49 protein-coding genes and 1 pseudogene (1 of these 50 running past the window's edge) are annotated in these 56804 nt (G+C 75.0%); 24 read left to right on the top strand and 26 right to left on the bottom strand.

Features of this window, described 5'->3' with window-relative positions:
- Window positions 1-1086, top strand: the 3' portion of a protein-coding gene (locus IE170_RS13220) for an NsdA family TPR-like regulatory protein (RefSeq protein ID WP_189809545.1). Its footprint begins 294 nt before the window's first position; 1086 of the gene's 1380 nt are visible here — the last part of the coding sequence; its start codon lies off the left edge, out of view; it ends in the stop codon at window positions 1084-1086.
- A 141-nt stretch (window positions 1087-1227) separates the two neighbouring features.
- Window positions 1228-2859, top strand: a complete 1632-nt coding sequence (locus tag IE170_RS13215) for a hypothetical protein (protein WP_229884714.1) — start codon at window positions 1228-1230, stop codon at window positions 2857-2859.
- Between the two features lie 27 nt (window positions 2860-2886).
- Here the strand turns inward: IE170_RS13215 and IE170_RS13210 are convergent, their stop codons facing one another.
- Window positions 2887-4182: an ABC transporter substrate-binding protein gene (locus IE170_RS13210; protein WP_189809544.1), complete on the bottom strand. Its 1296-nt coding sequence runs from the start codon at window positions 4180-4182 to the stop codon at window positions 2887-2889.
- Window positions 4183-4391: 209 nt separating this feature from the next.
- On the opposite strand from IE170_RS13210, the gene IE170_RS13205 reads away from it, so the two are divergent.
- A complete protein-coding gene (locus tag IE170_RS13205; RefSeq protein WP_189809689.1) occupies window positions 4392-4838 on the top strand; it encodes an SCO4402 family protein in 447 nt (148 codons plus the stop codon).
- A gap of 14 nt (window positions 4839-4852) precedes the next feature.
- Window positions 4853-5728 (top strand): formyltetrahydrofolate deformylase, encoded by an 876-nt coding sequence (gene purU, locus IE170_RS13200; RefSeq protein WP_189809543.1) that lies wholly within the window; start codon window positions 4853-4855, stop codon window positions 5726-5728.
- Window positions 5729-5744: 16 nt separating this feature from the next.
- On the opposite strand, the pseudogene IE170_RS13195 reads toward purU, so the two are convergent.
- Together IE170_RS13195 and IE170_RS13190 are read right to left on the bottom strand one after the other, a co-directional pair.
- Window positions 5745-7099: pseudogene (locus tag IE170_RS13195) on the bottom strand (maleylpyruvate isomerase N-terminal domain-containing protein).
- Window positions 7096-7674 carry a sigma-70 family RNA polymerase sigma factor gene (locus tag IE170_RS13190; protein ID WP_189809542.1) on the bottom strand — a complete coding sequence of 193 codons (579 nt, stop codon included), beginning with the start codon at window positions 7672-7674 and terminating at the stop codon, window positions 7096-7098. Before IE170_RS13190 ends, IE170_RS13195 begins: the two are co-directional and overlap by 4 nt.
- Window positions 7675-7988: 314 nt before the next feature.
- Between IE170_RS13190 and IE170_RS13185 the strand changes: the two genes are divergently transcribed.
- A complete protein-coding gene (locus tag IE170_RS13185; protein ID WP_189809541.1) occupies window positions 7989-8510 on the top strand; it encodes an EF-hand domain-containing protein in 522 nt (173 codons plus the stop codon).
- Between the two features lie 58 nt (window positions 8511-8568).
- Here IE170_RS13185 and IE170_RS13180 read toward each other — a convergent pair whose 3' ends face one another.
- Window positions 8569-9852, bottom strand: coding sequence for a serine hydrolase domain-containing protein (locus tag IE170_RS13180; RefSeq protein WP_189809540.1), 1284 nt, complete (start codon window positions 9850-9852; stop codon window positions 8569-8571).
- 96 nt (window positions 9853-9948) lie between these two features.
- Entirely contained in the window at window positions 9949-11559 is a 1611-nt protein-coding gene (locus IE170_RS13175) for a class I adenylate-forming enzyme family protein (RefSeq protein ID WP_189809539.1), read from the bottom strand.
- A gap of 203 nt (window positions 11560-11762) precedes the next feature.
- Between IE170_RS13175 and IE170_RS13170 the strand changes: the two genes are divergently transcribed.
- From IE170_RS13170 to IE170_RS13155, 4 genes are all read left to right on the top strand, one after another.
- Window positions 11763-12950: an amidohydrolase family protein gene (locus tag IE170_RS13170; protein ID WP_189809538.1), complete on the top strand. Its 1188-nt coding sequence runs from the start codon at window positions 11763-11765 to the stop codon at window positions 12948-12950.
- Between the two features lie 13 nt (window positions 12951-12963).
- Window positions 12964-14118, top strand: coding sequence for an acyl-CoA dehydrogenase family protein (locus IE170_RS13165; RefSeq protein WP_189809537.1), 1155 nt, complete (start codon window positions 12964-12966; stop codon window positions 14116-14118).
- A gap of 2 nt (window positions 14119-14120) precedes the next feature.
- Window positions 14121-15269, top strand: coding sequence for an acyl-CoA dehydrogenase family protein (locus IE170_RS13160; protein ID WP_189809536.1), 1149 nt, complete (start codon window positions 14121-14123; stop codon window positions 15267-15269).
- Between the two features lie 325 nt (window positions 15270-15594).
- Window positions 15595-16071, top strand: a complete 477-nt coding sequence (locus IE170_RS13155; protein ID WP_189809535.1) for an ATP-binding protein — start codon at window positions 15595-15597, stop codon at window positions 16069-16071.
- 182 nt (window positions 16072-16253) lie between these two features.
- Here IE170_RS13155 and IE170_RS13150 read toward each other — a convergent pair whose 3' ends face one another.
- Both IE170_RS13150 and IE170_RS13145 read right to left on the bottom strand, forming a co-directional pair.
- The gene (locus IE170_RS13150; protein WP_189809534.1) at window positions 16254-16913 is read right to left on the bottom strand and encodes a response regulator; all 660 of its coding nucleotides are present in this window, start codon (window positions 16911-16913) and stop codon (window positions 16254-16256) included.
- On the bottom strand, window positions 16910-18121 hold the full coding sequence (locus IE170_RS13145; RefSeq protein ID WP_189809533.1) for a sensor histidine kinase: 1212 nt from the start codon (window positions 18119-18121) through the stop codon (window positions 16910-16912). The genes IE170_RS13150 and IE170_RS13145 overlap by 4 nt, the downstream gene beginning before the upstream one ends.
- Window positions 18122-18360: 239 nt before the next feature.
- Between IE170_RS13145 and IE170_RS13140 the strand changes: the two genes are divergently transcribed.
- Complete coding sequence (locus IE170_RS13140) at window positions 18361-18747, top strand: type II toxin-antitoxin system HicB family antitoxin (RefSeq protein ID WP_189809532.1); 387 nt, start codon at window positions 18361-18363, stop codon at window positions 18745-18747.
- A 227-nt stretch (window positions 18748-18974) separates the two neighbouring features.
- On the opposite strand, the gene IE170_RS13135 is transcribed toward IE170_RS13140, so the two are convergent.
- Window positions 18975-19901, bottom strand: coding sequence for a cyclase family protein (locus tag IE170_RS13135; protein ID WP_189809688.1), 927 nt, complete (start codon window positions 19899-19901; stop codon window positions 18975-18977).
- 107 nt (window positions 19902-20008) lie between these two features.
- Between IE170_RS13135 and IE170_RS13130 the strand changes: the two genes are divergently transcribed.
- Genes IE170_RS13130 through IE170_RS13120 form a run of 3 tightly spaced genes read left to right on the top strand, consistent with a single transcriptional unit; the run spans window position 20009 to window position 23275 of the window.
- The gene (locus tag IE170_RS13130; RefSeq protein WP_189809531.1) at window positions 20009-20935 is read left to right on the top strand and encodes an SDR family NAD(P)-dependent oxidoreductase; all 927 of its coding nucleotides are present in this window, start codon (window positions 20009-20011) and stop codon (window positions 20933-20935) included.
- Window positions 20936-20949: 14 nt separating this feature from the next.
- The gene (locus IE170_RS13125) at window positions 20950-22206 is read left to right on the top strand and encodes an acyl-CoA dehydrogenase family protein (protein ID WP_189809530.1); all 1257 of its coding nucleotides are present in this window, start codon (window positions 20950-20952) and stop codon (window positions 22204-22206) included.
- Window positions 22207-22210: 4 nt separating this feature from the next.
- Entirely contained in the window at window positions 22211-23275 is a 1065-nt protein-coding gene (locus IE170_RS13120) for a Zn-dependent alcohol dehydrogenase (protein ID WP_189809529.1), read from the top strand.
- A 49-nt stretch (window positions 23276-23324) separates the two neighbouring features.
- On the opposite strand, the gene IE170_RS13115 is transcribed toward IE170_RS13120, so the two are convergent.
- Window positions 23325-23930: a flavin reductase family protein gene (locus tag IE170_RS13115; protein WP_189809687.1), complete on the bottom strand. Its 606-nt coding sequence runs from the start codon at window positions 23928-23930 to the stop codon at window positions 23325-23327.
- Between the two features lie 259 nt (window positions 23931-24189).
- Between IE170_RS13115 and IE170_RS13110 the strand changes: the two genes are divergently transcribed.
- Window positions 24190-24987 (top strand): VOC family protein, encoded by a 798-nt coding sequence (locus IE170_RS13110; protein ID WP_189809528.1) that lies wholly within the window; start codon window positions 24190-24192, stop codon window positions 24985-24987.
- 21 nt (window positions 24988-25008) lie between these two features.
- Here the strand turns inward: IE170_RS13110 and IE170_RS13105 are convergent, their stop codons facing one another.
- From IE170_RS13105 to IE170_RS13095, 3 genes are all read right to left on the bottom strand, one after another.
- Entirely contained in the window at window positions 25009-25863 is an 855-nt protein-coding gene (locus IE170_RS13105; protein WP_229884713.1) for an enoyl-CoA hydratase/isomerase family protein, read from the bottom strand.
- Window positions 25864-25892: 29 nt separating this feature from the next.
- The gene (locus IE170_RS13100; protein WP_189809526.1) at window positions 25893-28127 is read right to left on the bottom strand and encodes an acetate--CoA ligase family protein; all 2235 of its coding nucleotides are present in this window, start codon (window positions 28125-28127) and stop codon (window positions 25893-25895) included.
- A 258-nt stretch (window positions 28128-28385) separates the two neighbouring features.
- Complete coding sequence (locus tag IE170_RS13095) at window positions 28386-29687, bottom strand: flavin-containing monooxygenase (protein WP_223856235.1); 1302 nt, start codon at window positions 29685-29687, stop codon at window positions 28386-28388.
- 176 nt (window positions 29688-29863) lie between these two features.
- Here IE170_RS13095 and IE170_RS13090 point away from each other — a divergent pair, with 176 nt between their 5' ends.
- Complete coding sequence (locus IE170_RS13090; RefSeq protein WP_189809686.1) at window positions 29864-30316, top strand: DoxX family protein; 453 nt, start codon at window positions 29864-29866, stop codon at window positions 30314-30316.
- A gap of 77 nt (window positions 30317-30393) precedes the next feature.
- The gene (locus IE170_RS13085; protein WP_223856284.1) at window positions 30394-30786 is read left to right on the top strand and encodes a Zn-ribbon domain-containing OB-fold protein; all 393 of its coding nucleotides are present in this window, start codon (window positions 30394-30396) and stop codon (window positions 30784-30786) included.
- A gap of 21 nt (window positions 30787-30807) precedes the next feature.
- Here the strand turns inward: IE170_RS13085 and IE170_RS13080 are convergent, their stop codons facing one another.
- Window positions 30808-31503 carry a pyridoxine/pyridoxamine 5'-phosphate oxidase gene (locus IE170_RS13080; RefSeq protein ID WP_189809524.1) on the bottom strand — a complete coding sequence of 232 codons (696 nt, stop codon included), beginning with the start codon at window positions 31501-31503 and terminating at the stop codon, window positions 30808-30810.
- 1929 nt (window positions 31504-33432) lie between these two features.
- A complete protein-coding gene (locus IE170_RS13075; protein ID WP_223856714.1) occupies window positions 33433-34638 on the bottom strand; it encodes a thiolase C-terminal domain-containing protein in 1206 nt (401 codons plus the stop codon).
- Between the two features lie 122 nt (window positions 34639-34760).
- Here IE170_RS13075 and IE170_RS13070 point away from each other — a divergent pair, with 122 nt between their 5' ends.
- Both IE170_RS13070 and IE170_RS13065 read left to right on the top strand, forming a co-directional pair.
- Window positions 34761-36026, top strand: coding sequence for an acyl-CoA dehydrogenase family protein (locus IE170_RS13070; protein ID WP_189809684.1), 1266 nt, complete (start codon window positions 34761-34763; stop codon window positions 36024-36026).
- Window positions 36026-36499, top strand: a complete 474-nt coding sequence (locus IE170_RS13065) for a nitroreductase family deazaflavin-dependent oxidoreductase (RefSeq protein ID WP_189809522.1) — start codon at window positions 36026-36028, stop codon at window positions 36497-36499. Before IE170_RS13070 ends, IE170_RS13065 begins: the two co-directional genes overlap by 1 nt.
- A 36-nt stretch (window positions 36500-36535) precedes the next feature.
- Here the strand turns inward: IE170_RS13065 and IE170_RS13060 are convergent, their stop codons facing one another.
- Window positions 36536-37183, bottom strand: a complete 648-nt coding sequence (locus IE170_RS13060; RefSeq protein WP_114057969.1) for a TetR family transcriptional regulator — start codon at window positions 37181-37183, stop codon at window positions 36536-36538.
- Between the two features lie 361 nt (window positions 37184-37544).
- On the opposite strand from IE170_RS13060, the gene IE170_RS13055 reads away from it, so the two are divergent.
- The 3 genes from IE170_RS13055 to IE170_RS13045 all read left to right on the top strand — a co-directional run bounded on the left by IE170_RS13055 (window position 37545) and on the right by IE170_RS13045 (window position 41516).
- Complete coding sequence (locus tag IE170_RS13055; protein ID WP_189809521.1) at window positions 37545-38354, top strand: VOC family protein; 810 nt, start codon at window positions 37545-37547, stop codon at window positions 38352-38354.
- Between the two features lie 196 nt (window positions 38355-38550).
- A complete protein-coding gene (gene afsK, locus IE170_RS13050; protein WP_189809520.1) occupies window positions 38551-40953 on the top strand; it encodes a protein serine/threonine kinase AfsK in 2403 nt (800 codons plus the stop codon).
- A gap of 68 nt (window positions 40954-41021) precedes the next feature.
- Window positions 41022-41516, top strand: coding sequence for a peptidylprolyl isomerase (locus IE170_RS13045; RefSeq protein ID WP_189809519.1), 495 nt, complete (start codon window positions 41022-41024; stop codon window positions 41514-41516).
- A gap of 110 nt (window positions 41517-41626) precedes the next feature.
- Here the strand turns inward: IE170_RS13045 and IE170_RS13040 are convergent, their stop codons facing one another.
- From IE170_RS13040 to IE170_RS13010, 7 genes are all read right to left on the bottom strand, one after another.
- Window positions 41627-42142: a hypothetical protein gene (locus IE170_RS13040; RefSeq protein ID WP_189809518.1), complete on the bottom strand. Its 516-nt coding sequence runs from the start codon at window positions 42140-42142 to the stop codon at window positions 41627-41629.
- Window positions 42143-42144: 2 nt separating this feature from the next.
- Window positions 42145-42666: a DcrB/PsbP domain-containing protein gene (locus tag IE170_RS13035; RefSeq protein ID WP_189809517.1), complete on the bottom strand. Its 522-nt coding sequence runs from the start codon at window positions 42664-42666 to the stop codon at window positions 42145-42147.
- Between the two features lie 38 nt (window positions 42667-42704).
- Entirely contained in the window at window positions 42705-44069 is a 1365-nt protein-coding gene (locus IE170_RS13030; protein ID WP_189809516.1) for a hypothetical protein, read from the bottom strand.
- 12 nt (window positions 44070-44081) lie between these two features.
- Entirely contained in the window at window positions 44082-44585 is a 504-nt protein-coding gene (locus tag IE170_RS13025) for a hypothetical protein (RefSeq protein WP_223856715.1), read from the bottom strand.
- Window positions 44586-44775: 190 nt separating this feature from the next.
- A complete protein-coding gene (locus IE170_RS13020; protein WP_189809515.1) occupies window positions 44776-45552 on the bottom strand; it encodes an enoyl-CoA hydratase/isomerase family protein in 777 nt (258 codons plus the stop codon).
- Window positions 45549-46025: a Zn-ribbon domain-containing OB-fold protein gene (locus IE170_RS13015; RefSeq protein WP_229884712.1), complete on the bottom strand. Its 477-nt coding sequence runs from the start codon at window positions 46023-46025 to the stop codon at window positions 45549-45551. The genes IE170_RS13020 and IE170_RS13015 overlap by 4 nt, the downstream gene beginning before the upstream one ends.
- A 59-nt stretch (window positions 46026-46084) precedes the next feature.
- Complete coding sequence (locus IE170_RS13010) at window positions 46085-47236, bottom strand: lipid-transfer protein (RefSeq protein ID WP_189809514.1); 1152 nt, start codon at window positions 47234-47236, stop codon at window positions 46085-46087.
- 95 nt (window positions 47237-47331) lie between these two features.
- Between IE170_RS13010 and IE170_RS13005 the strand changes: the two genes are divergently transcribed.
- The gene (locus IE170_RS13005; protein ID WP_189809513.1) at window positions 47332-49122 is read left to right on the top strand and encodes a FadD3 family acyl-CoA ligase; all 1791 of its coding nucleotides are present in this window, start codon (window positions 47332-47334) and stop codon (window positions 49120-49122) included.
- Here IE170_RS13005 and IE170_RS13000 read toward each other — a convergent pair.
- The 3 genes from IE170_RS13000 to afsR form a co-directional block, all read right to left on the bottom strand.
- A complete protein-coding gene (locus IE170_RS13000; RefSeq protein WP_189809512.1) occupies window positions 49115-49876 on the bottom strand; it encodes a class I SAM-dependent methyltransferase in 762 nt (253 codons plus the stop codon). The genes IE170_RS13005 and IE170_RS13000 overlap by 8 nt on opposite strands.
- Window positions 49877-50243: 367 nt before the next feature.
- Window positions 50244-50471, bottom strand: a complete 228-nt coding sequence (locus IE170_RS12995) for a hypothetical protein (protein ID WP_189809511.1) — start codon at window positions 50469-50471, stop codon at window positions 50244-50246.
- A 193-nt stretch (window positions 50472-50664) separates the two neighbouring features.
- Window positions 50665-53787, bottom strand: coding sequence for an SARP-family global regulator AfsR (afsR, locus tag IE170_RS12990; protein WP_223856716.1), 3123 nt, complete (start codon window positions 53785-53787; stop codon window positions 50665-50667).
- Between the two features lie 133 nt (window positions 53788-53920).
- Here afsR and IE170_RS12985 point away from each other — a divergent pair, with 133 nt between their 5' ends.
- Window positions 53921-55141 carry an amidohydrolase family protein gene (locus tag IE170_RS12985; RefSeq protein ID WP_189809510.1) on the top strand — a complete coding sequence of 407 codons (1221 nt, stop codon included), beginning with the start codon at window positions 53921-53923 and terminating at the stop codon, window positions 55139-55141.
- Window positions 55142-55247: 106 nt separating this feature from the next.
- Window positions 55248-56075, top strand: coding sequence for a trypsin-like serine peptidase (locus IE170_RS12980; RefSeq protein ID WP_229884711.1), 828 nt, complete (start codon window positions 55248-55250; stop codon window positions 56073-56075).
- A gap of 43 nt (window positions 56076-56118) precedes the next feature.
- Here IE170_RS12980 and IE170_RS12975 read toward each other — a convergent pair whose 3' ends face one another.
- Window positions 56119-56505, bottom strand: coding sequence for an NUDIX domain-containing protein (locus IE170_RS12975; protein ID WP_229884710.1), 387 nt, complete (start codon window positions 56503-56505; stop codon window positions 56119-56121).
- Window positions 56506-56804 lie beyond the last annotated feature (299 nt).

Genomic DNA, 56804 nt, shown 5'->3' with positions numbered 1-56804 from the left:
CTGCAGTTCTCCCCGACCGTGGTCGGGGCGATCGAGCAGGTCAGCGAGTTGTGGCGGAGCGACGTCGGGCGGCGGGACTTCCTGTCCGGGTCGAGCGTCGCCGCGTCGGCGCTCGTCGAGCCGAGCCGGGACTGGCTGATCACCGGGGCGGACGCGCAGGTGGCCCGCAACGGCGGCTCGCGCGTCGGCATGTCGGACGTGGAGGCGGTCCGGGCGACGACCGACGCGCTGAAGGACCTCGACCACCGCTTCGGCAGCGGGCACGTCCGCCCCGTCGTGGTGCACTACCTCAACTCGGTGGTGTCCGGGCTGATCGGCGGCTCGTACCGGGAGCCGGTCGGGCGGGCGCTGTTCGCGGCGGTGGCCCGGCTCACCGAACTCGCCGGGTACATGGCGGTGGACACCGGGCAGCCGGGGCTGGCGCAGCGGTACTACATCCAGGCGCTGCGGCTGGCGCAGGCCGCGGGCGACCGCGCGTACGGCGGGTACGTGCTCGCGGCGTCCATGAGCCACCTGGCGGCCGAGCTCGGCAACCCGAGGGAGATCGCCCAGCTGGCGCGGGCCGCCCAGGAGGGCACGCGCGGCCAGGTCACGCCGCGGGCCGAGGCGATGTTCTACGCGGCGGAGGCGCGCGGGCACGCGCTGATGGGCGACGCCCGGGCGACGGCGGTCCTGGCCTCGCGGGCGGTCGGCGCCCTGGAGCGGGCCGAGCCGGAGTCGGGGGACGACCCGGTGTGGATCCGGCACTTCGACGGGGCCTACCTGGCGGACGAGCTGGCCCACTGCCACCGCGACCTCGGGCAGCCGGAGCAGGCGGCCCGGCAGGCCCGGGAGGCGCTGGCCGCGCTGCCCGCCGGCAAGGAGCGCCGGCGGGCGATCGGCCTGCTGCTGCTCGCGGCCGCGCAGGTGCAGCAGCGGGAGGTGGAGCAGGCCTGCCAGACCGCGGGAAGGGCGGCGGAGCTGCTGTCCGGGCTGCGCTCCAGCCGGGGCGCCGAGTACCTCGACGACTTCCGGGCGCGGCTGGAGCCGTACCGGGAGGAGGCGGCGGCGCGGGAGTTCGCCGCGAGGCTGGAGGCGGTGGCGTAGGGCCTGTCCGGCGGATGGCGGGCGGTATGTCCGCCTGTGACCGGAAACGTGTTCGGGGTGGGCCTGACGGGGCGGGCGGGGTCCGGGTAGCGTGAGTCGCCGGTTTCGCAAGTGACGGAGCAGTCGGCGAAGGAGTCCCGGGTGACGGAGAGCGGACAGGGCAGCGGCCAGCAGGGGGCCCCGCAGGCCGGTGCGCAGTGGAACCCGGACCCGGCGTACCCGGACCGGCCCGCCGCGCCCCCCGGCCACCCGCAGTCCTACCCGGCGGCCCCTGCTGCCGAGGCCTACCCGCAGGACCCGGCCGCCGGCTTCCCGCCCGCCCCGGACCAGGGCCTCCAGGGCCATGCCCCGCAGGACCAGGGCGTCCCGGACCAGGGTGTCCAGGGGCAGGCCTTTCCAGGCCAGGGCTTCCCGGGCCAGAACCTTCAGGATCAGGGCTCGCAGGGCCAGGGCTTCCCGGGCCAGGGCCTTCCGGACCAGGGCTTCCCGGGCCCGGCTGATCAGGGCCGGGCCGTGCAGGGCCCGGGCTTCCCGGCCCAAGGCATGCAGGACCGGGCCCACCCGCAGCAGGGCTCGCAGGGCCAGGGCTTCCCGGGGGTGGAGGCGGCGCCGGCCGGACACGTCCTCGGGCCCGGGTACGAGGGCCCGGGGCAGCCGCACGGGTACGGGTACCCGCCGCTGCCGGAGGCGGTCACCCAGTACATCCCGCCGGTCCCGGCGGACCCGGGCTCCGTTCCGCCCGCGGGACCCGCCGCGCACGACGAGGCGGCGACCCAGTACATCCCGCCGGTTCCGGCGGACCCGGGCTCCGTTCCGCCCGCGGGACCCGCCGCGCACGACGAGGCGGCGACCCAGTACATCCCGCCGGTCCCGGCCGGGCCGGGGGCCGGGCCGGACGAGGCGGCGACGCAGTACATCCCGCCCGTCACCGGCGACTTCGACGCCCTGTTCCGTCAGGACGGCGCCGACGACGGCCACACCCGGCAGATGCCGCCCATCCAGGAGCCGGTGCTGCGCCGGCCCCCGCCCCGCGGGCAGCGCCCGGTGCCGCAGCCGCACCCGCAGCAGCAGTACGCCCGGCAGCCCCGGCCCCAGCCCGGCTTCGCCGCGCCGCCCCCGCCCCCGCCGGAGCCCGGGCGGCGGGTGCAGCCCGCCGTGATCGCGGCCGTGGTGATCGGCCTCGCGGTGGTCGGGCTGGGCGTAGGAGCGATGCTGAGCGACCCCAAGGCGCAGAACAACGACCCGGCCGCGGCCGCTGCGGCGCCGTCCCCCACGGGTTCGGCCGCGGCGGCCGCCGAGGCGCCGGTGGACCCGGCCCGGTCGCAGGCGGTCCAGCTGGACAAGGTGCTCGCCGACAGCGCGGACAGCCGGGACTCGGTCATCAAGGCGGTCGACGACATCAAGGGCTGCCGCAACCTCGGCACGGCCGCCGACGACCTGCGCAGCGCCGCCCGCCAGCGCGAGGAACTCGTCACGCGCCTCCAGGAGCTCCGGCTGGACAAGCTGCCGAACCACCAGCGGCTGTCGGCGTCCCTCACGAAGGCGTGGAAGGCGTCGGCGGACGCCGACAACAGCTATGCGGCCTGGGCGGAGGACGTCGCCGACGACAAGAAGAAGGGCTGCAAGGACGGCCACGCCCGGAACACGGACGACGCCGCCGACGGCAACAAGTCGAGCGGGGAGGCCACCCGCGCGAAGGAGTCGGCGGCGGCCCTGTGGAACCCGATCGCGACCAAGTACAACCTCCCGAAGCGCGACAAGTCGCAACTGTGACGCCCGTCCCCGGGCGCCCGGCGGGCGTCAGGCCGGGCCCGGGGCCCGCTCCAGGGCGGCGGTCATGTCCCGTGCCTGCTCGCCGGGCTGGGCGACGAGCCGCCCGGAGCGGACCACCTGGAAGGTGACCTGCCCGTTCACCATGCGGGGGTAGCCGGCGATGGCGCGCATGTCCTCGCGCCGCCAGCTCAGCTCGGGCGTGAGGCCCCCGGTGCGTACGGGCTCCGCCTGCTTCAGTTCGCGGGCCACCCTCCGCCCGGTGACCTCCTCGCCGGGCCCGAGCCGCTTCAGGACCTCGTTCAGCACGGTGTACGCGATCCAGGCGGTCTGCGTGCCGCTGTCATCGGGGTCGACGGCGTGGTCGCCGAAGGCGTGCTCGGCGGCCACCCGGCGCATCGGCTCCCACAGCGGGTCCGTCGACACGGGGTACCAGCCGGTGACCAGGGCCCCCTCGAAGGGGCTGTCGCGGCCGCCGGTGCGGTCGATCAGGGCCTGGCTGACGCTGCCGAGCACGGAGGCGATCTGCGGGCTGCGGCGAGGGTCGCCGGCGCGGCGGAAGGCGTCGAAGAAGGTCTCGGTGCGCTGGCCGAGCACGGCGGTGACGCAGCCGCGCTCCTTGCCGGTGGGGTCCTTGGCCGCCGCGCCTGCCATGGCCTGGCGGGCCTGCGGGACGAAGTCCGCGGTGTCCTCGGCGGCCCGGATGTCCTCGGCGGCGCCGGCCCGGCCGCCGGTGTCGGCCTTCAGGCCGGCGTCGAGGAGGACCGGCATGGAGTCGCCTGCGAGGGTGTCGGGCCGCACCAGGGACACCTGTCCGCAGACCCGGCCGAGCTGGTGGCCGGCGCCCGCGAGGAGGACGGGCTGGCCGCCGTTGACGGGGAAGGACAGCGGGCTCTGGAACTCCTCGGAGGTGACGCCGTAGCCGCCGATGAAGGGGATGCCCTCGGATTCGAGGGGGGCCATGAACGCGCGCCCGTGCTGGCTGTAGGAGCCGACGACGGCGACCGCGTTCTCCGCGACGGCCTTGTGGGCGCAGTCCGCGGCGCCGGCCGGGGTGTTCTTCTCGTTGCAGGTGACCACGCGCAGCCGGCGGCCGTTGATGCCGCCCCTGGCGTTGGTCCAGCGCTCGTACGCCTTGGCCATGCCGACCATGCCGGGCATGTTGGTGGCGGCGGTGTCCTGCGGGGCGAAGGTCATGACGGTGATGGTGTCCCCGGCGGGCCCGGAGCCCGTCGGGAGGACCCCGCATCCGGCGGCCAGGCATGTGGCCAGCGCCGATGCGAGCACGGTGCGGGGGAAGGGGGTCGCGCGTCGCCGATCGGTCATGTCCATGCACCATTCCGGCCCGCGGGGAACGCGGGAGTGAGACGGGCGCAACGGAGGGTGACGGCCGGGTGAAAGCCCGGGGGCGGCCCGCCCCGCGGCCCGCCCCGCAGGTGCTTCAAGATCGCACCGGAGGGGAACGTACGATCGAAAGCGTGACATTCGCCCAAGGTTCGAAGAACACTTCCAAACGCGGCGGCCGCTCCTCCACCATGGGCGGCATGCCCCTGAACGACATGCCGTGGTGGCGCTGGCGCAGCAACGTGCGCTCGGCGCTGCACATGATCTCCGACCCGGTCTTCCAGAAGGAGACCTGGCTCGCCGGAGTCGAGGGATACGGGGACGTCACCGACGCCGTGTACCGGCTCGTCGAGGACACCTGGCTCGACAGCTGGTCCGCCGACAAGTACGTCGGCACGATCTTCCGCGACGTCCACGAGGCGGCCCTCGTCGACGCGGCGGTCCTGCGGGTGCTCCGCATCCTGCACCAGGTCGGCCCCGACGCCCCCGTCTCCGCCTATCTGGACCACCCGGACTGGCCCGACGCGGTGCGCGCCTCCCGCGAGGCGCACGTACGGATGGCGCAGTCCGACGGCGACGACCCGGACGCGGCGCCGCGGTCGCTGGAACTGCTGGGGATCCTGACCCGCGGCGTGTGAAAAGCTGTGGGGTCATGAGCGACGACCCGCACACCCAGGCCCCCCAGCAGTACGTACTGACCCTGTCCTGCCCCGACAAGCAGGGCATCGTGCACGCCGTGTCCAGCTACCTGTTCATGACCGGGTGCAACATCGAGGACAGCCGCCAGTTCGGCGACCACGACACCGGCCTGTTCTTCATGCGGGTCCACTTCTCGGCCGAGCCGCCCGTCTCGGTGGAGAAGCTGCGGGCCAGCTTCGCCGCGATCGGCGACTCCTTCCGGATGGACTGGCAGATCCACCGCTCCGACGAGCGGATGCGGATCGTCCTGATGGTCTCGAAGTTCGGGCACTGCCTGAACGACCTGCTGTTCCGCACCCGGATCGGCGCCCTGCCGGTGGAGATCGCCGCCGTGGTCTCGAACCACACCGACTTCGCCGAGCTCGTCGCCTCGTACGACATCCCCTTCCACCACATCCCGGTGACGAAGGAGACGAAGGCGGCGGCCGAGCAGAAGCTCCTGGACATCGTCCGGGCCGAGAACGTCGAGCTCGTCGTCCTGGCCCGCTACATGCAGGTCCTCTCGGACACCCTGTGCCGGGAGCTGAGCGGCCGGATCATCAACATCCACCACTCCTTCCTGCCGAGCTTCAAGGGCGCGAAGCCGTACCACCAGGCGCACGCCCGGGGCGTGAAGCTGATCGGCGCGACCGCCCACTACGTCACGGCCGACCTCGACGAGGGCCCGATCATCGAGCAGGAGGTCGAGCGCGTCGGCCACGAGGTCACCCCCGACCAGCTCGTGGCGATCGGCCGCGACGTGGAGTGCCAGGCCCTCGCCCGGGCCGTGAAGTGGCACAGCGAGCACCGCGTCCTGCTGAACGGCAGCCGCACGGTCGTCTTCGCGTAGCCGCGGCCGGCCCCGGTCAGAGGCGGCTCAGCGAGGCGGCGGCGAACAGCACGTCGCGGATCGCCTCGCGGTCGCCGTCCTGCCCCCGACGGCCGCCTCCTCCGGGGAGATGTGCCCGGCGGCCAGCTGGCAGAACTCGGCCCCGTCGAGCGCGATCCGCGCCACCGTGTGCTCCGGCGACGGCTGCGCCGCCGGGGAGTCCAGCGCGATGTCCCAGCTGCCGCCGCCCGAGCCCTCGATCTCCAGACGCAGGGTCCGGCCGGGTGCGCCCGCCTCGACGAGCCGGCCCGCCGGGGCGGCGAGGCCCGCCCGCCGCCGGTGTGCCAGCGCGCTCGGCAGGAGCCTCGCCGCGAGGTCGATCATCCGGTTCAGGTCCGGCCCCGACGGGGCGTCGTACGGGTAGTCCACCGCCTCCGCGATGTCCCAGGCGTGCACCCAGCACTCGAAGGCCCGCTCCAGGAAGGCGTCGCCCAGCGGCAGGGCGAACGGCCCGTAGTCCACGGTCAGCTCGGCCGTCTCCCGGCCCGCGAACGAGACGGTCCGCAGGAGGGTGTGCCCCTGCTCCCGCCACGGCTCGCGGACGTGCCGGGCCGGCGGCCGGCCGGCGGAGCTCCAGTAGTGCTCGGTGCGGGCGGTCGCCCCGGCCTGCTGCGGCGCGTCCGGGCCGAGCGGGTCGTCGAGCCCGAGGGCCGCCGCGACGAGCCCGTCGACGGTCATGAGGTGGCCGATGACCCCGGCGACCGTCGTCCGGCGGGTGCGCCGCCGCTCCTCCTCGAACCACTTCAGCCGGACCGGGGTCTCCCACTCGCCGTCGCCGAAGTCCCGCAGCAGCGCGTCGAGCCGCGCGGTCTCGGTGTCGTAGGGCACCGCCCACGCCGGAACGGGGATCCGGGCGGGCCGCTTGCCCAGGCACTCCTCCAGGACCCGCGACCGCAGCATCGGCTTGAGGTCCAGGCTCTCCTCGCGGTGCAGCAGGCCGACGGCGTCGCGCAGCCGCAGCGCCTCCTCCGCGCAGGGTGCGCACTCGGTGAGGTGGTCCTCCACGGCCTGCGTCTCCTCGGCGGAGCACGCGGCCAGCGCCCACGCGCCGAGCAGGGACTTCAGCACGGTGTGCGAGCGGGGCTCGGGGGCCCGCCCGCTCCGCGCCGAGGACCCGGCCGCCGTCGGCGGTGCGCCGTCCGGCGCCGGGGACGGCACCGGAGGCAGGTCCGGCGGGGGCGGCGCGTGCGCGGGGTCGAGGTCGTCGGCAGCGCCGCGCGGGTCCGGTATCCGGGGTGCCCCGCCGACCTGCTGCTCTTCGGGGCCGGGGCGGCGGCCGCCGGGGCCGCCCGGGCCGCCGGGGCCGTCGAGTCCGTCGTCGGGACCGTTCATCGGGGGGTTCCATATCCGGGCGGGCCGTATCCGGGCGGTGCGGTGTCCTCCGGAGGGAGGGCATTGGCGGTCGACAGCAGCTGCAGGCCCAGGCGAAGCCGGCGCCGGGCCTCGTCCTCGCTGATCCGGAGGTCCGCGGCGGCCTGCCGGTAGTCGCGGCGCTGGAAGTACGCGAGCTCCAGTGCGGCCCGCAGCGGCGCGGGCATGGACGTGACGATGTAGTCGGCGCGGGCGGCGGCGTTGGCGCTGCGGACCTTCTCCTCCAGCTCCTCGCGGGAGCCGCGGTCCCGCTCGGCCTGCCGGAGCCGGTCCACGGCCCGGCCCTGGGCGATTCCGGCCACCCAGGAGCGCAGGGAGCCCTGCCGGGGGTCGTAGGCGTCCGGGTGCTGCCAGATGTAGCCGAACACCTCGCGGGTGACGCGGTCGGCGCCGCCCTCGTCGCCGAGGACCCGGTGCGCCAGGCCGTGCACGAGGGACGCGAACCGGTCGTACAGCTCCCCGAGCGCTGCGGCCTCGCCGCGGGCGAGGCGCTGCTGCATGCGGCGGTCCCAGCGCGGTGGTGCGTCCTTCGGCATCGTGCTGCCCCCAGCCGTGTGTCGACCCCACGAATGTACTGGCCACGGGCCCGTGCGCGAATCTTTTGCCGGAACCCGCCCCGGAAGTGCGCAGCCGTGCTAGCAGGCTGACGGGCCCTCGGGGTACGGCGGCGGGGGCGCGCCGGGCGGCGGCACACGCGGCCGCGGGTGCGCGCCCCGCCGCGCTCCTCGTGCGCGGGTTCGATGCGGCCACCTGCGGGGCACCTCGGCTTAACGCGCGGGCCATCGAGGGCTTACGCTCTCGCCTTGTCTTGAACTGCACCCCACCGCACATGTGAAGGCGGAACGCCGATATGGACAGCGCAGAGTACGAGCGCAAGATCGCCGCCCGATTCGCCGCCTTCGACCAGGACGGCAACGGTTACATCGACCGCGAGGACTTCAGCGCGGCCGCCCGGGCGGTCCTGGCCGAATTCGGCACGACGGCACGGTCGGACAGGGGCCAGGCCGTCTTCGCGGGCGCCGAGGCCTTCTGGCAGGGCATGGCCGGCATCGCCGACGTCGACGGCGACCAGCGGGTGACCCGCGAGGAGTTCGTCACGGGCGCGGCGAAGCGGCTGCGGGACAACCCGCACCGGTTCGCGGAGATCGCCCGCCCGTTCCTCCACGCGGTGCTCGCCGTGGCCGGCGCGGACGGAGCGGGGACGACGCCGGAGGCGGCGGCGCGCGTGCTGCGCGTGCTCGGCACGCCGGCGGAGCTCGCCGGCGCGGTGGCGGCGGGCCTCGACACGGACGGGGACGGCCTCATCGCGGAGGACGAGGTGCTGGCGGCGTTCGCGGCGTACTGCGGGGTCGAGGCGCCCGACGCGCTCTGACGGGAGCCGGACCGGAACCGGCCCGCACGGGCGGCGCGCCGCGCGGGCGGCCGCGCCGTCAGCTCCCGGCCGGGGACGGCGCGGTGCCGGTGCCGGGGGTGGCGCTCCCGGTCTCCGGCCTGCCCGTGGCGGGTGTCTCGGAAGGCCCGGCCGGCCCCTTGGGCTGTGCCTCCGCCGGCAGTTCCCAGACGTTCTCGGGCGTGACGATCCTGGTCACGGCGTTGCCGATGAGGCTGCTCAGGCTGCCCTCCTTCTTGTCGATGTCGGAGTTGACGACGACGACGAAGGTGGTGCGCTCCTGCGGGAGCCGGACGGCGATGGTCTCGTAGCCGGGCAGTTCGCCGTTGTGGCCGATCCATCCGTCGAACTCGGCGATGCCCAGCACGTACCGGACGCCCTGGTGTCCCGTGGGCAGCATCCGCACCCGCTGGGCCTGGGTGCCCGGCTCCAGGAGCCGGCCGCCGTCGGGCAGGCGGCCGGAGGCCATGACGGGGGCCCAGGTGCGCAGGTCCTCCAGGGTGGACGTCATGGCCCCGGCCGCCCACGCCCAACTCGGGTTCCAGCCGCTCGCGTCGGTGGTCTTCCCGCCGGGGGCGAAGTCCGTGTATCCGTGCACGTACGGGTCCGGGATCTCGGCGCCGACCGGGAGGGCGGTGCCGTCCAGCCCCGCCGGCTCCAGGACCTCGTCCCGGACGTAGTCCCGGAGCGGCAGGCTGCCGACCTTCTCGACGAGCAGCCCCAGCAGCACGGTGTTGGTGTTGCTGTACTCCCAGCGGGCGCCGGGCGCGAACCGCGGGGGGTGCTTGAACGCGGTGTCGAGGAGTTCCTGCGGGCTCCAGGCGCGGTTCGGGTCCTTCTGCATGGCGGCCAGGAAGCCGGGGTCCTCGGTGTAGTTGTAGAGGCCGCTGCGCATGTCGGCGAGCTGTCGGACGGTGATGCGGTCGCCGCCGGGGACGCCGTCGACGTACCTGCCGATCGGGTCGTCCAGGGCGACCTTGCCGTCGTCGACGAGCCGGAGGACGGCGGTGACGGTGAAGGTCTTGGTGACGCTGCCGATGCGGGTGTGCAGGTCGGTCTTCATCGGGGTGCCGGTCGCGGTGTCGGCGGTGCCGAAGGCCCGCTCGTACGATCCGCCGCCGTCCGTCCACACGCCGACGGAGACGCCGGGGATGCCGGCCTTGCGCATCGTCTCGGTGATCGCCTCGTCGAGGCGCTCCGCGGTGGCGGGGTCGATGTCCACGCGCCCGGGCAGCGCCGCGGCGGGGGCCTGGCCCGCGCACAGCGCGGCGAGCAGCAGGGAGGCGGCGGCGACGGCGGGGACGGCCCGGTGGCGTCGGCCCATGGCGGATCACCCCTGTCCTGGAGGTGGGCCGGGTCCCCGAGCTGACTCACCCCATCGTAGGAACCCGCTGCTGCGGCGGCGACCGCAGCGGGCGGCTCAGGGCCGGGTGAAGCGCTCGCGGAGCTTGTACTTCAGGACCTTGCGCAGGGCTTCGTTGCGGGGCAGGGCGTCGAGGAGCTCCAGCTGCTCGGGCAGTTTGTGCGGGGCGAGGCCCGCGGCCCGGAGGTGGGCGGCGACTTGGTCCAGGGTGAGGGGCGCCGCGCCCGGGGTCTGCTCGACGACGGCGCAGACCCGCTCGCCGCGCTCGGGGTCGGGCAGGCCGATGACGGCGGCGCCGGCGACGCCGGGGAGGCCGTGCAGGAGCTCCTCGACCTCCTTGGCCGAGATGTTCTCGCCCTTGCGGATGATGACGTCCTTGCTGCGGCCGGTGAGGACGAGGTGGCCGGAGGGGGTCAGCCGGCCCAGGTCGCCGGTGCGCAGGAACCCCTCGGCGTCGAAGGCCTCGGCGGTGGCGGCCGGGTCGAGGTAGCCGCGGCAGACGGCTTCGCCGCGCAGCCGGACCTCGCCCTCGGCGCCGGCCGGGAGCGGTTCGCCGGCGGGGCCGGTGATGCGGATCTCCATGCCGGCCGGCGGGCGGCCCTCGGTGTGGGCGAGGTCGTCCTCGCTGTCGTCGGGGGTCCCCATCGTGATCATGGGGACTTCGGTCATGCCGTAGCCGTGGGCCAGTCGGCAGCCCAGCTCGCGGACGACCGCGTGGTGGACCTCGGGCGGTTTGGGGGCGCCGCCGCCGGCCATCAGGCGGAGGGTGGGGATGAGCTTCCGGCCGGGCCGCTTGCGCTGCTCGGCGAGGAACATCGTGTAGAAGGCGGTGGAGCCGCCCGCGATGGTGACGCCGTGGCGCCGGTAGCCGTCGAGGGCCTCCGGGAGCGCGAACGCCTCGAAGAGGACGGCGGGGAACCCGTACAGGAGCAGCATCACCAGGTAGTCGGGGCCGCCGATGTGGGCGTACGGGAAGGCGATGGACCCGGTGTCGCCGGGGGTCGGGCGCAGGGCGTGGGCGAGGCAGGACCCGCCGGCGAGCAGGGAGCGGTCGGTGTGCAGGACACCCTTCGGGTCGGAGGTGGTGCCGGAGGTCCAGTAGATCCAGCGCACGCCGGTGCCGTCGGCGGGTGGCGGGGGCAACACGGCCGGGTCCCCGTCGGGCAGGTCGGCGGGGGAGCGGACGGGGAGGACGCCGCGGGCGCCGAGCCGTGCGGCCATGGCGGTGTGGTCGAAGCCGCGCCAGACGCCGGGCACGGCGAAGAACTCGGCCCGCGACGCGCGCAGCGCGAAGCCGGTCTCGCGCTCCCGGTAGAAGGGGATGACGGGGGACTGGACGGCCCCGAGGCGGGCGAGCGCGAGGGAGAGCAGGACGGTCTCGATCCGGGTGGGCAGCTGCCAGGCGACGACCGTGCCCGGCCGGACCCCCTGGCCGTGGAGGCCGGCGGCGACGCGTTCGGCGCGGTCGCGGAGGGCGCCGAAGGTCAGCGTCCGGTCGCCGGCCGGGTCGGGGGCGGCCTGGATGAGGGCGGTCCGGTCGGGGGTGAGGGCGGCGCGGCGGGCGACGAGGGCCCACAGGGTGGGGGAGGCGCCGAGGGCGTGCGCGGTGTCCGGGGCGGTGGGCGGTGCCGGGGCGGGTCCGGTCCTGCTCCGCGGCGTTTCCGGCATGGCGGGCCACCTCCAATTGCTGACGATCCGTCAGTTCCGCCGCAGAGCGTAGGGCGCGGGCGCTTGCCGGTCCAGGGGTGCGGGGCTAGCGTGGAGCCGGTTCTTTGTCTGACGCATCATCAGATTCGGCTTCAGATCTCCGGCCGGTCCGGCTGCCCGCTCGGGGCCGCCCGGCCCGCCCGGCCCGCGGCGAGGGGGACACCATGGAACTGCCCCGCATCATCAGCGTCGACGACCACGTCATCGAGCCCGCCCACCTCTTCGACGTGTGGCTGCCCGCCAAGTACCGCGACCGCGGCCCCAAGCCGCTCACCGCCGGCATCGGCGAGCTGGAGTACCGCGGCGGCAAGTACGTCATCTCGATGGACCCCGACGGCCCCCCGGCCGACTGGTGGGTCTACGAGGACCTGCGGTTCCCGTACAAGCGGAACATCGCCGCCGTCGGCTTCGACCGCGACGACATGACCCTGGAGGGCATCACCCGCGAGGAGATGCGCCGCGGCTGCTGGGACCCCAAGGCGCGCCTGGAGGACATGGACCTCAACCACGTCGAGGCGTCCCTCTGCTTTCCCACCTTCCCCCGCTTCTGCGGCCAGACCTTCGCCGAGGCCCGCGACAAGGAGGTCGCCCTCGCCTGCGTGCGCGCCTACAACGACTGGATGGTCGAGGAGTGGTGCGGCGACAGCGGCGGCCGGCTGATCCCCCTGTGCCTGATCCCGCTGTGGGACATCGGCCTCGCCGTCGCCGAGATCCGGCGCAACGCGGCCCGCGGGGTGCGCGCCGTCACGTTCTCCGAGATCCCCACCCACCTCGGCCTGCCCTCCATCCACTCCGGGTACTGGGACCCCTTCTTCGCGGTCTGCCAGGAGACCGGCACGGTCGTCAACATGCACATCGGGTCCTCCTCCCAGATGCCCGCGGCGTCCCCCGACTCGCCGCCCGCCGTCCAGGCCGCGCTCAGCTTCAACAACGCGATGGCCTCGATGACGGACTTCCTCTTCAGCGGCGTCCTCGTGAAGTTCCCGCAGCTCAAGCTCGCCTACAGCGAGGGTCAGATGGGCTGGATCCCGTACGCCCTGGAGCGCGCCGACGACGTGTGGCGCGAGCACCGCGCCTGGGGCGGAGTCCGCGACCTGATCCCCGAGCCGCCCTCGACGTACTACTACCGGCAGGTCTTCTGCTGCTTCTTCCGCGACAAGCACGGCGTCGCCTCGATCGACACCGTCGGCCGCGACAACGCCACCTTCGAGACCGACTACCCGCACGTCGACTCCACCTTCCCGCACACCAAGGAGGTCGCCCTCGACCACGTCGCGGGCCTCGACGACGAGACCGTCCACAAGCTGATGCGCGGCAACGCCATCCGCATGCTCGGCCTGGACCTGGTCTGAGGCGGGCGGCACCGTGGACCTCGCCGAGACGGAGGAGGAGCGCGAGTTCCGGGCCGGGCTGCGCGCGTGGCTGGCCAAGACCCTGCCCGAGCTGCCGCCCCGGCCGTCGCCCGACGACTGGCCCGGCCGGCGCGCGTACGACCTCGGCTGGCAGCGCCGGCTGTACGACGCCGGCTACGCCGGCCTGCACTGGCCCGTGGACGCGGGCGGCCGCGGCGCCGGCCCGACCCGGCACCTGGCCTTCCTGGAGGAGACCGAGCGGGCCGGCGCCCCGTACGTCGGCGCGAACTTCGTCGGCCTCCTGCACGCCGGCCCGACCATCGCCGCGGAGGGAACGCCCGCGCAGCGGGCCCGCTGGCTGCCGCCCGTCCTGCGCGGCGAGGAGGTGTGGTGCCAGGGCTTCAGCGAGCCCGGCGCCGGCTCCGACCTGGCGTCCCTGCGCACCCGCGCCGTCCGCGACGGCGACGCGTACACGGTCACCGGCTCGAAGGTCTGGACCTCGCACGCGGAGATCGCCGACTGGTGCGAGCTGCTCGTCCGCACCGACCCCGACGCGCCCCGGCACCGCGGCCTCACCTGGCTCGCCATGCCGATGGACGCGCCCGGCGTGACGGTCCGGCCGCTGCGCACCCTGGCCGGGTCCGCGGAATTCGCCGAGGTGTTCCTCGACGGGGTGCGCGTCCCCGTCGCGTACCGGGTCGGCGCCGAGAACGACGGCTGGCGCGTCACCATGACCACCCTCTCCTTCGAGCGGGGCACCGCCTTCGTCGGCGAGGTCGTCGCCTGCCGCCGCACCCTCGGCGCCCTCGCGCGGGCCGCGCGGGCGAACGGCCGCTGGGACGACCCGGTGCTGCGGCGCCGCCTCGGCCGACTCGCCGCGGAGTTCGCGGCGCTGTGGCGGCTCACCCAGTGGAACGTCTCCGCCGCCGAGCGCACCGGCGGAGTGCCCGGCGCCGGCGGCTCCGTCTTCAAGCTGGCCTACTCGCAGGCGCGGCAGGAGCTGTACGACGCCGCCGCGGAAGTCCTCGGCGCGGAGGCGCTCGCCCTGGAGGAGGAGTGGGTGCGCGAGCGCCTGTCCTCGCTGTCGTACACGATCGCCGCGGGCACCTCGCAGATCCAGCACACCATCGTCGCCGAGCGGATCCTCGGCCTCCCGAAGGGCCGGTGAGCGTGGACTTCCAGCCGACGCAGGAGCAGGACGACCTCCGGGCGGGCGTACGGGCCCTGCTGGCGCGGCGCTTCGGGCGCGAGGCGCTGCGGGCGGCCGTGGACCGGGCGGAGGCGGAGGGTGGCGCGGCCGGCCGGGGCGCGGGCTGCGGGGACGCGTGCCGCGGCGGTCCGGCCGCGGGCGGGCCGGGGGCCGTGGACCGCGGGCTGTGGCGGGAGCTGGGGGCCGCAGGGTTCTTCGCGCTGCGGCTGCCCGAGGCGGACGGCGGGGTCGGGCTCGGGCTCGCCGAGGCCGTCCTCGTCTTCGAGGAGGCCGGGCGGGCCCTGCTGCCCGGTCCGCTCGTCGCCACGCACCTGGCCGCCGGCTGCGTCGGGGGCGCCGCCGACGGCACGGCGGTCGTCACCGCCTTCGACCTCGGCGACCGCCCGGGCGGAGACGGGGGAGCCGGAGCCGGAGCCGGAGCGGCGCCCGGGGTGCTCGTCACCCACCTCGCGGAGGCGGACGCGGTCCTCGGCACCGGGGCCGCGCCCCCCGCGGCACTGCTGTCCGCTGCCCTCCCGGTGCCGTCCGCGGATCCGCTGACCCCCCTCCACCGCGTCCCCCCGCCGGACCCCGGCCCCGGCCCCCACGCCCGCCTGCGCGACGAGGGCGCCCTGCTGACGGCCGCCCTCCAACTCGGCAGCGCCCTGCGCACCGTCGAGCTGGCCGTGCGGTACGCGGGGGAGCGCGAGCAGTTCGGGCGGCCCATCGGGGCCTTCCAGGCTGTGCAGCACCTCTGCTCGGGCATGCTGGTGCGCGCCGAGGTGGCCCGTACGGCCGTGTACGCGGCGGCTGTCGGCGCGGACGCGGCGGACCGGGCGGGAGGGGCCGGGGCGGCGGGGTTCGGGTCCGCGGCGGCGGAAATCGCCGGCGCGAAGCTGCTGGCCGACCGGGCCGCCGCCGCGAACGCCCGGGACTGCCTCCAGGTGTACGGCGGGATGGGCTTCACCTGGGAGGCCGACGTCCACCTGCACCTGAAGCGGGCCTGGGTGCGGGCCGAGCAGTGGCGGACGGCGGCCGCGGCGGAGGAGGTGCTGGCCGCGGAACTCCTCGCCGGCGCGCGGCAGCCCGGACGGGAGGGGGCCTCGTACGCCCGTGGTGGCGGGCTGTGACCGACCCGGCTCCGGAGCCGGGCACGGGCGCGACGCCGCGGGACGCATGTCTGATTACGGAGAGTTGATATCGGTTTGTGTCCTACGAGGGGGCCTGGACGGCCCGGCCCGCGGGTACTGCTCCGGTACGCTCCCGGGAATGCGAGCGGTAGCGCGGCGTGAGCGTCGCACAGTATGCACCATGCCTACTCCTTCGCGCTGGAATATGCCCGAAGCGCTTGTTGTGGTGACTGTATGTCAACCATGCTGCTCGACAAGGGGATCACAGACGGTGATCCCGTCCTGTCGCGAGGCGAAGTGTCCGCCGGTTCGGATGGTGTGAGCGGTGCAGGTGCTTCAGGTGCAGCTGGAGGTAGGACCGGACCCGGCCGAGGTCGGCCGGGCCCGACGATGGGCCCGTTCCCGGCTCGCGGGATGCGGGATAGGGGAGGACGAGCCGCTCGCGGAGACGCTGATCCTGCTGATCTCCGAGCTGGTCACCAACGCCGTCGTGCACACCGGCTGCCCGGCCGTCCTGCGCATGCTGCTCGGTGAGCCGGCGGTGCGCGTCGAGGTCGCCGACGCGAGCTGCCGGGCCCCGTCCCGGCGGCAGGCCGGCACCGGCGACACCGGGGGCCGCGGGCTGGAGCTCGTCGACGGGCTGGCCGACCGCTGGGGCTGGCAGCGGGAGGGCGCCGGGAAGCGGATCTGGTGCGAGGTCGACCGTGCCGCCGCCGGAGCGGCCGACGGCGCGCCGGACGCCCGCCCGGAGCGGTCCCGGGAACCCTTCGGGTCGATCCGGGAACCGCGCGTGTACCTCTAACGAGGTGTTGACGGTTCGTCAACCATTGATCACCCTGGTCCTGAGCGATTCGTCGCGAGGGGACGCCAAGGACAGCCTTGACGAGTGCGGGTCGCGGGGTGGCGGCTGCCGCGCCGAGTTCGGGGCGTGCGCGGCTGCTCGCCGCCGTATGCCCGGGGCCGCGCCGCCGTCACCGGGCGCCGTCACCGGGGCGGCGCGACCAGCCCCCGGTCGTAGGCCTCGATCACCAGCTGTACCCGGTCGCGCGCCCCGAGCTTCGTCAGCAGCCGCGCGACGTGCGACTTCGCCGTCGCCACCGAGATGAACAGCTCCTGCGCGATCTCCGCGTTCGACAGCCCGCGGCCGACCAGCGTCAGGACTTCCTGCTCCCGCTCGGTGACCTCGGCCACGCGCGCGGCCGCCGGGGCCGGTCCGGCGACGAAGTCCGCGATCAGGCGGCGCGTCACGCCGGGTGCGAGCAGCGCGTCGCCCGCCGCGACGACCCGTACGGCGGCCAGCAGGTCGTCCAGCGCCATGTCCTTCACCGCGAACCCGCTCGCGCCGGCGCGCAGCGCGCCGTGCACGTGGTCGTCCTCGTCGAACGTGGTCAGGATGAGGACGCGGGTGGCGCCGGGGCCGGCGGTGATGCGGCGGGTGGCCTCGATGCCGTCCATCTGCGGCATGCGGATGTCCATGACGACGACGTCGGGGGCGAGATCGGCGGCGAGCCGGACTGCCTCCGCGCCGTCGGCGGCCTCGCCGACGACCTCCAGGTCGGCGGTCCCGGCCATGAGGACCCGCAGCCCGGACCGGACGAGCGGCTGGTCGTCGGCGAGCAGGACGCGGACGGTGCCGGAGCTCATCGGGCCTCCTCGGCGGCGGGAGCGGTGCGAGCGGTGGCAGTGGCGGTGGTGGCGGGCAGCGGGAGCACGGCGGCGACCCGGAACCCGCCGGCGGGCAGCGGGCCGGCGTCGAGACTGCCGCCGAGGAGGGCGGCGCGCTCGTGCATGCCGGTGATGCCGAAGCCGCTGCCGCCGTCCTGCGCGGGGCTGCTGCGGCCGTCGTCGGTGATGCCGATGGCGAGCGCCCCGTCCTCGTATGCGACGTCGACACGGCAGTGGCGGGCGCGGGCGTGCCGGACGGTGTTGGTGAGCGCCTCCTGGACGATGCGGTAGGCGGCGAGCTCGACGTCCTGCGGCAGCGGCCGCCGACGCCCCGACACGGCCACGTCGATACGGAGTCCGGTGTCGCCGGCGGTGGCGGCGGCGAGCCGCTCCAGCCCGTCGAGGCCGGGCGTCGGTGCGAGGGGGGCGGGCCCGCCGCGGCGCAGCGCGACGAGGGTGCGGCGCAGGCTCGCCAGGGTGTCGCGGCTGGTCGCCTCGATGGCCTGGAGGGCGTCGCGGGCCTGGTCGGGCCGCGCGTCGATGACGCGGCTGCCGACGCCGGCCTGGATGGCGATGATGCCGATGCTGTGGGCGACCATGTCGTGCAGTTCGCGGGCTATGCGCAGCCGTTCGTCGGTGAGGGCCTGCTCGGTGGCGGCGGCGTGCGCCTGCGCGGCGGCCTGGCGGCTGCGGCGGACGGAGTCCCCGATCAGCCAGGCGAGCACGACGACGGGCAACTGCCCCTGGACGAGCACGACCGCCGGGCCGGCCTCGACGGGCCGCACGAGCTGGAGCAGGATCAGGACGAGAACGGTGGCCCCGACGGCGGTGAAGGCGACCCGTCGCGACCGCTCCACGGCGACCCGCCCGAGCGCCCCGGCGGCGGCCAGCACGGGAGCGGAGGCGACGCCGGGATTGTCGTAGAGGAACACGACGGCGACGGCGGAGCCGAGCATCAGCACCAGCGTCGCGACCGGCGCCCGCCGCACCAGCAGCGTCCCCCCGAGCACGGAGCCGGTGGCGAGCATCACGGCGGGATCGGCGATCCGGTCGCCGATCCCGAGGGGCACGCGCAGCACGAGGTTGAGCAGGACGAGCGTGGCGATCCCGGCGCCGCCCCACAGGACGGCGGTCCGCCACGCCGGCCGCGCGGCCCGTCCCCCGCCGCCTGCCGATGAGGTCTCCATGCCCCGACCCTAACGACCGCCTGCTGCAAGGGCGTCGGCCCACGGGCTGCATCCCCGAGGTCTACGACCTCAAGGGCACTCGCCTGGTCGTCCCGCGGCACAATGAGATCGCTGAAGGGACCGCTCGATCCATTATTCGGGCGGCGGAAGGGGTGTGATCGATGACCGGTGGGGTCTCGACCGCACCGGTTCCGAGGACCCCGCCTTCCCACCCCAGGGGCGGTCAGGAAAGGAGAGGAATGACCGAGTACCGCGCGACCGCGCGTCATGACGGAAAGTGGTGGTCCGTTTCCTTCGACAACCTGCCGAAGGGATACGGCGGCGCCACCCAGGGCCGCACGTGGGCGGAGGCCGAGCGCATGGCCAGAGAAGCCGTGGCCTTGCTGCTCGACGTCGACGAGGACTCGTTTGAGCTTGCGATGCGCCCGGCCGACCCGACCATGGCCGCCTTGATCGTTGAAGCGGAGAGGGCCAGGGAGGAGGCGGAGCAGGCCGCGGCGAGGGCGCGCAAGGCCTTGGTCGCAGCCGCGGTCGAACTCACCAAGACGGTCACCGTGAGGGATGCGGGTGCCATGCTGCACGTCTCCTACCAGCAGATCGCAAAGCTGGCACCCAAGGCGAGTTGACGCTCCCTGGCGGAGGAGGCGGCGTTCTCCGGCTCGGATGGCGGGATGGCCGTCCTTGAGGAGGGACTTGGCGCGAACCGGGGCCAAGGCTGTGTACCGCACGGGTCTCTGGTCACGGGGGTTGGGGACGGTGCGTCCCTTCTCTGCGGGCAGTACGAGGCTGCCGTGTCACGGCCGCCGGTTCACCGGCTTGCAGGTCGGCCGCAGCGGGGCGGGCCGGCCGCCGGTCACAGGATCGCGACCGGGGCGACCGGGGAGCCCACCGCGCCCACGAACGGCTCGGGGACCGCGGTGAGGAGGAAGGCGTACCGGCGCGCTTCTGCACAGGCTGTGGACAGCTCCTCCAGGTTCCAGTTCTGGCCCTGGTGCATGCCCATCTCCACCAGGTGCAGGGCGTGGACCGGGAGCCAGAGGCCGTCGATCTCCGGGGGGAAGACCTCGAAGGTCAGGGTGTCGTCGGCGACGGCCGCCACGTCCCGGGCGTGGAACCACTCCGGGGTGCGGATCGACAGGCCCGGGGACGGGAAGGCGTAGCCGTGGCGGTCGCCGGCCAGGCAGAGGGCGATCTGTCCGGTGCGGACGAGGACGATGTCGCCCGGGCGGACTTCGGTGCCGGTGAGCGCCTCCGCCTCCGCGAGGTCCTCCGGGGTCACCGCGTGCCCGCCCGGCAGGCGGTCCACGCCCTTGGCGCGGGCCACGTCCAGCAGGATGCCGCGGGAGACGATCGGGCCGGCCTTGTCGATGCCGCTGAACCGCGCGCGGCCGTGGGCGGTGATGGTGGCGGCGGGGCGGCCGTTGTAGATGCGGCCGGAGTGGGAGACGTGGGTGAGGGCGTCCCAGTGGGTGCCGGCCTGGAGGCCCATCGCCACGGTGTCGTCGCTGCACGCCACGCCGCCGGGCCCGAAGAGCTCCTGGTTGATCTGGACCATCGTGTGCAGCGGGTTGATCCGGCCGGGGATCAGGCCCGCCTGGACGCCGTCCTCCTTCAGCGGGAGGGCGAGCGGGATGCGCCGGCCCGTGCGGACCTCGGCGGCCGCCGCCCGGACGACCCCGTCCGTGATCAGGTTCAGGGTGCCCCTCTCGTCCTCGGCGCCCCAACGGCCCCAGTTGTTGACGCGCTTGGCGATCTCGTGGAACTCGGCGGGCAGGGCCATGGTCCTCATCAGCTCCTCGCGACGGGGGGCCACGGGGGCTTGTGCACCCGTGTCCGGCTGCCCATAAAATCTAACGGTCCGTCAGAAACCGCGGGAAGGGGTCCGGCGTGGGGAACTTCTTGGCAGGCAAGGTCGTGGCCGTCACCGGCGCCGGGCGCGGCATCGGCCGCGCCGTCGCCCTCTCCGCGGCCGCCGAGGGCGCCAAGGTCGTCGTGGGCGACCACGGCGTCGGCATCGCCGGCGGCGACCCGACCGGCGAGGTCGCCGAAGCGGTCGTGAAGGAGATCCAGGCCGCGGGCGGTGAGGCCGTCGCCGTCACCGACGACATCTCCACCATGGACGGCGGCAGCCGCCTCGTCGACACCGCCCTCGCACGCTACGGCCGCATCGACGGCGCCGTCTGCGTCGCCGGGATCCTCCGCGAGCGGATGCTGTTCAACATGTCCGAGGAGGAGTGGGACCCCGTCATCGCCACCCACCTCAAGGGCACCTTCACCGTCTTCCGCGCCGCCTCCGCCGTCATGCGCCGGCAGGGCTCGGGCACCCTCATCGGCTTCACCAGCGGCAACCACCAGGGCTCCGTCGCCCAGGCCAACTACAGCGCCGCCAAGGGGGGCGTCATCTCCCTCGTCCGCTCCGCCGCGCTCGGCCTGCACAAGTACGGCATCACCGCCAACGCCGTCGCCCCGGTCGCCCGCACCCGCATGTCCGCGAACGTCCCCATGGAGCTCAAGGAGATCGGCGAGCCCGAGGACGTCGCCGCGCTCGTCACCTACCTCCTCAGCGACAAGGCCGTCGCCGCCGGAGGGGAGCGCATCACCGGCCAGGTCTACACCGTCGCCGGCCCCAAGATCGCCGTCTGGGCGCAGCCCCGCGAACTGCGCGCCGGCTACGCCGACGGCCCGTGGACCCCGCAGCGCATCGCCGACTTCCTGCCCGGCACCGTCGGCACCGACCCCATGCCGATGCTCGCCCAACTCGACGCCATGGCCAGGGCGGCGGCCGCCAAGGAACGCCCCAACGCCCGGCCGTAGGGGAGGCCTTCACCGTGGACTTCGCCTTCGGCGCCGACGACGACGCCCTGCGCGCCCGCGCCCGCGCCTGGCTCACCGGGCACCTGGTGGGCCCGTACGCCCGCGCCGCCGGCCTCGGCGGGCCCGGCAGCGAGCACGAGGAGGTCGCGGCGCGCCGCGCGTGGGAGCGCGAGCTGGGCCGAGCCGGTTGGATCGGCCAGGGCTGGGACCTGCCCGCCGGGGCGTACGGGCAGCAGCGGCTCTCCCCCACCGGGCAGGTCGTGTGGGCGGAGGAGTACGCCGCGCTCCGCGCGCCCGCCCGGGTCGGCCACATCGGCGAGAACCTCCTCGCCCCCACCCTGATCGCGCACGGCACCCGTGAGCAGCAGGACCGCTTCCTGCCCGGCATCGCCCGCGGTGAGGAACTGTGGTGCCAGGGCTACAGCGAGCCCGGCGCCGGCTCCGACCTCGCCGGGGTGCGGACCTCGGCCGTCCGCGATCCCGCCGACGGGCTGTGGCGGGTCACCGGCCAGAAGACGTGGACGTCCCTCGCGCGGGACGCCGACTGGTGCTTCGTCCTGGCCCGCACCGACCCGGCCTCGCGGCGCCGCCGCGGCCTGTCCTTCCTCCTCGTGCGGATGGACCAGCCCGGCCGCATCGAGGTGCGGCCGATCCGGCAGATGTCGGGGACGTCCGAGTTCAACGAGGTGTGGTTCGACGGGGCCGTCGCCGCGGCGGTCGTCGGCGGGGAGGGCAACGGCTGGGCCGTCGCCACCGGCCTCCTCGCCCTGGAGCGCGGCGTGTCCACCCTGGTCCAGCAGATCGGCTTCGCCGCCGAACTCGACCGCGTCCTCGCCGCGTACACCGCCCGCACCGGCCCCGCGGAGGGCGGCGGTGCCGCGGGCGGCGGTGCCGACCCCGTCCTGCACGACCGGCTCGTACGGCAGTGGGCGGAGCTGCGCACGATGCGCTGGCATGCCCTGCGCACCCTGGCGGCTTCCACGTCCCCGTCCGGACGCGCCCCCGCCGATCCCGGCGCGCCCAGCGTCGCGAAGCTCCTGTGGGGCGGCTGGCACCGCCGGCTCGGGGAGCTCGCGGTGGCGGTCCGCGGCGCCGCGGCCGCAGCCGGGGCGGTGCCGTGGGCGCCCGGGCTCCCGTACGAGCAGGGGCTCGGGGAGGACCAGCGGCTGTTCCTGTTCAGCCGGGCCGACACCATCTACGGCGGCTCGGACGAGATCCAGCGGAACATCATCGCCGAGCGGGTGCTCGGCCTGCCCGGAGAGGCACGGTGAACGCATGAGGGGCGTCGTATTCGACGGCAGGGAGGTCCGGGTCGTCGACGACCTGGAGGTCCGCGACCCCGGCCCGGGGGAGGTGCTCGTCGCGGTGGCCGCGGCCGGGCTGTGCCACAGCGACCTGTCGGTGGTCGACGGGACGATCCCCTTCCCGCGGCCGGTGGTGCTGGGCCACGAGGGCGCGGGCGTCGTCGAGGCCGTCGGGGCCGGTGTGGCGCATGTGGCGCCCGGGGACCACGTCGCCCTGTCCACCCTCGCCAACTGCGGGGCCTGCGCGGACTGCGACCGGGGCCGGCCGACGATGTGCCGCAAGGCGATCGGCATGCCGGGGCGGCCGTTCAGCCGCGCCGGGAAGCCGATCCACCAGTTCGCGTCGAACTCCGCCTTCGCGGAGCGCACGGTGGTGCGGGCCGTGCAGGCGGTGCGGATCCCCGAGGACGTGCCCCTGACCTCGGCGGCCCTGATCGGGTGCGGCGTCCTGACGGGGGTCGGGGCCGTCCTCAACCGGGCGCGCGTCGGGCACGGCGAGACGGTCGTCGTCATCGGCACCGGCGGGATCGGGCTGAACGTCCTCCAGGGCGCCCGGCTCGCCGGGGCGCGCACCGTCGTCGCGGTCGACGCGAACCCGGCGAAGGAGGCCGCGGCCAGGCTCTTCGGTGCCACCCACTTCGTCGACGCCTCCGCCGGCGGCGCCGAGGCCGCCGTACGGGAGGTCCTGCCGACCGGCGCGGACCACGCCTTCGAGTGCGTCGGCGACGTCGGCCTGATCCGGCAGGCCGTCGACCTGCTGGACCGGCGCGGGCAGGCCGTGCTGCTCGGGGTGCCGCCGGCGACGGCGGAGGCGTCCTTCCGGGTGTCGTCGATGTACCTCGACAAGACGATCATGGGCTGCCGGTACGGGTCCTCCCGCCCGCAGCGCGACATCGCCCTCTACGCCGACCTCTACCGGCAGGGCCGGCTGCTCCTGGACGAGCTGGTGAGCGCGGCGTACCCCGTGGAGGACTTCGCCAAGGCCGCGGACGACGCCCGGCACGGGCGCGTGGCCCGCGCCGTCCTCACCTTCTGAACGCCCGGTGGCGGCGCCCCGGCCCGCGCGGGCCGGGGCGCGGTGCGTTTCAGCCGGTGAAGCGGCCGAAGCGCCCCCGGTGGAACAGCAGCGGGCCGTCCCCGCCGGGCGCGCCGAGCGCCTCGACCCGGCCGACGACGATCAGGTGGTCGCCGCCGGTGTGCACGGCGTGGACGCGGCAGTCGATCCAGGCCGGGACGCCGGCGAGCAGCGGCGAGCCCGTCGCGGGCGCGGGCGTGTGCGCGACGCCGGCGAACTTGTCGCCGCCGCTGACCGCGAACCGCCGGCACAGCGCGCCCTGGTGCTCGCCGAGGACGTTGACGCAGAACGCCCCGGCGCGGGCGATCCGCGGCCAGGTCGTGGACGTCCGCGCCACCATGAAGGCGACGAGCGGCGGGTCGAGGGAGAGCGAGGCGAAGGACTGGCAGGCGAACCCGGCGGGAGCGCCGTCCTCGTCGGCGGGGGCGGTCACGACGGTCACCCCGCTGGCGAAGTGCCCGAGGACGGCCCGGAACTCGGCGGGCCCGACGGGCGCGCGCTCGTCCGCGCCGACGGCCCGCAGGTCGGCCCGGGGCAGCGGGGACGGCTCGCGCGCGGTGGCGGCGGCGGAGGCGGAGCCCGCGGACCTGAGGTATCGGACGACGGCGGCCGCCATCCCTGCGTGTCCCATCACAGCACCGATTGAAACTGACGGGCAGTCAGATAGGAAGGGGCGTGGACCCCGGATCCCGTACGCCGCCCGGACCCGGCCCGCGCGGTGTCCGCCGTACGGGTGAACCGGGCCGGCGGGCCCGCCCGGCGGGTCGGGCGCGCCGCGGCCGCTGGGCAAGGTGGCCCCGAACCGGAGGGGCCCCGCGCCGCCCGAACCCGACCCCGACCCGTCCGCGAACCGTGCCGCACCCGCAGGAGGAACCGTGCTCGGAACCGACTTCACCCATGGCTCACCGAACTGGCTCGACCTCGGCAGCCCCGACACCGCCGCGGCCGGCGCGTTCTACCGCCGCGTCTTCGGCTGGGACTACGAGCCGGGCCCCGCGGAGGCCGGCGGCTACGGGTTCTTCCGCATCGGCGGCAGGACCGTCGCCGCCCTCGGCCCGCTGACCGAGGAGGGCGCGGCCTCCGCCTGGATGGTCCACTTCATGACCGAGGACATCCACGACACCGTCCGAGCGATCGCCAACGGCGGCGGGCGCATCCGCATGGAGCCGATGGACGTGATGGGCGAGGGATGGCTCGCGCAGGCCACCGACCCGCAGGGCGCCGAGTTCGCCCTGTGGCAGCCCGGCAAGACCCGCGGCCTGGAGGTGGCCTCCGCCGAGAACAGCCTGCTGTGGGCCGAGCTGCACGTGCCCGACCCGCTCGCCGCCCTCGACTTCTACGGGGGCGTCTTCGGCTGGCGCAGCCAGGAGATGCAGACGCCCGGGATGACGTACCGCGTGCTCAGCGTCCGCGAGGGAGACCAGGAGCGGGCCTCCTTCGGCGGGGTCGCCCCCATGGGCGACGCGGCCGGCGGCGACCAGGGCGGCGAGCGGCCCCGCTGGGTGCCCTACTTCCACGTCGCGGACGCCGACGCCACCGCCGCGGCGGCCGACCGCGCCGGCGGGAGCACGCTCATGCCGCCGGTGGACGTCCCGGACGTCGGCCGGATCGCCTGGCTGGCGGACCCCTTCGGGGCGGTGTTCGCCCTGCTCAAGCCGGACCCGCAGATGTAGCGGCGCGCGGAGCCCTCCGGGTCAGCGGCCGAGGAACTTCGGCGTCCGGCGCTCCACGAAGCCCGCCACGCCCTCGGCCGCGTCGACCGTCGCCATGTTGATCTCCTGCGCGGCCGCCTCCGCGGCCAGCGCCGCCGCCCGGTCCCCGTCCAGGGAGGCGTTGACCAGCTGCTTGGCCAGGGCGATGGCCCGCGTCGGACCCTGCGCGAGCCGCTCGGCCCACTCCCGCGCACACCGCTCCACCTCCCCGTCGGGCACGACCCGGTTGACCAGCCCGAGCCGAGCCGCGTCGGCGGCCGGGACGGCGTCCCCGAAGAACATCAGCTCCTTCGCCCGCTGCGGCCCCACCAGCCGCGGCAGCAGGTACGCGCCCCCGCCGTCGGGCACCAGGCCGCGGCGTACGAACACCTCCACGAAGCGGGCCGACTCTGCCGCGACCACCAGGTCGCACGCGAACGCCAGGTGCGCCCCGATCCCGGCCGCCGTCCCGCCCACGGCGGCGACCACCGGCTTCTCGCAGTCGAGCACCGCGGTGACCAGCCGCTGCGCCCCCCGCCGGATCATCCGCGCCACGTCCCCGGCGACCCGCTCGCCGCTCCGGCCGCCCCCGCCGCCCGTACGCGGGCCGGCCCGCAGGTCGGCGCCCGCGCAGAACCCGCGGCCTGCGGAGGTGAGGACGACGGCGCGCACACCGGGGTCGGCGGAGGCGGCGTCGAGCAGCGCGATGAGGCGCTCCCGCTGCTCCCACGTGACGGCGTTCATCGCCTCAGGGCGGTTGAGGGTGATCCAGCAGACCCCGTTCTCGATCCGGTGCAGCACCTGTTCGTCCAGGGGGCGCCCGGCGGCGGGCCCGGCGGCCCGGGAGGAGTCGCTCACGGCCCTCGGCTCCGATTCCCCGCGGCCGGTCACCGGCACACGGCCAGCGCGTCCAGCGCCACAGCGCCCTGCCCGCGCGGGAGCACCATCAGCGGGTTGACGTCGAGCTCCGAGAGGACCCCGTCCAGCTCCATCGCCATCCGCTGCACCCGCAGCACGACCTCGACGAGCGCGTCGGTGTCGGCGGGCGGCGCCCCGCGCACCCCGTCCAGCAGGGCCCGTCCGCGCAGCTCGGCGAGCATGGCGCGCGCCTGGTCCTCGCCGAACGGCGGGACCCGGACCGCCGCGTCGTGCAGCACCTCGACGAGGACCCCGCCGAGCCCGACCGTCACCGTCGGCCCGAACAGCTCGTCCCGGGTGACGCCGACGACCATCTCGACGCCGCGCTGCACCATCTGGCAGACGAGGATCCCGTCCAGCGGGGCGCCCTCGTAGCGCGCGATGTCCGTCAGCTCCCGGTAGGCGTCCCGGACCTGGCTCGCCGAGGTCAGCCCGATCTTCACCAGGCCCAGCTCCGTCTTGTGCGCGAGCTGCGGGCCCGACGCCTTCATGACCACCGGGTAGCCGACCAGGCCGGCCGCCCGCACCGCGGCCGCCGCGCTCGTCACGAGCTGCTCGCGCGGTACGCGGATCCCGTACGCCCGCAGCAGCTGCTTGGCGGCGTGCTCGCTGAGCTGCTCGCCGGGCCGCATCAGCGCCTGCGCCTTGCGGTACGAGGGGGAGGGGGTGCGGGGGGCGTCGGCGAACGGGGAGCGGTAGCGGGCGGTGAAGCGGTGGTGGTCGAGGTAGGCGCGCACGGCGGTGATGCAGTTGCCGAAGGTGCGGAAGGTGGCGACGCGGGAGGAGCCGAGGAGGGTGGTGCGGTAGGCGTCCTCGGTGCCGACGGGGGAGCCCCACACGACGCAGACCGGCTTGTCGGTGTGCTCGGCGGCCTCGACGAGGTCCCGGACGAGGCGGTCGCTCAGCGGCGGGAACGGCCCGGTGATCGGGCAGACGAGCACGCCGACGGACGGGTCGGCGAGGATCGCGTCGATGATCTTCCGGCCGCGCTCGTCGCCGACGGGGTGGCCGCCGCTGTCGATCGGGTTGGCGGTGCTCAGGTACGGCGGTATCCACTGGTGCAGCTCGTCCTGCCGGGCCTGCGGGAGGGCCGGCAGGTGCAGTCCGGCCGCGGCGGCCAGGTCGGCGAAGTGGGCGCCGGTGCCGCCGGAGATCGAGTAGACGGCGACGCCGTCGGCGGTGGGCGGCTTGGCCCGGGCGAGCAGGGCGGCGGTGTCCTGGAGTTCGTCGAGGCCGTCGACGCGGATGACGCCGAACTGGCGCATGGCGGCGTCGACGACGTCGTCCGCGCCGGTCAGCTTCCCGGTGTGGGAGGCTGCGCTCCGGGCGCCGGCCTCGGTGCGGCCGACCTTGACGGCGACGACGGGGACCTTGTTGCGGGCGGCGCGGTCGGCGGCCAGCAGGAAGGACCGGCCGTCCTTCAGCCCCTCCACGTAGGCGGCGATGGCGCCGACCTCGGGGCGCTCGGCGAAGTAGGAGAGGAAGTCGGCGGTCTCCAGGTCGGCTTCGTTGCCGGTGGGCGCCCAGTGCGACAGCCGGATGCCGAGCTCCTGGAGGGCGTACACGGGGCGGCCCTGGTGCCCGGACTGGGTGATCAGGGCGATCGCGGGGCCCTCCAGGTCGTCGCGGAACTCCTCGAAGGCGTTGAGGTTGGTGTTGGGGCCGAGCAGGCGCAGCCCGGAGCGGCGCACCGCGGCGGCGAGCCGGTCCTGCGCGGCGGCGCCCTCGGCGCCGGTCTCGGCGAAGCCGGAGGCGAACGCGACGGCGAACTTCACCTTGGCCTCGGCCAGCTCCTCGATGACGGGCAGCGGGTCGGCGACGAGCAGCACGGCGAGGTCCACCTGCTCGGGCAGCGCGCCGACGCTCGGGTGGCAGGGGAGCCCGTAGACGGCGGAGCGGGCCGGGTGCACGGGGTGGATGCGGGCCCCGACGCGCTCGGCCCAGTCGACGAGCCGGCGGGTGATCCCGGCGGCCGGCCGGCCCTCGGTGTCGGAGGCGCCGACGACGGCGACCGATTCGGGCCGGAAGAGGCGGTCCAGATCGGGCACGTCGGAGTGCAGCGGCCGCCCGCTCACATCGAGCGGGACGGCGTCCCCGGCGGACGCGGGGGCGGTGCAGTGGACGGCCGCCCGGGGGGTCTCCCCGCAGGCCTCGACGCGCGCGCGGAAATCGGTGGTGAGGGTGCCGTGAGTAGATCCAAGCATCGCTTCGCCCGCTCCTGCTCGATGGAACTCGGCAACTGACGAGTAGTCAGATTCAGACTACTGAACTGATGAGCCGTCAGGAACACTGCTGCGCGCGAAAGTGGTGGAGGTGGTGTGGGGAACGCTCCCAGACCGCGAACGACTGGTCCAGGCCCCGATTCGGCCGAGCTTCACGGCGGCGGGCGGCGGGCGGCGGGCGGCGGGCGGGCGCCGCGGGCGGGCCCCGCGGGCGCGTGGCCCGCCTGCGCCCGCCGGGGTTCAGGCCGGCGGGTCCACCGGCGGCAGACCCGTGTCCGGCAGTCCGTCGTCCTGGGGGCGGCCCTTGCCCGGTGGGCGGATTCCGAGGCGGCGGGACAGGGCCGTCGCGATGCGGTCGGCGTCCAGGGACAGCTCGCGGAGCATGCCGCTGATCGGGTTCGTGTAGCCCGTGAAGTGCAGGCCCGGGGCCTCGCGGAGGGTGCGGGCGCCGTGCGTGCGGGGGCGGCCGCGGCCGTCCAGTACGCCCAGGTGGCCGACCAGGGGCTGCAGGCCGCGCCGGTAGCCCGTCGCCGCGATCACCGCGTCCGGTGAGATGCGCGAGCCGTCCGCGAGGACGACCTCCCCGCCGTCGAACGAGGCCACCGCCGCCACCGGCTCCACCCGGCCCGCGCGCACCGCGTCGATCAGTCCGACGTCCTGCACCGGGATCGCCCCCTCGCGGACCCTGCTGTACAGGCCGGTCGACGGGCGGGGCAGCCCGTACGCCGACAGGTCCGGGACCGACACCCGGGCCACCACCCGGCCCAGCCGGTCCACGACCCGCACGGGCAGGCGCCGGACCAGGATCCCGGTGCGCTGCGCCGGCCATCCGAAGGTGGAGCGGCGCACGAGGTGCGGGGCGGTCCGCACGGCCAGCCGGACCCGCGCCGCGCCGCCCTCGGCCAGGTCGACGGCTATCTCGGCACCGGTGTTGCCCGCGCCGACCACCAGCACGTCCCGGCCGGCGTACGGGCCCGGGTTGCGGTAGTCGCGGGCGTGCAGCAGCCGGCCCCCGTACGCCTCCCGGCCCGGCCAGTCGGGCAGCGCGGGCGTGTGGTTGAACCCGGTCGCCACGACCACGGCGCGCGCGGCCAGCACCCGCCCGCCGGTCGCGTGCAGCAGCCAGCCCGGGTCGGGCGCCTCCGAGGTGCCGCGGCGGCGGCGCCGTCGTCGCGCCGGCTTGCCGCCGGCGGTGGGATGGGCGGCGGCCGCCTCCGGGGTCGCGCGCTCGATGCGGGTCACCTCGACGCCCGTGACGATCTCCAGCTCGTGGAACTCGGCGTATTTCTCCAGGTAGCGCACGACGTCGTCCCGCGACACCCACCGGCCGAAGCGGCGCGGCATGGCCAGCCCGGGCAGCGCGGACAGGCGGCGGGTGGTGTGCAGGTGCAGGCGGTCGTAGTGGCCGCGCCAGGAGGCTCCGACCTCGTCGGCCTTCTCCACGACCACGGCGCGCACCCCCCGGGCCCGCAGCGCGGCGGCCGCGGCCAGGCCGCCGGGGCCGGCGCCTATGACGTAGACGGGGCGGGGCTCTGTGGACATGTCTGGGGCTGTGGGGACTCCGGGCATGAAGTGTGAGCGTATCGACACACACGGTTGATGGGTCTCGGACGAGGAGGGAATCGATTGCGGATCGGTCACGGCCTTGCGGGATCGCCGCCGATCCGCTGAACTGACGTACCGTCAGATTGTGTGGGCGGGTGGAGACGGAGGTGCCGATGCAGACGATGTGGCTCGGCGGTGCCGAGTGGCTGGCCGTGCTCCGGATCGGCCTGGGCCTGTGGTGGCTGGAAAGCTGGCGGCACAAGGACAGGAAGGGCTGGTTCGAACGCGGCACCGGCATCGCCTGGGCCGCCGACGTCGCCGCCAAGCACCGCTGGCCGTTCGTGCAGCGCGGCTTCGCCGCGGTCGTCCGGCCCAGGGCGCGCCTCATGGCGTACGTCGTCGTCTACGCCGAACTCGCCCTCGGTGTGGGACTGGTCCTCGGCGTCCTCACCCCGATCGCGCTCGCGGGCAGCCTGCTGCTGAACCTGCTCTACCTGGTGCTGATGATCCACGACTGGGCGGAGCAAGGACAGAACGCCATGATGGCGCTGATCGCCGCCGTCGCGCTCGGCGCGATGGCGTGGCAGACGTGGTCGGTGGACGCGGCCCTGGGGTGGTTCCTGTGACGGCGGGCGCCGCAGGGGGCGGGGCCGCTGCGGGAGCCGGGGCAGCGGGCGGCGGGCCGCCGTGCGAGCGCCACGACCTGCCCGAACCCGACGACTTCACCCGCCCCTACTGGGACGCCGCCGCCGAAGGCCGGCTCCTGCTGCGCCGCTGCTCCGACTGCGGGCGCGCCCACCACTACCCGCGGGAGTTCTGCCCGTTCTGCTGGGCGGGGGAGGACCGGGTGGCGTGGGAGGCCGCCGACGGCAGCGCCACCCTCTACACCTGGTCCGTCGTCCACCGCAACGACCTGCCGCCGTTCGGGCGGCAGGTCCCTTACACGGCCGCCGTCGTCGACCTCGCGGAGGGGCCGCGCATGATGACGCGGGTCGTCGACTGCGCCCCGGGCGGCCTCCGCGTCGGGATGCCGCTCACCGTCACGTTCCTGCAGACCGCGCCGGCCGTGTGGGTGCCGGTCTTCCGCCCCCGCTGACGGGCCGGGGCCCCTCCGGCGTCACGGCCAGAGGAGCTCCCGGGTCCAGGCGGTCGCGTCGGGGGAGTCGCGGCGGTAGCGCAGGCGTACGTGGCGGCGGGCGGCGTCGCCCTGGAAGAACTCCACCTCGACGGGCTCCAGGACGTACGCCGTCCAGGTCGGCGCGACCGCATCCGGCTCGGCGGCGGCCCGCTCCCAGGCCGCGGCCGACGCGGCCGCCAGCTCGCCCGCGGACCCGAGCACCTCGGACTGCAGCCCCGTCAGCGCGGCGGCGAGCGCGCCCCGCGAGCGGACCGCGAGGTCGGCCCGGCTCGCCTCGGGGCCGAGGGCGGCGACCCGACCGCGCACACGCACCTGCCGGGCGACGGCGGGCCAGTAGAACACGAGCGCCGCATCGGGCCGCGCGGCGAGCTGGCGGCCCTTGGCGCTGGACGAGTGCGAGGCGAAGTGCCAGCCCCGCGAGTCGGCGTCGTGCAGCATCAGGATCCGCGCATCGGGCCGCCCCCGGGGGTCGACGGTGGCCAGACTCATGGTGTGCGGCTCGACCTGCCCCGCCTGCACGGCATGCACGAACCACTCCCGAAACAGCACCCCGGGCTCCGCGGGCGCCGTGGCGGCATCGAAGCGGGGCAGGGAGACGTCCCAGACGCGGAGGGAGTGCAGGGCGGCGTGGAAGGGGGACGGGGGCGGGGCGGGGGCATCGGTCTCGCTGGGCATGGGGGACAGGGTAGGGGCGGGGACGTGGGAAGGCCGGGCGGGGTGAGCCGGGCGGGGTAGCCGGGGGTGGGAAGCGGGGCGGCGGTGGGGGAGGGCGGGATACCGGGTGGGCGGCGGCCGGAGGCGGGGCGGCGGTGGGGGAGGGGCGGGTACCCAAAACCGGCGGCCGGAAGCGGGACGGCGGCGGGGGAGGAGCGGGATGCCGGGGGCCGGGAGTGGAGGGGCGTCGGGGGGTTCCCGCCAGTCCCATCGTCCTTCCGGGGCGGGCCGCCCTGTCAAGGGCGCTCCCTGCGGTCGCGTCGCTGCGCGATGGCCCTTGCGGGCCACCCTTGACAGAACGACCCACCCCGGAATGCCGAAAGACTGGCGGGAACCCCCCGAAGAAAGGGTCACAGGGGTACGAATCCCTCCGTCCCCTCGTCAGAGCCGCCCGGCCGGCCATCAAAAGAACAACGACCGCACGAGATCGCTACAGGGGCGACGCCGACAGGCGTCCGCCGACCGCCCGTGGCCGGGCATGAGCCGCCAACGATCGCTCCACACTTCCGGCCGGTGCGCGGCTGCGGACCGGCTGTGGCCGGGCATGAGCCGCCAACGATCGCTCCACACTTCCGGCCGGTGCGCGGCTGCGGACCGGCTGTGGCCGGGCATGAGCCGCCAACGATCGCTCCACACTTCCGGCTGGTGCGCGGCTGCGGAGCGGCTGTGGTGGGGCATCAGCCGCCCAGGACCGTAGCCGGTGCGATGTCGGTAGGCGTCCGCGGAACGGCTGTCGTCGGGCATAAGCCGCCAACGGCGCCGGGCGGGTGCGGTGAGCGGGCGTCCGCGAGCCGTGTGGGGCTGTCCCTGCACGAAAGGACGTCCGGGGCGGCGAATCGCCACACGAGGGGATCGTCGGGGCGTTCCACCCGGCTCGCCCGGCCGACTGCAGTGTCATCCGTGTTGTCTGTGGCCTGGCGCCGTCCCGTGCTCCCCCGAGACCCGCCGAGGGGCGCCACCATCTCCGATGTGCCGCAATGGGCCTTCGATGGGCCGCTTGTGTGCCTGTTCGACGTCTCGGACGTCATTTCCTGCAGTCAGAACCTGTCCGGCACCCGCACGGGACCGGCGGAAGGTCACACCGCCTCCGCCACGGCCGGACGGCAGCCGCCTGCCGACATCGCCTCCCCCCTCTGTGATGACGGTGCCCCAGCCCGGCCACGCGCCGGGCCGCAGACGCGACCGCTTGCCGCGGGCACGTGGCGACTTGTGCGGCTGGCCGCCAGCCGCCGGGCTCCAGACGCGACCACCCGCTCGGCCCTGTGGCGAATTGGGGCGGCTTCGCCCGGCCACAGCCGGTCGGCGGACGCCTGTCGGCGTCACCTCTGTAGCGATCTGGGGCCGCCTGTACCCGGCCGCCGACCGGGCCGCAGACGCGGCCACTTCCGAGCCCATGTAGCGAGCGTGGGCGGCTTATGTCCGGCCACAGCCGGTCGGCGGACGCCAGTCGGCGTCGCCCGTGTAGCGATCTCGGGCGGTCGTTGCTGTTGAGGGGCTCGGCCCGGACAGCTCTGATGCGGGCGGGAAGGGGGTCGTCCCCCTGTGACCCTTTCTTCGGGGGGTTCCCGCCAGTCTTTCGGCATTCCGGGGTGGGTCGTGCTGTCAAGGGTGGCCCGCAAGGGCCATCGCGCAGCGACGCGACCGCAGGGAGCGCCCTTGACAGGGCGGCCCGCCCCGGAAGGACGATGGGACTGGCGGGAACCCCCCGACGCCCCTCCACTCCCGGCCCCCGGCATCCCGCCCAGCCCCCGCTGCCGCCCCGCTTTCGGCCGCGGGTGTTGGGTGTCCGGCTTTCCCGCCGCCGCCCCGCCTCCGGCCGCCGCCCCGGCGCATCCCGCCCTCCCCCGCCGCCGCTCCCCCATCGGCCGCCGCCCCCGGGCATCCCGCCCGTCACCCCCGCCCCAGCACCACCGTTCCCGCGCTGCAGAACCAGCCTCCCGTGCCCGAGGCCACCGCCACCTCCGGCGGGGTGCCGTCGCGGCGGAGCGTCTGGGTCGGGCCGGCCTCGCCGCGGAGTTGGCGGGCCGCTTCCACCAGGAGGAACAGGCCCCGCATGCCCGGGTGGCAGGCCGAGAGGCCGCCGCCGTCGGTGTTGACCGGGAGGTCGCCGTCGCGCAGGAGGCGGCCCTTCGCGGCGAAGGCGCCGCCTTCGCCCTTGGGGCAGAAGCCGAGGTCCTCCAGGGTGACCAGCGTCATGTACGTGAAGGCGTCGTACAGCTCGGCGACGTCGACATCGGAGGGGGTCAGGCCTGCCCGGCCGAAGGCCAGGCGGCCGGAGGCCGCGGCGGGGGACACCGTGAAGTCCTCCCATTCCGACATGGTGGTGTGGGAGACGGCGGTGCCCGCGCCGAGGATCCAGACGGGGCGCTTGGCCGTGTCGGGGACGTAGTCCTCGGCGGCGAGCAGGATCGCGCAGCCTCCGTCGGAGCGGATGCAGCAGTGCAGCTTCGTGAACGGGTCGGCGATCATCTCGCCGGACAGGACGTCCTCGACGGTGATCGGCTCGCGGAACATGGCGTCCGGGTTCGCGGCGGCGTTCGCGCGGGCCTGGACGGCGATCGAGGCGAGCTGTTCGAGGGTGGTGCCGTACTCGTGCATGTGGCGGCGGGCCGCCATCGCGTACTTCGCGATCAGCGTGTGCCCGTACGGCGCCTCGAACTGGAGGGGCCCGCGCGCGCCGAAGGAGAGGTTCGCGGTGCGGCGGCGGGCCCTGATGTCGGCGCGGGCCGTGGAGCCGTACGCGAGCAGGACGGCGTTCGCGTGGCCGGCGGCTATCGCGTCCGCGGCGTGCGCGGCCATGACCTCCCAGGTGGCCCCGCCGACGGAGGTGGAGTCGGTCCAGGCGGGGCGCAGCCCCAGGTACTCGGCGACCTCGACCGGGGCGAGGGTGCCGAGGCCGGCGGAGGCGAAGCCGTCGATGACGGAGCGGTCCAGGCCGGAGTCGGCGAGGGCGCGCCGGGCGGCCTGGGCGTGGAGGGCGTACGGGGTGGGGCCGTCGACGCGGCCGCAGTCGGAGAGGGCTGCGCCGACGATCGCGACGCGTCGGCGGGGGGCGGCGTCGGGGGCGGGTCCGGAGAGGGGTCCAGGTCCAGGCATGGGACGAACGTACATCTGACGTATCGTCAGTTCCAGTGCGTGTCCGCCCCGTCCTCGCTCTGGGCATGTCGCGCCCCCGCCCCTAACATGACGCCCCGTCAGTTACGGGGAGGAGCCCGATGATGGATGCCGCCTTCACCGCGGAGCAGGAGGGGATCCGCCGCACCCTGCGCGAGGTCCTCGGCAGGCGCTGCGGCCCCGACCGGGTCAAGGCCGCCGTGCGCACCGCCGACGGCTACGACCGGGAGCTGTGGGAGCAGCTGTCGCGGGAGATCGGCCTGCCCGGCCTGGCCGTGCCCGAGGAGTACGGGGGCGTGGGCTGCGCCCCCGCGGACCTGGTGCTGGCGTGCGAGGAGACGGGGCGGGCGCTGCTGCCGTCGCCGCTGCTGGCCACCGCCGTGCTGGCCGCGCCGCTGGTCGCGGCGCTCGGCGGTGCGGGGCAGCGTGCGGCGCTGCTGCCGCAGCTGGCCGGCGGCGGGCTGACGGCCGCGCTCGCGGTGCCGGGTCCGGCGCTGTCGGCGGCGCTCGGGCTGACCGGGGACGGCGGTGCGGGGGAGTGGGCCGGCGGCGGCCGGGCCGGCGGGGTCCAGGCGCGCCGGGCGGCGGACGGTGCGTGGCGGCTGTACGGGGAGGCCGCTCAGGTCCTCGACGGGCACAGCGCGGACCTGCTGCTGGTCCCCGCGCATGCGGGGGGCTTCGCGCGGAGCCGGGTCCTGCTGTTCGTGGTGCGGGCGGGCGCCCCCGGCCTCGTGCGGGCACGGCAGACGGCCCTGGACGAGACCCGCCCGCAGGCCCTGGTGCAGCTGCGGGACGTCGAGGCGGAGTGGCTCGGCGAGGGCGATCCGTTCGACGGCGGCGGACCCGGCGGACCCGGCGGGCCGGTCTGCGGGGCGCTCGCCGCCGTGGGGCGCACGGCGGCGGCCGTGCTGGCCGCGGAGGCGGCCGGGGCGGCCGGGCGGGCGCTGGAGCGGACGGTGGAGTACGTCCGGACCCGGGAGCAGTTCGGGCGGCCGATCGGCTCGTTCCAGGCGGTCAAGCACCGGCTCGCGGACCTGTACGTGCAGGTCCAGGCGGCCCGCTCCGCGGTCTGCTACGCCGCGTGGGACCCGGAGCAGGGCGGCCTGGCCCTCGCCCAGGCGCTGGAGGCGCTGCGGCTCGCCGCGGGGGAGGCGATCCAGCTGCACGGCGGGATCGGCTTCACCTGGGAGCACGACGCGCACCTGTACTTCAAGCGGGCCGCGGCGGACGAGCTGCTGTTCGGGCCGGTGCACCTGCTGCGGGCGCACGCGGCCCGGCGGGCGGGCCTCTTCGAGGCGCCCGCCGCCGCCCCCGCCACCGCATCCCCCGTTCCGGCATCCCCCGCCCCGACCCGGAAGGCGGCCGTCTGATGGCCCTCGGCACCGCGCTCATGCAGAAGGCTTCCTCGACGAGGCTGTTCGCCAAGGTGGCCCCGCACGTCATCCCCGCCGTGGACAAGGCGGTGCACCGGCTGACGGGCGGCAGGGTGATCCTCAGCGCCCGCATGCTGCCCGGGGTGATCCTCACCTCGACGGGCGCACGGACGGGCCGGCCCCGCGCCACGCCGCTGGCGTGCATGCCGCTGGAGTCCGGCTCCGGCTGGATCCTGATCGGCTCGAACTTCGGCCGGCCGGGGCATCCGGCGTGGACCGCAAACCTGATGAAGAACCCTGACGCGCAGGTGAGTTGGAAGGGTCGGGACATCGCCGTACGGGCGCGGCTGCTGCAGGGCGCGGAGCGCGCCGAGGCGTGGCGGGCCGTGCTGCGGTTCTGGCCGCCGTACGCGACGTACCAGGCGCGCATCGAGCGGGAGATCCGGCTGTTCCGCCTGGAGCGCCGCTGATCGGTATGGCCGGCGGGCCGGGTGCGCGGCCCGCCGCTACTTCGTCGGCTTCTTGCCGGTGATGCCCAGGTGGACGAGGAGGGCGAGGTTCGGCTTGAGCTCGGCCTGCTTGACGCCCCAGGTCTGGAAGCCCTTCTGGTGCGAGGCGACGGCCGCCAGCATGGCGACCAGGGAGCCGGCCATCGCAGCCGGGTTGACGTCCTTGTCGACCCTGCCCTTGGCCTGGAGTTCCTTCACCGACTCCGTGAGGGAGTTGGTGACGGAGTTCAGGATCTTCATGCGGATCTTGTAGAAGCGCTTGTCGCCCTCGGCCGCGCCGAGGTCGACGACGCGCAGGATGGCGTCGTTGCGCCGCCAGAAGTCCAGGAACCCGTCGACGAGCTCCTCCGCGGCCTGCCAGCCGGCCTTGCCGACCCAGGTGCGGCCCTCGACGAGCGAGGTCAACTGCGCGCCTTCGGCGGCCATGTGGTCGGCGATCTCCAGGACGGCGCCCTCGACGTCCGGGAAGTACTGGTAGAAGGTCGCGGGGGAGGTGCCGGCCTTGCGCGCGACGTCGATCACCTTGACATCGCGGTACGGCGAGGAGCTGAGCATCTCGCCGAGGCAGTCGAGCAGCTTCTGCCGCGTCGCCTGACCGCGCCGGCCGGCAACGCGGCCGTCGACGGTGCGTACTTGTCCTGTCATGCCGTCAGCTTACCGAGGGGGTGTCCGAGCGCGATTCGGCCGCCTGCAAATGGGGTTACCGGCCGCCCGGCCTGGGGGAAGGCCCCTCCGGGGTGGTCCGGGCGGCGAATTTCGGCCGCCCCGCGGCCCCCGCGCCGCCCGTCCTGCGGCCCCCGGTGCGGCCCGCACCGCAGTCCGCCCCGAGGCCTCCGGCCGACCCCGACCGCTTCCTCCCCTTACCACCCGATTAGTCTTGTCAACAGGCTGTGGACAAGGCTTCGGGCGGACCATGGCCCCGAGAGGACACCGCACCGCCGGCAGCTGCGCGGGCGTGGGAGCGTACGGAGGGTACACACCCCCGCACAACGGAAGGAAACGGGCCATGGCCGCATTCGCGGAGGGCACCCCCTGCTGGGTGGATGCCTCGCTTCCGGACGTCGAGGCGGGCAAGCGCTTCTACGGCGAGCTCTTCGGCTGGACCTTCAGCTCCGGCTCCCGCGAGTACGGCGGCTACACCCAGGCCTACAGCCAGGGCCGCAACGTCGCCGCGCTCGCCCCCAAGCCCGACGGCCGCATGCCCACCGTCTGGGGGATCTACCTCGCCACCGCCGACGCCTACGCCTGCGCCGCCCGCATCCGCGCCCACGGCGGCCAGATGGTCATGGACCCCCAGCCCGTCGGCCCGTACGGCACCGCCGCCCTGGCCGCCGACCCCGGCGGCGCCGTCTTCGGCCTGTGGCAGCCCGGCACCCACGACGGCTTCGAGGCGCACGGCGAGCCCTTCACGTACTGCTGGGCCGAGCTGTACACCCGCGCCCGCGACGCCGTCGACGTCTTCTACGCCAACGTCTTCGGCTACGTCCCCGAGGACCAGGACGACGACGGCTCCGGCGTCGAGTACCGCCTGTGGTCGCCGCCCGGCGGCCCGCCCGGCGCCGAGACGGCCGTCCTGGGCCGCAGCCTGATCACCGACGCCTTCCCGGAGATCATGCCGGCGCACTTCCTCGCCTACTTCGCCGTCCCCGACTGCGACCGGTCCGTCGAGACCGTCAAACGGCTCGGCGGCCGGGTCACCGCCGAGCCCTTCGACACCCCGTACGGGCGGATCGCCGTCGTCGCCGACAACCAGGGCGCCGTCTTCGCCCTGCTCTCCGAGAACGTCGACCGCACGCCCGCACAACCCCCCGCATAACCCCCTCCCGAACGACCCGCACCCACCCGGCCCCGACTGTGGCGACACGGCCTGGGCGCGGGCCTGACAGAATCGGGGTTGCACGACCACCGGCGGCGCCCGGAGTGAGACGCTGCACGGGGCCGACCGCCGTGCCGGCGTGCGTGCAGGTGTGAACGGGCCAGGCCAGGCCCGTACGGGGAGGTGTGGGAGGCGAGTGGTGGAGCAGCTGACGCAGCACGACCCGAGACGGATCGGCCCCTTCGAGGTGCTGGGACGTCTCGGCGCCGGCGGCATGGGGCTGGTCTATCTCGCCCGGTCGGCGTCCGGACGCCGCGTGGCGATCAAGACGGTGCGCACCGAGCTGGCCGAGGACCAGCTCTTCCGGGTGCGCTTCACCCGGGAGGTGGAGGCGGCCCGCGCCGTCTCCGGCTTCTACACCGCGGCCGTGGTCGACGCCGACCCGCGGGCCGCCGTGCCGTGGCTGGCGACCGCGTACGTCCCGGCGCCCTCCCTGGAGGAGATCGTCAACGAGTGCGGGCCGATGCCCGCGCAGGCCGTGCGGTGGCTGGCCGCCGGCATCGCCGAGGCCCTCCAGTCGATCCACGGGGCGGGCCTCGTCCACCGCGACCTGAAGCCGTCGAACGTGCTCGTCGTCGAGGACGGCCCCCGCGTGATCGACTTCGGTATCGCGAGCGGCGTGTCCAACACCCGTCTGACCATGACGAACGTCGCCGTCGGCACCCCCGCCTACATGTCGCCCGAGCAGGCGAAGGACTCCCGCAGCGTCAAGGGCGCCAGCGACGTGTTCTCGCTCGGCTCCACCCTCGTCTTCGCCGCGACCGGCCACCCGCCCTACCACGGGGCGAACCCCGTGGAGACGGTGTTCATGCTGCTGCGCGACGAGCCCAACCTGGAGGGGCTGCCCGACGAGCTGCGCCCGCTGATCGAGTCCTGCATGCAGATGGAGGCCTCCCAGCGCCCCACCCCCGCCGACCTGCAGGCCCAGCTCGCCCCGCACCTCTTCGGCGGCGGCGACGACAGCGGCACCGCCTCCGCGTGGCTGCCCGGGCGGGCCGTCGCCCTCATCGAGTCCCGCCGGGCCGGGCAGCGCACCTCCGCCCTCCCCGCGGCACCCGGTCCCCGCGCGGGCGACGGCGGCCCCGCGAGCCGCCGCGAGCCCCGCGGCACCGCCGACCCGTGGGTGGACCCGCGGACCGGCCAGCCGGTCCCGCAGCGGCCCCACCACCCGCCGCGCCCCGCGGCCGCGCCCGCGCTGTCGGGGGAGCCGGTCCGCCTCGGCGGCTCGCCCGTGCCGATCGGGCCCGGCCCGTTCGCGTCGGCGGCCTCGCCCGCCGCGCAGGCCGGCGCCGCCGACGCGGCGACCGGCTGGATCCGCCCGCCCGGCGCGACCGGCTCCGCCGCGGCGCCCGCAGGCGCCTCCGCGGCCGTCCCCGCCGTCCCCCACCCGGGCCCCGCGCCCGACAGCGGCCGCTGGCGGCCCTGGCGGTTCCGCATGTCGAACGAGGTGTGGGGCACCCCCACCGTCGCCGGCGACCTGCTGTACGTGACCTCCTTCGAGGTCCACGCGCTGGACGTGGCCACCGGCCGCCGCCAGTTCAAGACCCGCGACGTCGCCTGGGCCATGGCCGTCTCCGACGGCCGCATCCACGCCTCCGACGGCCCCTCCCTGTACGCCCTCGACGCCACCGACGGCTCGGAGCGGTGGCGGCTGTCCGCCGACGCCTGGGTGTACGCGCTGCGCGCCGACCGGGGCACCGTCGTCACCGCCACCCGCGGCGGCGGCGTCCAGGGCTGGGAGGCGTCGAACGGCCAGAAGCTGTGGGAGCTGACCGGCGCGCAGAGCGACTTCGAGACGCCCGAGGCGGCGCCCGTCCTCCACGACGGCACCGTCTACGTCTGGCAGGACGCCCGGCTGCGCGCCCTGGACGCCCGCTCCGGCCGGGAGTCCTGGTCGTACCCGGTCGGCGACGCCGCGGCCTGCGGGAACGTCCCCGTACGGGTCACCCCGGCCCCCGACGGGAACGTGTACATCAGCGCCGGCACCCGCGTGCTGTCCGTGGACCGGGCCTCCGGCCGGGTCCGCTGGCACTTCGAGGCGCCGGCCGTGTTCCTCGCGCCGCCCGCGTTCGCGCCGGGCGCGGCCGTCACCGGCGGCGGCGTGTACCTGGCCGACTACCTGGGCACCGTGTACGCCCTCGACGCCGCCACCGGCAAGGACCGCTGGCGGATCGCCACCGAGCCGCGGACCTCCGCGGACCCGGTCCTCGTGGCCGGCGGCAACGTCCACTTGGGCGCGGGCAGCGCCCTCTACACCCTCGACGCGGTCACCGGCACCCCGAAGTGGCGGTTCGCCGCGGGCGGCGAGATCACGGGCCCGCCGGCCGTCGCGGACGGCCGCGTCCACTTCGGGTCGGCGGACCACTGCCTGTACACCCTGGACGCGGCGGGTGGCCAGCTCCGCTGGAAGCTGGCCACCGGCGGGGAGATCGCGGGCGCCCCGGTCGCCGAGGGCGGCGTGGTGTACGCGTGCAGCAAGGACCGCTGCGTGTACGCCCTGGACGCGGCGAAGGGGACGGGCACCCGCACGGCCGGGTGAGCGCGGGCGGGGCCGTGTACCGGCCCCGCCGAGTCGCGCACGGCACCGGGAGTGACAGGATGGGCCCCATGAGCAACGTCTACTTCGACATCACCATCGACGGCCAGCCCGCCGGCCGCATCGTCTTCAACCTGTTCGACGAGGTCGTCCCGAAGACCGCGAAGAACTTCCGCGAGCTCGCGACCGGCGAGCACGGCTTCGGTTACGCGGGCTCGCCGTTCCACCGCGTCATCCCGCAGTTCATGCTGCAGGGCGGCGACTTCACCAACCAGAACGGCACCGGCGGCAAGAGCATCTACGGCGAGAAGTTCGCGGACGAGAACTTCGACCTGAAGCACGACCGCCCGTACCTGCTGTCGATGGCGAACGCCGGCCGCAACACCAACGGCTCGCAGTTCTTCATCACCACCGTGGTCACCCCGTGGCTCGACGGCAAGCACGTCGTCTTCGGCGAGGTCGTCGAGGGCCAGGACGTCGTGGACCAGATCGAGAAGCTGGGCACCCCGTCGGGCGCCACCCGCGCCAAGGTCGAGGTCGCCGCTTCGGGCACCGTCGAGGCCTGAGCCCTCCCGTTTCCCGGCCGCGCCCGGCACGGCCGCCAGGCCCCGCCCCGAGGGGGCACGGCCGCCAGGCCCCGCCCCCTCGGGGCGGGGCCTCCGCCGTGTCGTGGCCGTCACAGCCGGCCGAACAGCACTCCGCGCCAGGTCCAGCCCGCGCCGAGGACCGCCTTCTGCAGCGGCGCCTTCAGGTCCGACGTGGCGAAGCTGAACGTCTCCGTGGCCTCCGTACGGCCCCCCTTGCCGCGGCCGATGGTCCACTGCTTCGACACCGTCGTCACCTGGCCCCGGGCGTACTCGCCCGACGTCCTCAGCTGCGGCGTGCCGCCGATCCACGTGACCTCCCACTGCCGGTCGGCGCTCCGCACCTCGTGCCCGTCCGGGTCGATCCGCATCCGGATCTGCACCTGCCGCTCCAACTGGTGGCGCTGGAAGAAGCCGTGCCAGGCGGGCTCCCGCACCCGCCACTCCGCCACCAGGTCGGCGTCCTCCCCGGGGAGGGCGTTGCGCACCGTGTAGGGCGCGCCCTGCCCGCCCAGCGCGAGCAGCGCGGCCCGGACCTCCGCGGCCGGCTCGGGCGGGATGCCGCCGTCGGGGTGCCGGGTGCCGGTCAGCCTGTCCTTGAAGCCCATGGCTACGCCCCGCCCGCGGTGTCCGTGCCGGGGGTCCCGGGGTCCGGTGCGACCGAGCGCAGGAACTCCTGGAAGTCCGCCCGCACGGCGTCCTCCTGGGCGGCGGTGACGGTCAGGATGAGCCGGATCACCACGCGCTTGTGCGGGTCGGCCGCGTCCTGCATGGCGAGGTAGACCTGGGACTGGACGAGCTCGCGCGGCACGCCGCCCACCACGGCGGTGAGCGTCAGCCTCTGCGCGAGGCCGGGGGAGTCCTCGGAGCCGAGGGGGCGGCGGCCGGCGACCTGGACGGCCCCGACGGACCGGCGGAGCCGTTCCACCGAACCGTCGGCGATGTCGGTGAGGGTCTCCTCCTCGGCGGACCAGAAGTCGCCGTCGATGGTGATGTTGGCGGTGAATCCGGCGTCGGGTTCCGGGTGCAGGGCGACGAACGCCGCGTCCGGGGCGCCGACCTCGTCCGGGGGGGCGGGCCGCCAGCCCTCCGGCAGGACGAACTGGATGGGAATCGGCAGTGTCGTGGGCATGTTGTCTCACGCCCTCCTTCCGTCTGCGGGACAGTGCATCAGTCGAACCACCCGACGACGCCGTCCTTGATGTCGCCGGCCGTGTCGCCCACCCAGTCGGCGGCGTCACCGGCGGACTTTTTGAACTTGTCCGTGTCGACGGTGAACTCGGCTCCCACCGAACCGCCGATGCCGAGGGCGACACCCACCTTGCCGCCGACGTGCCACTTGCCGTCGTCGCCCTTGCCGAGGGTCACCTTGGCCTCCGCGCCCGCACCGGCCCAGCCTTCGGCCGTGGCGCCGGCGCCGATGCCGGCGAGCTCGCCGCCTCCGGCGACGCTTTGCTTGCCGCCGGCGAAGGCCTTGGCACCGGCGCTGACGCCTTCCCAGCCCGCGGAGCCGCTGAGCGCGGCCTCGCCGCCGGCGAACCCCTCAGTGCGCCCGTACAGGCCGCCCCAGTGGCTGTAGTCGGCGCGTCCCTCGAGCAGGGTCCTCACGCCCGCGGAGATCTCGGCCTTGCCCGCGAGGCCCTCGTGGGTGAAGCCGTAGTTCGCGCTGGCCCTGGCCCCCACGGTGATGTCGTCGATGCCGGAGAGCGAGAGGTCCCCGTTCTGGTACTTGCCCTCCGCGGTCATCTTGAAGAGGTCGGCGTACGCCTTCGCCGACCCCTCCTTGCCGTACTTCTGGCCGGTGACCGCGGTGCCCGCGCTCGGGCCGGTGATCTTCAGCCCGCCTTCGGACTTCGGCCCGTTCTTGGCGTCCTCCGCCTCCTTGGCGGCCCGGTCCCGCGCGGCCTTCTCGTCCTTCAGGGCCTGGTCGAGGTCGCCGGTGGCGCCGGCGTTGAAGCCGGCGAGGGACATGTCGGCGCCCTGGCCGAGGGCGTCCTTGTTGCTGTCGGTGACGGCGGTTTCGAGGACGGCCTTGACGTTGTGGTCGAGCTCGGTGACGGCCTTCACCCGGTCGTCGATGTGCTTCTGCCACTTGCCGACGGCCTCGCCGATGGCCTTCTGGCCGTCGGGGTCGTGGTGGTAGGCGCTGCGCTCGCCCGGGGTGAGCTTCGCCCAGTCGAAGGCGACGTGCCCCTGATCGGAGACGGTCATGCCGGCGGCTATCGCGTCGTCACGGGCGCTCACGAGCTTGTTCTTCAGGTCGGTGAACTTCTCCTGGGCGTCCCGCAGCAGGCCCGCGATCGCCTTCGCCTGCACCTGCGCCGCCGCGTACTCGTAGCGGGTCGCCGCGAAGCCCTTCTCGGCGCTCACGGCGCTGCGCCCGGCCCAGCCGTCCGTCGTGGTGATCTTCTGGACGGTTTCGCCGTAGCGGGTCTCGACCTTCTTCAGCTCGCCCGCCATCGACTCCCACTTGCCGGCGGCGGTGCCGAGCAGCCCGAAGTCGGTGCTCATGACCTCGTGGTAGTTCAGTGCCACAGCTCAGATCTCCTAAAGGCCGTTCAGACCCGACTTGCCGGCCAGGAAGTCGTTGCGAAGTCCGATGTCGTTGCGGGTGAAAAGACCCGAAGCGCCGCGAAGGGCGCCCTTCTCCGCTTCGAGCCGGGCGATGAGGTTCTTCACCTGCTGGTCCCAGGTCTCCGCGACCTTCTTCAGGCCGGCGGCGGTCTCCCAGCCGTCGAAGCCCTTCTGTGCGGCGGCGGTCGATTCGTCGGCGTCGTCGGCGGCCTTCTTCGTGTTCGGCTGGAGCTCGGTCTCGATCGTGTTCGCGGCGGCCTTCTTCTCGGCCGGGGTCGAGGCGAAGTCCTGCCCTCCGGGCGCCTGCAGCAGGGGCGGCGGCGGGTTCGTGCCCGTTGCCAGCAGCGGCGGACGGGCCGTGCCGGGCTGCGGCTGCTGCAGCAGCGGTGGCGGTGGTGCGGTGACACCGGGGGCCAGCGGCCCCTCGCCGTTCAGCCGCATGCTCACCTGCTGCTCCGGATGAAGTTCATCTGCCATGTCTGCGCTCCCCGTTGGCTGGCGCTGATCATATGCATGGCAAGTGCGAACCGGCCAAGCAGTCCTGCTCCGGGAAGGGGGCGGCGAGGCGCCCGAGGTCCGGCACACCGGGGCCCGGAGGCGGGCGGACGAGCGGACGTATGCCGCCCGAGCTGCGACTTTTCGCCAGCCGCCGGTTGGCCGGTACTCGTCACCGCACGCGCGGCTCCGGCGTCGTACGACGACTCGCGAACAGAACCGCCTGCCGGTCCGACGGCAGGTTGCCCAGTGCGATCAGCGCCGGGGCCTGCGCCAGCGCCTGCTGCAGCACGGCCTGCTTCGCCGACCACAACGCCCGTACGGTGCCCTGCACGGCCTGGGTCGGGAAACCGGCCAGCGTCCGCGCCGCCCGCAGGGCCGCCCCGGCCAGCTCGGCGGGCGCGGCCAGTTCCGAGACCAGGCCGATCTCGTACGCCCTCCGCGCCGACAGCCGCTCCGCCGTCCCCGTCAGCGCCAGCCGCGCGGCTTCCCCGAACGGCATCCGCTGCGCCATGTACACGGCTTCGTACGCGCTGACCATGCCGTAGGAGGTGTGCGGGTCGAAGAACTCCGCCGTGTCGGCGGCGATCAGGAACTCGGACTCGCCCAGCAGGTAGAACGCCCCGCCGCAGGCCATGCCGTTGACGGCGGCGACGACCGGCTTCCACAGGTCGCACGCCTTCGGGCCGACCGACAGCAGCGGGTCGTCCACCGAGTACGGCGATCCCGGCTGGGGGACGTCGGCGTTCCGGTCGAGGCCCGTGCAGAACGCGGCGCTGCCCGCCCCGGTGAGCACCACGGCCCGCACCCCGTCGTCGTGGCGGAGCTCCCGCCACAGCGCGGTCAGTGCGGCGGCGGTCGGCAGGTCGATCGCGTTGTGCCGGTGCGGCCGGTCCAGGGTGACGACGGCGACCCCTGCGGCCGCGTCCCGCTCCACCCGCAGCGTCACGGCTTCTCCGGCACCCAGCGCGGCACGGTGACGCCGCCGCAGTCGGCGAAGACGGCCCGGACCCGGGCGCCGATGCGGACGGCGGCCTGGTCGGCCGAGCCGAGCGGAGCCTCCGCCGAGGCGACGAGGTTGCCCACGAGCCGGATGCCGGGGGCGTCGGCGAGCTCGACGAGGACGACGGTGTAGGGGGCGTGGGCGGCGTACGCGGGCAGCAGCGGCGGGTGCGGGCGCACGTACGACCAGATCCGGCCCCGGCCGGATACGGGCTGCCAGTGGGAGGCGAACGAGCGGCAGTGCGGGCAGCACGGGCGCGGCGGGAAGCGCAGCCGGCCGCAGGCGGTGCAGGCCTGTACGCGGAGCTCGCCGCGGGCGGCGTACTCCCAGAACGGGGCGCCGTCCTCGTCGGGGACGGGCGCCAGCAAGGCGTCGGCGGGGGTGGTGGGCGGGGTGGCGGAGGGGGTGGTGGCGGTCACGGTGGTCTCGCTCCTCTCGTCGGCCGGGCCGGGTCGGGTCGGGTCGGGTCGCCCGGCCGTCAGGCGCGCAGCAGGATCGCGGACGTGGGGACTCCCTCGCCCGCGGTCACCAGGCAGGTCCGGGCGTCCGGCACCTGGGCGGTGGAGGTGCCGCGAAGCTGTTTGACGCCCTCGGTGATCAGGTTGAAGCCGTGCACGTACGCCTCGGACAGGCCGCCGCCGCCCGTGTTGATCGGGAGCCGGCCGCCCGTCTCCAGTGCGCCGCCCTCGGTGAAGGCGCCGCCCTCGCCGCGCCCGCAGAAGCCGTAGCCCTCCAGGGAGAGGGGGACGAGCGGGGTGAAGGCGTCGTAGATCTGGGCGACGTCGACGTCCTGCGGGCCGAAGTCGGCCCGCTTCCACAGGTGGCGGGCGGCGGTCCAGGCGGGGCCGGACAGCGGGTCGTCGTTCCAGTAGTTGACCATGCCGTGGTGCTGCGAGGGCAGGCCCTGCGCGGCGGCGTGGACGTGGACGGGCCGGTGGCGGCAGTCGCGGGCGCGGGCGGCGGAGACGACGACGCAGGCGAGGGCGCCGTCGGTCTCCAGGCAGTTGTCGAAGAGGCACAGCGGCTCGCTGATCATGCGGGAGGTCATGTACATCTCGCGGGTCAGCGGCCGCTCGTACATGATCGCGGCGGGGTTCTCGTTGGCCCGGTTGCGGCAGGCCATGGCCACGTTGAACAGGTGGTCGCGGGTGGCGCCGTACTCGTGCATGTAGCGGCGGGCCAGCATGGCGATCTCGTCCGCGGGGCGCAGCAGCCCGAAGGGGCGCGTCCACTGGCCGGGCGTGGGGAGTTGGACGGCCGTGTTCGTCCACGGGCGGGGGCCGGAGCCGCGCTTGCGGGAGCGCCAGGCGACACCGACGCTCGCCTGGCCGGTGGCGATGGCGGCGGCGAGGTGGCCGACGGTGGCGCAGGAGCCGCCGCCGCCGTAGCCGACCTTGGAGAAGAAGGTGGCGTCGCCGGCGCCGATGGCCTTGGCGACCTCGACCTCGTCGGTCTCCTCCATGGTGTAGGAGGCGAACGCGTCGACCTCGCCGGGCGCGATGCCGGCGTCGTCGAGGGCGGCGAGGATCGCCCGGCAGGCCAGCTCCTTCTCGGACTGGGGGAGGTGTCTGGCGAAGGGCGTCTGGCCGATGCCGACGATCGCCGTAGCGTCCTTGAGGGTTGCCGCCATCGCCGCCTCCGGGGGACGTCGCCAGTGCTGACAGCCGCGAAGGGTACAGCTAATCTGACGAACAGTCAGCTACGGGTGTGGCGGGGAGGCGGCAGATGGACCGGCGCGCAGACAGCACCGACCGCGGGCACACGCACGGCAGCGGGGCGCACGGCGGCGACACGGCGTGCGACGGCACGGCACACGGCGGCGGTACGGGAGCCCCCGCTCCGGCCGGATCCCCTGCCCCCGCCGACGAAGGCGTCCGCGGCGACCTCCGCTGGGGCACCGTCGCCGGGCTGGTCCGCGACGCCGCCGCCCGCCACGCCGACCGCGAGGCCGTCGCCGACGGCCGCACCCGCCTCACCTACCGCGCCCTCGGCGAACGCGTCGAGCGCGCCGCGGCCGCCGCCATCGCCGCCGGGATCCGGCCCGGCGACCGCGTCGCCGTCTGGGCGCCCAACACCCCCGACTGGATCACCTGCGCCCTCGGCGCCGTCAGCGCGGGCGCCGTCCTCGTCCCCCTGAACACCCGCTTCAAGGGCGCCGAGGCCGCATACGTCCTCGACCGCAGCCGGGCCAGGCTCCTCTTCGTCACCGGCACCTTCCTCGGCACCTCCTACGTGGCCTCCCTGCGCCGCGCCGCCGCAGAACGCCACGACCCCGCCCACCCGCGGGCGGCGGCCCCCGGCCGCGGCCCGCTGCCCGGGCTCCCGCACCTCGAACAGGTCGTCGTACTCGCCGACGACGCCCCGCAGGACTTCCGCACCTGGAAGGACTTCCTCGCCGCCGGCGACACCGTCCCCGCCGCCGAGGTCCGCCGCCGCGCCGACGCCATCCGCCCCGAAGCCCCCTCCGACATCGTCTTCACCTCCGGCACCACCGGAAGCCCGAAGGGCGCCGTCACCACCCACGCCCAGTCCCTGCGCTGCTACGAGCTGTGGAGCGAGCTCGCCGGACTCCGCGCCGGCGACCGCTACCTGATCGTCAACCCGTTCTTCCACACCTTCGGCTACAAGGCCGGCATCCTCGCCTGCCTCATGCGCGGCGCCACCATGGTCCCCCAGCCCGTCTCCGACACCGGCACCGTCCTCGCCAACATCGCCGCCGAACGGATCTCCGTCCTCCCCGGCCCGCCCACCCTCCACCAGTCCCTCCTCGACCACCCCCACCGCGACCGGCACGACCTGTCCGCCCTGCGCCTCGTCGTCACCGGAGCGGCCGTCGTCCCCCTCCGCCTCGTCGAACGGCTCCGCGGCGAACTCCGCATCGCCACCGTCCTCACCGCCTACGGGCTCTCCGAGGCCGCCGGCCTCGTCACCATGTGCCGCCGCGGCGACCCCGACGACGTCGTCGCCACCACCTCCGGGCGCGCCGTCCCCGGAACCGAGGTCCGCATCGCCGGCCCCGACGGCCGCCCCCTGCCGGCGGGCCGGCCCGGCGAGGTCCTCGTCCGCGGCCACCAGGTCATGCGGGGCTACTTCGAGGACCCCGAGGAGACCGCCCGCGCCCTCACCCCCGACGGCTGGCTGCGCACCGGAGACGTCGGCGTCCTCGACGACGCCGGGAACCTGCGCATCACCGACCGCATCAAGGACATGTTCATCGTCGGCGGCTTCAACGCCTACCCCGCCGAGATCGAGCAGCTCCTCGGCCTCCACCCCGACGTCGCGGACGTCGCCGTCGTCGGCGTCCCCGACCCGCGCCTCGGCGAGGTCGGCAAGGCGTACGCGGTCCGCCGGCCCGGCTCGACGCTCACCGCCGACGACCTGATCGCCTGGTCGCGCCGCGAGATGGCCAACTACAAGGTGCCGCGGACCGTGGAGTTCGTCGCCGAACTCCCGCGCAACGCGAGCGGCAAGGTCCTCAAAAACGCCCTGCGCACGGCCCGCCGCCCCGTCACCTGAGCCGACCGGCCGGCACAGGCGTCCGGACCGGCTTGCGGGCCAGGACCAGGCGCCAGCGGGGGCTGCCGTCCGGGCGCCGTCCGAAGTGCTCCAGCGGCAGCGTCTCCACCTCGAACCCGGCCGCTGCCAGGTCCCGGCGCACCCCGCCCCACGGGAACGTCCGGTAGTACATGACGAACGGCGGCCGCCACACCGCGTTCCGTACCCGCATCACCGCGTCGAAGCCGGCCGCCGCCCACCACAGCGGCGAGGACGGCGGCAGCGGCGCCCCGATCGGGAAGGCGAACACCCCGCCGGGGCGCAGCGTCCCGTACACGCCGGAAAAAAGGGCGGGCCGTTCGGCGGGCAGGAAGTGCCCGAACGCGCCGAAGCTGACGGCCAGGTCGTAGCCGTCGGACAGGTCGGCCGGCAGGGCGCGGGCGTCGGCGCGGACGAAATCGACGCGGTCGGCGCCGCCGTGGGTGCGCTCCGCCTCGGCGAGCATGCCCGCGCTGAGGTCGACGCCGGTGACGCGGCCCCGGCAGAGCCGCGTCAGCATGCCGAGCGCCGCTCCGGTGCCGCAGCAGACGTCGAGGCCGTCCCCGAAGGAGCCCTCCGACGCGGCGAGGGCCTCCTCGACGGCGTCGAGGATGCGGTCCGGGGTACGGAAGGGGGTGTGGTCGAACTTCGGCGCGAGGAGGTCGTAGCCCCGCTCGACCGAGGAGAAGGCCTGGACGGCGAGCTCGCGCAGGCTCGGACCCTGTGAGGTGAACACGCCCCCACCCTAAACAGGCCCGGCGGCCGTACGCGCACGCGCGGCGGCCGCGGTGGCTCCCCCTCCGGGCCACCGCGGCCGCCGTCACCGGCCGGACCGGCCGGCCGTGCGGTGGTGCGGTCGTACGTGGTGCGGTGGTGCTCCCCCGTGTCGTGCCCCCCGTGTCGTGCTCCCCCGTGTGGTGCCCCCCCGTGTCGTGCTCCCCCCGTGTCGTGCTCCCCGCGGGGACCCCGTGTCCCCCGTGGTCCCCGCGAGGCCTTGCTCCCCCGTGTTCCCCCGTGCCCCCCCCGGGCCGGGGAGCCCGACGTCCCCCGTCGGCTCCCGCGGCCCGTGCGCCCCCCGTATCCCCCGTGGGACGCCGTGCGGCTTACGGGCGAGGGGTGGACGCGTGGTTGTCCAGCGTCACGATGTCCTCGTCCGCAGCCGGCTTGTCGACCGGCTTGATGGCGATGCCGGAAGCGTGGTTGTCCATCGGTGTGATGTCGGTGTCCGTCGCGGCGGTCCCCTCGACGGGCTTGATCCCGATGCCCGACGCGTGGTTGTCGAGCGGGATGATGTCGCTCTCGTTCGGCAGGACGTTCTCGTTCGTCGTCATCGGATCTCCTGATGGATTGCTGGGCCCGTTCGGCGATTCCCCCGCGGACCGCCGAACGGGCGGTCCAGCAGGACTCCCGCGCCCCCCGACGCGGTGAGTCGATGCATCCATGGTGTCGGACGGCGATAAACGAACGATGAATGCCTCCGGTACGGCCCCGGGCCCCACGCGGCCCCCGGCCCCGGCCGCACGGTCAGGCGGCGATCTCCGACGCCAGCAGGGCCCGCACCTCGGCCAGTTCCGGCGACCGGAGCCCCGCGAACACGGCCTCGGCGTCCCGCCAGCAGGCCCGGGCCCGGTCCCGCTGCCCCAGCCCGTGCAGGGCCTTGCCGAGCACCGTCAGGACGGTCGCCCGGCGCCATTCGCCGCCGATCCCGCGCAGCGCGATGGCCTGCTCGGCGTGGGCGGCGGCCTGCGTCGGACGGCGGGCCGCCAGGTGCGCCTCCGCGAGCCGGAAGTGCGTCACGCCCTCCCACAGCGGCTGGCGGTTGTCGTGGAAGAGGGCGAGCGCCTCGGTGAGCTGCGTCAGCGCCTCGGAGAGCCGGCCGGCCTGGGTGAGGGCGATGCCGAGGGCGTACCGGCCGTTGGCCAGGCGCAGGGTCAGGCCCATCCGGTCGTATATGGCGATGCCCTGCCGGGCGAGGTCGATGGCGCTGGCGAGGCGGCCCAGCTCGACGTGGATGCGGGAGAGGTTGCACAGGGCGCTGGCCTCGCCGATGTGGTTGGCGTCGGCGCGGAAGTTCTCGATGGCCTCCAGCAGGTACCGCTCGCCGTCGGCGTGGCGGCCCTGGTAGAGGGCGATGATGCCGCGGTCGTTGGGCGCCCAGCAGCTGGGCAGGGGGTCGCCGGCCTCGCGGGCCAGGACCATCGCCTGCCGGGCCTCGTCGTCGGCCTCCGCGAACCGGCCGGCGACCAGGTGGACGTTGGTGAGCGCGGTGCGGGCCCGGCCTTCGGCGTGCGGGTCCTTCGCGGCGCGCGCCGCGTCGCGCAGGGCGACGGCGGCGGACTCGTACTGCTTGGAGTTGGCGCCGGATTCGGTGAGGTCCTTGGCCGCCCACAGCAGGTCGACGGCCCGGCGCAGGACGTCGGCGCGGCCGGTGGTGCGCAGGGAGGACTGGCGTACGCAGGCAAGCAGCGGGTCGGCTTCGGCGTACAGCCAGTCCAGGGCGGCGCGCGGCTCGGTGAAGGCCAGGCCGGGGTGGGCGGTGGCGGCGAGGTGGGCGGGCAGCCGGTCGCCGGGCCGCTCGACGGCGTACACGGCGGAGGCGGTCGCCAGGTAGAAGTCCAGCAGCCGGTCCAGGGCGGCGTCCCGCTCGGCGGCGGGCTGCTCGTCGCGTTCGGCGCAGGCACGCGCGTAGAGGCGTACGAGGTCGTGGAAGCGGTAGCGGCCGGGAGCCGCGGATTCCAGCAGGGAGCAGTCGACTAAAGCCTCCAGCAGGTCCTCGGTGTCGTGCTCGGGCAGGTCGAGGGCGGCGGCGGCCGCGGCCAGGGAGATGTCGGGGCCGTCGGCGAGGCCGAGGAGGCGGAAGGCGCGCTGCTGGGCGGGCTCCAGCTGCCCGTAGCCGAGCTCGAAGGTGGCCTTGACGGCGAGGTCGCCGGCCTGGAGCTCGTCGAGGCGGCGGCGCTCGTCGGCGAGCTTCGCGGCGAGCACGGACACCGTCCACGTGCGGCGGGCGGCGAGGCGGGAGGCGGCGATCCGGATGGCGAGCGGCAGGAAGCCGCAGGCGCCGACGACGTCGAGGGCGGCCTGCCGTTCCGCGCCGACCCGCTCGGCGCCGACGATCCGGGTGAACAGCTGGAGGGCCTCCTCGGGGCTCATCACGTCCAGGTCGACGAGATGGGCCCCGGCGAGGCCCGCCATGCGGACCCGGCTGGTGACGAGGGCGGCGCAGCCCGCGGTGCCCGGCAGCAGCGGCCGGACCTGAGCCGCGTCGCGGGCGTTGTCGAGGAGGACGAGGACGCGGCGGCCGTCGAGGGCGGAGCGGTAGAGCGCGGCCCGCTCGTCCGCGGTGTCCGGGATGGCCGTGTCGGGGGTGCCCAGCGCCCGCAGGAACGAGCCGAGGACGGCGACGGGCTCGGCCGGGCGGGGCTCGGTGCCCTGGAGGTCGACGTACAGCTGCCCGTCGGGGAAGTGCGGGCGGGCGGCGTGCGCGACGTGCACGGCGAGGGTGGTCTTGCCTACGCCGCCGATCCCGGCGAGCGCGGAGACGGCCATGACCTGCCCGTCGGCGGCGGAGAGGATCTCGCGGAGCTCGGAGACGAAGGTCGTGCGCCCGGTGAAGTCGGGGACGGTCGCGGGCAGCTGGGCGGGCCGTACGTGGACGGGGGCCGCGGCGGTCGGCGGGGCCTCGGCGCGGGCGAGTTCGGCGTCGGCCCGCAGGATGCGCTGCTGGAGGTCGGACAGCTCGGGGCGGGGGTCGACGCCGAGTTCGTCGGCGAGAAGCCGGCGGGTGTCGGCGTAGACGGCGAGGGCCTCGGCCTGGCGGCCGCTGCGGTAGAGGGCGAGCATCAGCAGCTCGCGCAGGCGCTCGCGCAGGGGGTGGGCGGCGGTGAGGGCGGTGAGCTCGGAGACGGCCTCGGCGTGGTGGCCGACCTCCAGGTCGAGGTCGAGGCGGGCCTCCAGCAGCTGGAGCTGCCATTCGGCGAGGCGGGTGCGCTCGGTCTCGGCGTGCGGGCCGGGGACGCCGGCGAGGGGTTCGCCGTCCCACAGGTCGAGGGCCCGGGAGAGCAGGGTGCGGGCGCGGTCGCGGTCGCCGGCGGCGCGGGCCCGTTCGGCGTCGGCGGCGAGGCCGCGGGCGACGGCGAGGTCGAGGGTGCCGGGCGGGGTGTGGACGGCGTAGCCGCCGGACTCGGTGACGAGGGTGCCCGGTTCGAGGATCTTGCGCAGCCGGGAGGCGTAGGTGCGGATGGTGGCGAGGGCCTGCTGGGGCGGGTCGTCGCCCCAGATCGCGTCGATCAGCTCGCGGGCGGTGGCGGTGCGGCCGTCGCGGAGCAGGAGGACCGCGAGGAGGGCGCGCTGCTGCGGGGTGCCGGAGGGGAGGGCCTCGCCGTCGCGCCAGGCGCGGATCGGGCCGAGGACGGCGAAGCGGGACCCGGCACCGGCGTCCGCGGGCGGTGCGGCGGGCGGGGCCGCGGGGGCGGGCCGGGCGGCGGGCGCGACGGAGGGGCCGGGCGGCGCGGTTTCGGGCGCGGCGGGGCGCGCCTCCGGGGCGGGCGCGGCGGCTTTCGGCCCGGAGGCGGTCCGGGCGGCCCCGGGGGTGCGCCGGGCTGCCTCGGGGTGGTTCCGCTGCTGCGGGATGGCCGGTATGCCGTCCATCGGTCGTCCTCCCCTGCCTTCCGTCGGTGTAAGGGCCAGTCTGCCCTGTCTTGCACGTACCCGTCAGCCCGTGTCGGGCCGATCACCCCCCAAGTAGCTGACGGTGCGTCAGATCGGCGCTACGGTGGGCCCCATGGAGACCTTCCCGAGGATCATTTCGGTGGACGACCACACGGTCGAACCCCCTCGCGTCTGGCAGGACCGGCTCCCGTCCCGGTACCGCGACACCGGCCCCCGCATCGTCCGCGCCCCCCTGAAGGAGATGACCTTCCTCGGCGGGAGGTTCGCCCCGGTCATGGGCGCCCCCGGCGACGACGGCCCCCTCGGCGACTGGTGGGTCTACGAGGACCTCCACCGCCCACTCACCCGCCTCGACACCGCCGTCGGCTTCGACCGCGACGAGATCCGGCTGGAGGTCATCACCTACGAGCAGATGCGCCCCGGCTCGCACTCCGTCCCCGAGCGCCTCGCCGACATGGACGCCAACCACGTCCAGTCCGCCCTCTGCTTCCCCACCTTCCCCCGCTTCTGCGGCCAGACCTTCACCGAGGCCCGCGACCGCGACCTCGGCCTCCTCTGCGTCCGCGCCTACAACGACTGGATGGTGGAGGAGTGGTGCGGCCCCGACGCCCGCGGCCGGCTCATCCCCCTCACCCTCGTCCCCCTCTGGGACGCCGCCCTCGCCGCCGCCGAGGTCCGCCGCAACGCCGCCCGCGGCGTCCGCGCCGTCGCCTTCTCCGAGATACCCCCGCACCTCGGCCTGCCCTCGATCCACACCGACGCCTGGGACCCCTTCCTCGACGCGTGCGACGAGACCGGCACCGTCATCGCCATGCACATCGGCTCCTCCTCCCGCATGCCCTCCACCTCCGCCGACGCCCCGCCCGCCGTCGGCTCCACCATCACCTACGCCAACTGCTGCTTCTCCATGGTCGACTGGCTGATGAGCGGCAAGTTCGAACGCTTCCCGCACCTGCGGATCATGTACGCCGAAGGACAGATCGGCTGGATCCCGTACATCCTCGAACGCGCCGACACCGTCTGGCAGGAGAACCGCGGCTGGGGCGGCGTCGCCGACAAGGTGCTGCGCCCGCCGTCCGAACTGTTCGCCGAGCACGTGTACGGCTGCTTCTTCGACGACGCCTTCGGCCTGCGCAACCTCGACGCCATCGGCGTCGGCAACGTCCTCTACGAGACCGACTACCCGCACTCCGACTCCACCTGGCCCAAGTCCCGCGAAGTCGGCGAGGCCCAGATGGGCCACCTCGACACCGGCACCGTCGAACGCATCGTCCGCGGCAACGCCATCGACCTCCTCGGCCTCACCCCCGAAGGCCTCTGGCCGGGCCGCTGACACGGCGCGGCGCACCCGACCCGGCGGCCCCGCCCGACCGCCCCTTGCGACGGGCACCCACCCCCAGGCATGCTTCGCCAGAGCAAAGCTGAAGGGGTGGGCAGCGGTGGACAAGCGGAACCTGGTGACCGGCGTGTTGTGCGCCCTGGCGGCAATCGGCGCGTCAGCGGCCATGACGAAGGTCGTGCCCGACCCGGCCGGCAGCCCCCCGCCGCGCGCCGCCGCCGCCCCCTCCGCCGAGCCCACCACCAGCTCCACTTCGCTCCCGCAATCCGCGAAGCAACCACAACTCGCGGCCCCTGGCACCCCCGCGCCCGGCACCCCGGCGGCCTTCACCGGAGCCCTGTTCGAGGGCGGTGTGCAGGGCAGCCACTTCTGCACCGCCACCGTGGTGCAGAGCCCCGGCAGGAACCTCATCGTCACCGCCGGCCACTGCCTCCTCGCCGGCAAGCCCACCGGCCAGGGCGCCGTCTTCGCACCCGCGTACGCCAACGGCGCCACCCCGTACGGCGCCTGGAAGATCGAGGAGGTCTACGAGGACCCCCGCTGGGACGAGGGCGCCGACGACGACTACGACCTCGCCTTCGTACGCCTCGCCCCCGACGCCTCCGGCCGCAACATCGAGGACGTCACCGGCGGCGCACCCCTCGACACCACCGGCCGCGCCGGCGAACAGGTCACCGTCACCGGCTACCCGGCCGACCGCAAGGTCCCCCGCACCTGCACCGCCACCGCCGTACGCGAAACCCCGACCCGCCAGCGCTTCGACTGCGCGGACTTCCCGAGCGGCACGAGCGGCAGCGCGTGGATCGCCCGCGACGGCCGCATCATCGGCATCCTCACGGGCGGCGACACGGACGACGTCTCCACCAGCACGGTCCTCGGCGACTACGCGGCAACCCTGTACGCCAAGGCGACCGCGAAGGGCAGCTGAGGCGGCCGCGGGCGCCCCCGCAGCCGCGCCGGCGGTCGGCGGCTCAGCCCACCAGCCCCAGGTGCACCGGCTCGACCGCCCCCCGGGCCAGCAGCTCCGCCAGCCGCGGCGGCCACGACGGCTCCCCGAGCCCGGCCAGCGCATCGGGCGACAGCCACCGCCAGTGCGCCCGCGGATCCTCCGGCACGGGCTCACGCCGCGGCCCGGAGGTCACGTAGATGTGCTCGTACTGGCGGACGCGGATGCCCTGGTGGGTGAAATCGTGCTCCCAGGTGCACAACAGCCGCTGGGGCCGGAGATCGGTCCACCCGGTCTCCTCCCACAACTCCCGCCGCACACACTCCTCGGGGGTCTCCCCCGGATCGATCCCCCCACCGGGCGGCAACCAGTGGATCCCGACCTCGACGTTGTTCTCCCGAAACAGGAACACGGCCCCCTCGGGATCCAAAACGACAATGCGCGCTGCGTGCCTGGGAGTTCTCATCAGCCCAGCGTACGACGGGGTCGGGGGAGCGGAAGAGGGCCCGGAAGGCGACAGAAGCGCCGGCGAGGAAACGGACGGCAGCCACGGCGGTCGGCGCCGGAAGGGCGCCGGCGGGGAGGGCCGGACGGGAGCCGACGACTCCCGGCCGGAGGGGCGCCGGGCGGGTCAGGGAAGACGGCAGCCAGGGGCCGCGGCGCCGAGGAGGCGGCGGCGGGTCGGCGGCAAGGGGAGCCCACGAATCGGTG

This window comes from Streptomyces toxytricini (assembly GCF_014649915.1).
Taxonomy (GTDB): Bacteria; Actinomycetota; Actinomycetes; order Streptomycetales; family Streptomycetaceae; genus Streptomyces; species Streptomyces toxytricini.
The sequence above is the reverse complement of the archived record's forward strand: the minus strand, read 5'-3'. Positions and strand labels throughout refer to the sequence as shown.

Coding starts and splice junctions, on each gene's coding strand:
- IE170_RS13210 (WP_189809544.1), bottom strand. CDS start 4,182: ATGACCGATCGGCGACGCGCGACCCCCTTCCCCCGCACCGTGCTCGCA.
- IE170_RS13205 (WP_189809689.1), top strand. CDS start 4,392: ATGGGCGGCATGCCCCTGAACGACATGCCGTGGTGGCGCTGGCGCAGC.
- purU (WP_189809543.1), top strand. CDS start 4,853: ATGAGCGACGACCCGCACACCCAGGCCCCCCAGCAGTACGTACTGACC.
- IE170_RS13190 (WP_189809542.1), bottom strand. CDS start 7,674: ATGCCGAAGGACGCACCACCGCGCTGGGACCGCCGCATGCAGCAGCGC.
- IE170_RS13185 (WP_189809541.1), top strand. CDS start 7,989: ATGGACAGCGCAGAGTACGAGCGCAAGATCGCCGCCCGATTCGCCGCC.
- IE170_RS13180 (WP_189809540.1), bottom strand. CDS start 9,852: ATGGGCCGACGCCACCGGGCCGTCCCCGCCGTCGCCGCCGCCTCCCTG.
- IE170_RS13175 (WP_189809539.1), bottom strand. CDS start 11,559: ATGCCGGAAACGCCGCGGAGCAGGACCGGACCCGCCCCGGCACCGCCC.
- IE170_RS13170 (WP_189809538.1), top strand. CDS start 11,763: ATGGAACTGCCCCGCATCATCAGCGTCGACGACCACGTCATCGAGCCC.
- IE170_RS13150 (WP_189809534.1), bottom strand. CDS start 16,913: ATGAGCTCCGGCACCGTCCGCGTCCTGCTCGCCGACGACCAGCCGCTC.
- IE170_RS13145 (WP_189809533.1), bottom strand. CDS start 18,121: ATGGAGACCTCATCGGCAGGCGGCGGGGGACGGGCCGCGCGGCCGGCG.
- IE170_RS13140 (WP_189809532.1), top strand. CDS start 18,361: ATGACCGAGTACCGCGCGACCGCGCGTCATGACGGAAAGTGGTGGTCC.
- IE170_RS13135 (WP_189809688.1), bottom strand. CDS start 19,901: ATGGCCCTGCCCGCCGAGTTCCACGAGATCGCCAAGCGCGTCAACAAC.
- IE170_RS13120 (WP_189809529.1), top strand. CDS start 22,211: ATGAGGGGCGTCGTATTCGACGGCAGGGAGGTCCGGGTCGTCGACGAC.
- IE170_RS13115 (WP_189809687.1), bottom strand. CDS start 23,930: ATGGCGGCCGCCGTCGTCCGATACCTCAGGTCCGCGGGCTCCGCCTCC.
- IE170_RS13100 (WP_189809526.1), bottom strand. CDS start 28,127: ATGCTTGGATCTACTCACGGCACCCTCACCACCGATTTCCGCGCGCGC.
- IE170_RS13095 (WP_223856235.1), bottom strand. CDS start 29,687: ATGTCCACAGAGCCCCGCCCCGTCTACGTCATAGGCGCCGGCCCCGGC.
- IE170_RS13090 (WP_189809686.1), top strand. CDS start 29,864: ATGCAGACGATGTGGCTCGGCGGTGCCGAGTGGCTGGCCGTGCTCCGG.
- IE170_RS13080 (WP_189809524.1), bottom strand. CDS start 31,503: ATGCCCAGCGAGACCGATGCCCCCGCCCCGCCCCCGTCCCCCTTCCAC.
- IE170_RS13075 (WP_223856714.1), bottom strand. CDS start 34,638: ATGCCTGGACCTGGACCCCTCTCCGGACCCGCCCCCGACGCCGCCCCC.
- IE170_RS13070 (WP_189809684.1), top strand. CDS start 34,761: ATGGATGCCGCCTTCACCGCGGAGCAGGAGGGGATCCGCCGCACCCTG.
- IE170_RS13065 (WP_189809522.1), top strand. CDS start 36,026: ATGGCCCTCGGCACCGCGCTCATGCAGAAGGCTTCCTCGACGAGGCTG.
- IE170_RS13060 (WP_114057969.1), bottom strand. CDS start 37,183: ATGACAGGACAAGTACGCACCGTCGACGGCCGCGTTGCCGGCCGGCGC.
- IE170_RS13055 (WP_189809521.1), top strand. CDS start 37,545: ATGGCCGCATTCGCGGAGGGCACCCCCTGCTGGGTGGATGCCTCGCTT.
- IE170_RS13045 (WP_189809519.1), top strand. CDS start 41,022: ATGAGCAACGTCTACTTCGACATCACCATCGACGGCCAGCCCGCCGGC.
- IE170_RS13040 (WP_189809518.1), bottom strand. CDS start 42,142: ATGGGCTTCAAGGACAGGCTGACCGGCACCCGGCACCCCGACGGCGGC.
- IE170_RS13035 (WP_189809517.1), bottom strand. CDS start 42,666: ATGCCCACGACACTGCCGATTCCCATCCAGTTCGTCCTGCCGGAGGGC.
- IE170_RS13025 (WP_223856715.1), bottom strand. CDS start 44,585: ATGGCAGATGAACTTCATCCGGAGCAGCAGGTGAGCATGCGGCTGAAC.
- IE170_RS13010 (WP_189809514.1), bottom strand. CDS start 47,236: ATGGCGGCAACCCTCAAGGACGCTACGGCGATCGTCGGCATCGGCCAG.
- IE170_RS13005 (WP_189809513.1), top strand. CDS start 47,332: ATGGACCGGCGCGCAGACAGCACCGACCGCGGGCACACGCACGGCAGC.
- IE170_RS12995 (WP_189809511.1), bottom strand. CDS start 50,471: ATGACGACGAACGAGAACGTCCTGCCGAACGAGAGCGACATCATCCCG.
- afsR (WP_223856716.1), bottom strand. CDS start 53,787: ATGGACGGCATACCGGCCATCCCGCAGCAGCGGAACCACCCCGAGGCA.
- IE170_RS12985 (WP_189809510.1), top strand. CDS start 53,921: ATGGAGACCTTCCCGAGGATCATTTCGGTGGACGACCACACGGTCGAA.